The organism is Mesorhizobium sp. Cs1321R2N1 (genome assembly GCF_037179725.1).
In the GTDB taxonomy this organism is placed as follows: Bacteria; Pseudomonadota; Alphaproteobacteria; order Rhizobiales; family Rhizobiaceae; genus Mesorhizobium; species Mesorhizobium salmacidum.
In genome coordinates this window covers 54,508-106,570 of sequence record NZ_JAPYKP010000005.1, presented here as the reverse complement: position 1 = coordinate 106,570, position 52,063 = coordinate 54,508, and the positions used below count along the sequence as shown (strand labels likewise).

55 protein-coding genes (1 of these 55 cut by a window edge) are annotated in these 52,063 nt (G+C 61.4%); 10 read left to right on the top strand and 45 right to left on the bottom strand.

All coding sequences use genetic code 11. The annotated features are described in order from the left end of the window. From O7A61_RS02945 to eno, 6 genes are all read right to left on the bottom strand, one after another. On the bottom strand, positions 1 to 478 hold a 478-nt coding region (locus O7A61_RS02945; RefSeq protein WP_337128272.1), incomplete at its 3' end, for a biotin/lipoyl-containing protein. A 3-nt stretch (positions 479 to 481) separates the two neighbouring features. After that, the gene (locus O7A61_RS02940) at positions 482 to 769 is read right to left on the bottom strand and encodes a hypothetical protein (protein ID WP_337107134.1); all 288 of its coding nucleotides are present in this window, start codon (positions 767 to 769) and stop codon (positions 482 to 484) included. 12 nt (positions 770 to 781) lie between these two features. Then, the gene (locus O7A61_RS02935; protein WP_337128271.1) at positions 782 to 2,179 is read right to left on the bottom strand and encodes a pyruvate dehydrogenase complex E1 component subunit beta; all 1,398 of its coding nucleotides are present in this window, start codon (positions 2,177 to 2,179) and stop codon (positions 782 to 784) included. Positions 2,180 to 2,193: 14 nt separating this feature from the next. Then, complete coding sequence (gene pdhA / locus O7A61_RS02930) at positions 2,194 to 3,231, bottom strand: pyruvate dehydrogenase (acetyl-transferring) E1 component subunit alpha (protein WP_337128270.1); 1,038 nt, start codon at positions 3,229 to 3,231, stop codon at positions 2,194 to 2,196. Between the two features lie 191 nt (positions 3,232 to 3,422). Next, positions 3,423 to 3,746, bottom strand: a complete 324-nt coding sequence (locus O7A61_RS02925; protein ID WP_027146758.1) for an FtsB family cell division protein — start codon at positions 3,744 to 3,746, stop codon at positions 3,423 to 3,425. 151 nt (positions 3,747 to 3,897) lie between these two features. After that, entirely contained in the window at positions 3,898 to 5,172 is a 1,275-nt protein-coding gene (gene eno / locus O7A61_RS02920) for a phosphopyruvate hydratase (RefSeq protein ID WP_337107138.1), read from the bottom strand. A 201-nt stretch (positions 5,173 to 5,373) separates the two neighbouring features. Between eno and O7A61_RS02915 the strand changes: the two genes are divergently transcribed. Beyond that, a complete protein-coding gene (locus tag O7A61_RS02915; protein ID WP_084636826.1) occupies positions 5,374 to 5,499 on the top strand; it encodes a hypothetical protein in 126 nt (41 codons plus the stop codon). A gap of 57 nt (positions 5,500 to 5,556) precedes the next feature. On the opposite strand, the gene O7A61_RS02910 is transcribed toward O7A61_RS02915, so the two are convergent. From O7A61_RS02910 to O7A61_RS02885, 6 genes are all read right to left on the bottom strand, one after another. Further along, positions 5,557 to 5,922 (bottom strand): PRC-barrel domain-containing protein, encoded by a 366-nt coding sequence (locus tag O7A61_RS02910; RefSeq protein WP_027145612.1) that lies wholly within the window; start codon positions 5,920 to 5,922, stop codon positions 5,557 to 5,559. An 83-nt stretch (positions 5,923 to 6,005) separates the two neighbouring features. Beyond that, on the bottom strand, positions 6,006 to 6,209 hold the full coding sequence (locus O7A61_RS02905; protein WP_027145611.1) for a dodecin family protein: 204 nt from the start codon (positions 6,207 to 6,209) through the stop codon (positions 6,006 to 6,008). Positions 6,210 to 6,287: 78 nt separating this feature from the next. Further along, on the bottom strand, positions 6,288 to 7,130 hold the full coding sequence (gene kdsA / locus O7A61_RS02900) for a 3-deoxy-8-phosphooctulonate synthase (protein WP_337128269.1): 843 nt from the start codon (positions 7,128 to 7,130) through the stop codon (positions 6,288 to 6,290). Next, on the bottom strand, positions 7,127 to 8,011 hold the full coding sequence (locus O7A61_RS02895) for a VOC family protein (protein ID WP_337128268.1): 885 nt from the start codon (positions 8,009 to 8,011) through the stop codon (positions 7,127 to 7,129). The genes kdsA and O7A61_RS02895 overlap by 4 nt, the downstream gene beginning before the upstream one ends. A gap of 179 nt (positions 8,012 to 8,190) precedes the next feature. Further along, complete coding sequence (locus O7A61_RS02890; protein ID WP_027145608.1) at positions 8,191 to 8,481, bottom strand: Dabb family protein; 291 nt, start codon at positions 8,479 to 8,481, stop codon at positions 8,191 to 8,193. A gap of 134 nt (positions 8,482 to 8,615) precedes the next feature. Then, entirely contained in the window at positions 8,616 to 8,750 is a 135-nt protein-coding gene (locus tag O7A61_RS02885) for a hypothetical protein (RefSeq protein WP_263489212.1), read from the bottom strand. A gap of 332 nt (positions 8,751 to 9,082) precedes the next feature. Between O7A61_RS02885 and O7A61_RS02880 the strand changes: the two genes are divergently transcribed. Next, on the top strand, positions 9,083 to 10,339 hold the full coding sequence (locus O7A61_RS02880; RefSeq protein WP_337128267.1) for a cyclopropane-fatty-acyl-phospholipid synthase family protein: 1,257 nt from the start codon (positions 9,083 to 9,085) through the stop codon (positions 10,337 to 10,339). A 153-nt stretch (positions 10,340 to 10,492) separates the two neighbouring features. Here the strand turns inward: O7A61_RS02880 and O7A61_RS02875 are convergent, their stop codons facing one another. Next, positions 10,493 to 12,472 (bottom strand): bifunctional 2',3'-cyclic-nucleotide 2'-phosphodiesterase/3'-nucleotidase, encoded by a 1,980-nt coding sequence (locus O7A61_RS02875; RefSeq protein ID WP_337128266.1) that lies wholly within the window; start codon positions 12,470 to 12,472, stop codon positions 10,493 to 10,495. A gap of 151 nt (positions 12,473 to 12,623) precedes the next feature. Then, the gene (locus tag O7A61_RS02870; protein ID WP_337128265.1) at positions 12,624 to 13,889 is read right to left on the bottom strand and encodes an NAD(P)/FAD-dependent oxidoreductase; all 1,266 of its coding nucleotides are present in this window, start codon (positions 13,887 to 13,889) and stop codon (positions 12,624 to 12,626) included. Between the two features lie 164 nt (positions 13,890 to 14,053). On the opposite strand from O7A61_RS02870, the gene O7A61_RS02865 reads away from it, so the two are divergent. Beyond that, a complete protein-coding gene (locus O7A61_RS02865; RefSeq protein WP_337128264.1) occupies positions 14,054 to 14,713 on the top strand; it encodes a 5-formyltetrahydrofolate cyclo-ligase in 660 nt (219 codons plus the stop codon). 144 nt (positions 14,714 to 14,857) lie between these two features. On the opposite strand, the gene O7A61_RS02860 is transcribed toward O7A61_RS02865, so the two are convergent. Next, positions 14,858 to 15,331 (bottom strand): Lrp/AsnC family transcriptional regulator, encoded by a 474-nt coding sequence (locus O7A61_RS02860; RefSeq protein WP_015317948.1) that lies wholly within the window; start codon positions 15,329 to 15,331, stop codon positions 14,858 to 14,860. Between the two features lie 158 nt (positions 15,332 to 15,489). On the opposite strand from O7A61_RS02860, the gene ald reads away from it, so the two are divergent. After that, positions 15,490 to 16,605 (top strand): alanine dehydrogenase, encoded by a 1,116-nt coding sequence (gene ald / locus O7A61_RS02855; RefSeq protein ID WP_337128263.1) that lies wholly within the window; start codon positions 15,490 to 15,492, stop codon positions 16,603 to 16,605. A 221-nt stretch (positions 16,606 to 16,826) separates the two neighbouring features. Here the strand turns inward: ald and O7A61_RS02850 are convergent, their stop codons facing one another. The 5 genes from O7A61_RS02850 to O7A61_RS02830 form a co-directional block, all read right to left on the bottom strand. Then, positions 16,827 to 17,294, bottom strand: a complete 468-nt coding sequence (locus tag O7A61_RS02850; RefSeq protein WP_337128262.1) for a DUF1203 domain-containing protein — start codon at positions 17,292 to 17,294, stop codon at positions 16,827 to 16,829. 198 nt (positions 17,295 to 17,492) lie between these two features. Further along, positions 17,493 to 18,056 carry a GNAT family N-acetyltransferase gene (locus O7A61_RS02845; protein ID WP_027145601.1) on the bottom strand — a complete coding sequence of 188 codons (564 nt, stop codon included), beginning with the start codon at positions 18,054 to 18,056 and terminating at the stop codon, positions 17,493 to 17,495. Between the two features lie 4 nt (positions 18,057 to 18,060). Continuing rightward, complete coding sequence (sseA, locus tag O7A61_RS02840) at positions 18,061 to 18,927, bottom strand: 3-mercaptopyruvate sulfurtransferase (protein WP_337128261.1); 867 nt, start codon at positions 18,925 to 18,927, stop codon at positions 18,061 to 18,063. A 16-nt stretch (positions 18,928 to 18,943) separates the two neighbouring features. After that, positions 18,944 to 19,687, bottom strand: coding sequence for an alanyl-tRNA editing protein (locus O7A61_RS02835; RefSeq protein ID WP_337128260.1), 744 nt, complete (start codon positions 19,685 to 19,687; stop codon positions 18,944 to 18,946). Beyond that, complete coding sequence (locus tag O7A61_RS02830; RefSeq protein ID WP_337128259.1) at positions 19,687 to 20,721, bottom strand: cysteine synthase A; 1,035 nt, start codon at positions 20,719 to 20,721, stop codon at positions 19,687 to 19,689. The genes O7A61_RS02835 and O7A61_RS02830 overlap by 1 nt, the downstream gene beginning before the upstream one ends. A 208-nt stretch (positions 20,722 to 20,929) precedes the next feature. On the opposite strand from O7A61_RS02830, the gene O7A61_RS02825 reads away from it, so the two are divergent. After that, complete coding sequence (locus O7A61_RS02825) at positions 20,930 to 21,751, top strand: SDR family oxidoreductase (protein WP_337128258.1); 822 nt, start codon at positions 20,930 to 20,932, stop codon at positions 21,749 to 21,751. A 92-nt stretch (positions 21,752 to 21,843) separates the two neighbouring features. After that, positions 21,844 to 22,818 carry an alpha/beta hydrolase gene (locus O7A61_RS02820; protein ID WP_337128257.1) on the top strand — a complete coding sequence of 325 codons (975 nt, stop codon included), beginning with the start codon at positions 21,844 to 21,846 and terminating at the stop codon, positions 22,816 to 22,818. 105 nt (positions 22,819 to 22,923) lie between these two features. Here O7A61_RS02820 and O7A61_RS02815 read toward each other — a convergent pair whose 3' ends face one another. Further along, positions 22,924 to 24,348, bottom strand: coding sequence for a DEAD/DEAH box helicase (locus tag O7A61_RS02815; RefSeq protein ID WP_027145595.1), 1,425 nt, complete (start codon positions 24,346 to 24,348; stop codon positions 22,924 to 22,926). A gap of 411 nt (positions 24,349 to 24,759) precedes the next feature. Here O7A61_RS02815 and O7A61_RS02810 point away from each other — a divergent pair, with 411 nt between their 5' ends. After that, positions 24,760 to 26,292 carry an acyl-CoA carboxylase subunit beta gene (locus O7A61_RS02810; protein ID WP_337128256.1) on the top strand — a complete coding sequence of 511 codons (1,533 nt, stop codon included), beginning with the start codon at positions 24,760 to 24,762 and terminating at the stop codon, positions 26,290 to 26,292. Between the two features lie 25 nt (positions 26,293 to 26,317). Here the strand turns inward: O7A61_RS02810 and O7A61_RS02805 are convergent, their stop codons facing one another. Continuing rightward, positions 26,318 to 27,847: an NAD(P)H-hydrate dehydratase gene (locus O7A61_RS02805; protein ID WP_337128255.1), complete on the bottom strand. Its 1,530-nt coding sequence runs from the start codon at positions 27,845 to 27,847 to the stop codon at positions 26,318 to 26,320. A gap of 357 nt (positions 27,848 to 28,204) precedes the next feature. On the opposite strand from O7A61_RS02805, the gene O7A61_RS02800 reads away from it, so the two are divergent. Next, positions 28,205 to 28,543, top strand: coding sequence for a P-II family nitrogen regulator (locus tag O7A61_RS02800; RefSeq protein WP_006205430.1), 339 nt, complete (start codon positions 28,205 to 28,207; stop codon positions 28,541 to 28,543). Between the two features lie 83 nt (positions 28,544 to 28,626). Further along, the gene (glnA, locus tag O7A61_RS02795; RefSeq protein WP_015317961.1) at positions 28,627 to 30,036 is read left to right on the top strand and encodes a type I glutamate--ammonia ligase; all 1,410 of its coding nucleotides are present in this window, start codon (positions 28,627 to 28,629) and stop codon (positions 30,034 to 30,036) included. Between the two features lie 695 nt (positions 30,037 to 30,731). Here glnA and O7A61_RS02790 read toward each other — a convergent pair. Then, positions 30,732 to 31,772: a glutamine synthetase beta-grasp domain-containing protein gene (locus O7A61_RS02790; protein WP_140758610.1), complete on the bottom strand. Its 1,041-nt coding sequence runs from the start codon at positions 31,770 to 31,772 to the stop codon at positions 30,732 to 30,734. 312 nt (positions 31,773 to 32,084) lie between these two features. Between O7A61_RS02790 and O7A61_RS02785 the strand changes: the two genes are divergently transcribed. Continuing rightward, positions 32,085 to 32,279 (top strand): DUF2735 domain-containing protein, encoded by a 195-nt coding sequence (locus tag O7A61_RS02785; RefSeq protein WP_337128254.1) that lies wholly within the window; start codon positions 32,085 to 32,087, stop codon positions 32,277 to 32,279. A gap of 81 nt (positions 32,280 to 32,360) precedes the next feature. Here O7A61_RS02785 and O7A61_RS02780 read toward each other — a convergent pair whose 3' ends face one another. The 22 genes from O7A61_RS02780 to rpsH all read right to left on the bottom strand — a co-directional run. After that, positions 32,361 to 34,250, bottom strand: a complete 1,890-nt coding sequence (locus O7A61_RS02780) for an MFS transporter (protein WP_337128253.1) — start codon at positions 34,248 to 34,250, stop codon at positions 32,361 to 32,363. Positions 34,251 to 34,432: 182 nt separating this feature from the next. Beyond that, complete coding sequence (locus O7A61_RS02775) at positions 34,433 to 35,224, bottom strand: ATP12 family chaperone protein (protein ID WP_337128252.1); 792 nt, start codon at positions 35,222 to 35,224, stop codon at positions 34,433 to 34,435. Between the two features lie 12 nt (positions 35,225 to 35,236). Continuing rightward, complete coding sequence (locus O7A61_RS02770; RefSeq protein WP_337128276.1) at positions 35,237 to 36,109, bottom strand: DMT family transporter; 873 nt, start codon at positions 36,107 to 36,109, stop codon at positions 35,237 to 35,239. A gap of 47 nt (positions 36,110 to 36,156) precedes the next feature. Then, positions 36,157 to 37,137 carry an RluA family pseudouridine synthase gene (locus O7A61_RS02765; RefSeq protein ID WP_337128251.1) on the bottom strand — a complete coding sequence of 327 codons (981 nt, stop codon included), beginning with the start codon at positions 37,135 to 37,137 and terminating at the stop codon, positions 36,157 to 36,159. 106 nt (positions 37,138 to 37,243) lie between these two features. Next, positions 37,244 to 37,618 carry a fluoride efflux transporter CrcB gene (gene crcB, locus O7A61_RS02760; RefSeq protein ID WP_337128250.1) on the bottom strand — a complete coding sequence of 125 codons (375 nt, stop codon included), beginning with the start codon at positions 37,616 to 37,618 and terminating at the stop codon, positions 37,244 to 37,246. Positions 37,619 to 37,666: 48 nt separating this feature from the next. Next, the gene (locus O7A61_RS02755; protein WP_337128275.1) at positions 37,667 to 39,334 is read right to left on the bottom strand and encodes a hypothetical protein; all 1,668 of its coding nucleotides are present in this window, start codon (positions 39,332 to 39,334) and stop codon (positions 37,667 to 37,669) included. Between the two features lie 221 nt (positions 39,335 to 39,555). Then, positions 39,556 to 40,377, bottom strand: coding sequence for an aspartyl/asparaginyl beta-hydroxylase domain-containing protein (locus O7A61_RS02750; protein ID WP_337128249.1), 822 nt, complete (start codon positions 40,375 to 40,377; stop codon positions 39,556 to 39,558). A 157-nt stretch (positions 40,378 to 40,534) separates the two neighbouring features. Further along, positions 40,535 to 41,068 (bottom strand): DUF930 domain-containing protein, encoded by a 534-nt coding sequence (locus tag O7A61_RS02745; RefSeq protein ID WP_337128248.1) that lies wholly within the window; start codon positions 41,066 to 41,068, stop codon positions 40,535 to 40,537. Positions 41,069 to 41,217: 149 nt separating this feature from the next. Continuing rightward, positions 41,218 to 42,525 carry a replication-associated recombination protein A gene (locus O7A61_RS02740; protein WP_337128247.1) on the bottom strand — a complete coding sequence of 436 codons (1,308 nt, stop codon included), beginning with the start codon at positions 42,523 to 42,525 and terminating at the stop codon, positions 41,218 to 41,220. 146 nt (positions 42,526 to 42,671) lie between these two features. Further along, entirely contained in the window at positions 42,672 to 44,165 is a 1,494-nt protein-coding gene (locus tag O7A61_RS02735) for a DegQ family serine endoprotease (RefSeq protein ID WP_337128246.1), read from the bottom strand. A 177-nt stretch (positions 44,166 to 44,342) separates the two neighbouring features. Further along, the gene (rplQ, locus tag O7A61_RS02730) at positions 44,343 to 44,771 is read right to left on the bottom strand and encodes a 50S ribosomal protein L17 (RefSeq protein ID WP_027145580.1); all 429 of its coding nucleotides are present in this window, start codon (positions 44,769 to 44,771) and stop codon (positions 44,343 to 44,345) included. A 104-nt stretch (positions 44,772 to 44,875) separates the two neighbouring features. After that, on the bottom strand, positions 44,876 to 45,886 hold the full coding sequence (locus O7A61_RS02725; RefSeq protein ID WP_006205443.1) for a DNA-directed RNA polymerase subunit alpha: 1,011 nt from the start codon (positions 45,884 to 45,886) through the stop codon (positions 44,876 to 44,878). 102 nt (positions 45,887 to 45,988) lie between these two features. Continuing rightward, positions 45,989 to 46,378, bottom strand: coding sequence for a 30S ribosomal protein S11 (rpsK, locus tag O7A61_RS02720; RefSeq protein WP_006205444.1), 390 nt, complete (start codon positions 46,376 to 46,378; stop codon positions 45,989 to 45,991). A gap of 141 nt (positions 46,379 to 46,519) precedes the next feature. Continuing rightward, positions 46,520 to 46,888: a 30S ribosomal protein S13 gene (gene rpsM / locus O7A61_RS02715; protein WP_337128245.1), complete on the bottom strand. Its 369-nt coding sequence runs from the start codon at positions 46,886 to 46,888 to the stop codon at positions 46,520 to 46,522. A 216-nt stretch (positions 46,889 to 47,104) separates the two neighbouring features. Further along, the gene (locus tag O7A61_RS02710) at positions 47,105 to 47,701 is read right to left on the bottom strand and encodes an adenylate kinase (RefSeq protein ID WP_027145579.1); all 597 of its coding nucleotides are present in this window, start codon (positions 47,699 to 47,701) and stop codon (positions 47,105 to 47,107) included. Beyond that, complete coding sequence (secY, locus tag O7A61_RS02705) at positions 47,698 to 49,038, bottom strand: preprotein translocase subunit SecY (protein ID WP_027145578.1); 1,341 nt, start codon at positions 49,036 to 49,038, stop codon at positions 47,698 to 47,700. The genes O7A61_RS02710 and secY overlap by 4 nt, the downstream gene beginning before the upstream one ends. A gap of 193 nt (positions 49,039 to 49,231) precedes the next feature. Then, a complete protein-coding gene (gene rplO / locus O7A61_RS02700) occupies positions 49,232 to 49,705 on the bottom strand; it encodes a 50S ribosomal protein L15 (RefSeq protein ID WP_337128244.1) in 474 nt (157 codons plus the stop codon). 22 nt (positions 49,706 to 49,727) lie between these two features. Continuing rightward, positions 49,728 to 49,925: a 50S ribosomal protein L30 gene (gene rpmD / locus O7A61_RS02695; RefSeq protein ID WP_006205449.1), complete on the bottom strand. Its 198-nt coding sequence runs from the start codon at positions 49,923 to 49,925 to the stop codon at positions 49,728 to 49,730. A gap of 24 nt (positions 49,926 to 49,949) precedes the next feature. Then, positions 49,950 to 50,513, bottom strand: coding sequence for a 30S ribosomal protein S5 (gene rpsE / locus O7A61_RS02690; RefSeq protein WP_032933400.1), 564 nt, complete (start codon positions 50,511 to 50,513; stop codon positions 49,950 to 49,952). Positions 50,514 to 50,641: 128 nt separating this feature from the next. Next, a complete protein-coding gene (gene rplR / locus O7A61_RS02685; protein ID WP_027145576.1) occupies positions 50,642 to 51,001 on the bottom strand; it encodes a 50S ribosomal protein L18 in 360 nt (119 codons plus the stop codon). Between the two features lie 138 nt (positions 51,002 to 51,139). Next, positions 51,140 to 51,673: a 50S ribosomal protein L6 gene (gene rplF / locus O7A61_RS02680; RefSeq protein ID WP_013895694.1), complete on the bottom strand. Its 534-nt coding sequence runs from the start codon at positions 51,671 to 51,673 to the stop codon at positions 51,140 to 51,142. A gap of 88 nt (positions 51,674 to 51,761) precedes the next feature. Next, positions 51,762 to 52,063 carry the 3' portion of a 30S ribosomal protein S8 gene (rpsH, locus tag O7A61_RS02675; RefSeq protein WP_006205453.1) on the bottom strand. 97 nt of this gene lie beyond the right edge of the window, so only the last 302 of its 399 coding nucleotides appear in the window; its start codon lies beyond the right edge, outside the window — the gene reads right to left on this strand; it ends in the stop codon at positions 51,762 to 51,764.

The window sequence follows — 52,063 nt, the reverse complement described above, 5'->3', positions numbered from 1 at the left end:
GTGCGAGCGGCGATGCAAAGGTGCGGTCGCCAGCCGCATGACCATCGGCAGTGGCTGGAGCTGCCGAGGCAGGCTCGGCCTTCGACGCCCCGGCCATCGACGCCCCGGTCTTTGGTGTCTCGGCCTTTGATGCCTCGGGCTGCGGCGCTTCAGCCTTGGCGGCTTCAGCCTTCGGCGCTTCGGCTTTCGCCGGTGCGGCATCGCCACCGCTTTTGGCGGCAGCGCCCGCATCCTCGCCTTCGGCGGCAAGCACGGCGATCAGCGCGTTGACCTTGACGCCTTCGGTTCCGGCCGGCACGACGAGCTTGGCAACCGTACCCTCATCGACGGCCTCGACCTCCATCGTCGCCTTGTCGGTCTCGATCTCGGCGATGACATCGCCCGGCGAAACCTTGTCGCCTTCCTTGACCAGCCATTTTGACAGATTGCCTTCTTCCATCGTGGGCGACAGGGCCGGCATGGTGATGTTGATAGGCATCGCTCACTCCTGGATGAATTTGAAAAGGCCGCGCATGACGGTCAGCGTGGCGACAATGAACACGGGTGGCAAGACACCGAAATGGTAGCTGCCCTTGCCCATCTCGAGCACCATCATGCTGCCGGTCTGGTCGACCTTTGCGGAAGCAGTTGCCACAATGGCAAGAACCAGCGACGCGGCACCGCTGAGCATCAACAAAACCGCATCGAACTTCCCGGTCATCGATCGCACGAAAAATGCGACCACGACAGTGGGACCAATGATGGCTGCCAACGTCCAAAAAGACAGCATCCGCATTGCTCCCTAGCGATATGTGACTGCCTTAACCGCCTCGATGACCTCTCCGACATTCGGTAATGCCAGCTTTTCGAGGTTGGCCGCATAGGGCATCGGCACGTCCTTGCCGGCAATGGTGATGACCGGCGCGTCGAGGAAATCGAAGGCGCGTTGCGAGACCTGGTTGGCGATATGGTCGCCGACCGAATTCTGCGGGTAGCCTTCTTCGACCACGACCAGCCGGTTGGTCTTCTTGACCGAGGCGATGATGGTGTCGAGATCGAGTGGACGGATGGTCCTGAGGTCGATGATCTCGGCATCGATGCCCATGCCGCGCAGCTCGGCTTCAGCCTTGACCGCATAGGTCATGCCGATGCCGAAGGAGACGATGGTGACATCCTTGCCTGTCTTGTGGATGCGCGCCTTGCCGATCGGCAGCACGAAGTCATCCAGCTTCGGCACGTCGAAAGACTGGCCGTAGAGGATCTCATTCTCGAGGAAGATAATCGGGTTCGGATCGCGGATCGCCGCCTTGAGCAAGCCCTTGGCGTCGGCCGCCGTATATGGCATCACGACCTTCAAGCCCGGAATGTGGCTGTACCAGGCGGCATAGCACTGCGAGTGCTGTGCTGCGACACGGGCGGCGGCGCCGTTCGGCCCACGGAACACGATTGGAGCGCCCATCTGGCCGCCCGACATATAGAGCGTCTTGGCGGCCGAATTGATGATCTGGTCGATCGCCTGCATGGCGAAGTTGAAGGTCATGAACTCGACGATCGGCTTCAGGCCCGCCATCGCCGCACCGACGCCAACGCCGGCAAAACCATGTTCGGTGATCGGCGTGTCGACGACGCGACGCGGACCGAATTCCTGCAACAGGCCTTGCGTGATCTTGTAGGCGCCCTGGTATTCCGCGACTTCCTCGCCCATCACGAAGACATCGCCGTCGCGGCGCATTTCCTCGGCCATGGCATCGCGCAGCGCTTCACGCACGGTGGTCGAGACCATCTCGGTGCCGGCAGGAATATCGGGATCGGCGGCGATTTCCGCTTTCGGTGCGGCCGCGACGGGTGCGGCGGCTGGCTTTGCCACCTCCGCCTTGTCCTCGGCCGACGCTTCCGCATTTGCCGGTGCTTCCGCCTTGGCGGGAGCCGCGGACTTGCCGACATCGGCCGCGCTCTCGCCGTCCTGCAGCAGAACGGCGATCGGCGTGTTGACCTTGACGCCTTCGGTGCCGGCGGCGATCAGGATCTTGCCCAACGTGCCTTCATCGACGGCTTCGACTTCCATCGTCGCCTTGTCGGTTTCGATTTCGGCGAGCACGTCACCGGCGACGACCTTGTCCCCCTCGTTCTTCAACCATTTGGAAAGATTGCCCTCTTCCATGGTCGGCGAGAGCGCGGGCATGAGAATTTCGATCGGCATGTCCTGGCCCTCCCTTACAATACGATATCGGTCCAGAGCTCGGACGGATCCGGCTCGGCGTCGTGCTGGGCAAATTCGGCGGCGTCGGCGACAATGTCGCGAACCTCCTTGTCGACGGTCTTGAGTTCGTCCTCGGTTGCCCACTTTTTCTCGATGAGCCGCGCCTTGACCTGCTCGATGGGATCATGGTCGGAGCGCATCTTCTGGACTTCTTCCTTGGAGCGGTATTTCGCCGGGTCGGACATCGAGTGACCGCGATAGCGGTAGGTCTGCATTTCGAGAATGATGGGTCCGTTGCCGGCACGGCACCACTTGGTAGCCAAATCGCCGGCCGCCTTCACCGCACGTACGTCCATGCCGTCGACCTGGATGCCCGGAATCTTGAACGAGGCGCCGCGATGCGAAAAATTGGTTTCCGCCGATGAGCGCGAAACCGAGGTGCCCATGGCGTAGCGGTTGTTCTCGATGATGTAGATCACCGGCAACTTCCACAGCGAGGCCATGTTGAAGCTCTCATAGACCTGACCTTGGTTGGCGGCGCCGTCGCCGAAATAGGTCAGCGAGACATTGTTGTTGTCGCGGTAGCGGTTCGCGAAGGCCAGGCCGGTGCCGAGCGACACCTGCGCGCCGACAATGCCGTGACCGCCATAGAAATGCTTCTCCTTGGAGAACATGTGCATGGAGCCGCCCTTGCCCCTGGACAGGCCGCCGCGGCGTCCGGTCAGCTCGGCCATCACACCGCGCGGCGAAAGCTCCATCGCCAGCATGTGGCCGTGGTCGCGATAGGCCGTGATCATCTGGTCGCCGTCGATCAGCGCCATCTTCATGCCGGTGACCACGGCTTCCTGGCCGATATAGAGGTGGCAGAAGCCGCCAATGAAGCCCATGCCGTAGAGCTGGCCGGCCTTTTCCTCGAAGCGGCGAATGAGCAGCATGTGCCGGTAGGCGGCAAGCTCTTCGTCCTTGGTGAAGTCAGCAGGCTTGGGTGCCGGCAGACCGGATTTGCCGTCGGATTTCGATTTGGCAGGCGCTTTTCTGGCTGCGTTGGCCATGCATCACTCCCTGTTGGCGTCTCTTTGCGGACACTGGAGCAAGGTCAACCTGCTCCGGGGAGATCGCCCTCCCCTTCGATTTATGGGAGGCTAACACGTAGAAAGGCGTTCCGCCATGTCGAAATTGCATAGCTGGCATGCGCCTAAGCGGTTAAAATCATTGAAAATATTGCTGATTAACCGAAAATTGGTTACTTCGCCGAAACCGGCAGCATGATGGTGATCTCATCAGGTTGGGATAGATTGAGCGCTTTGCGCGCCTGCTCGTCGAGCATGTCCTTCTCCAGCGTGCCGTCATGCATGAGCTTGACGCGCCGTTCGAGCTCCGTCCTGCGCGCCTTGATCGCATCGAGCTGACCCTGCAGCGCGACCGTCTCGGCCTCCAGCTTGTATTTGGAATTGATGCCGAATTCACCATGGTAGGCATGAAAGCCGAAATAGGCCAGGAACACCACGCACAATGAGGGAATGATCAGCCGGCCGGTGTTTCTCTGCTTGTGCTGACGTGTCCACATGACCGATTCCCCGTGGCCGCGAACTCAGACGGCTCGAAGCCTTTTTCACCTGATTGTGCTTAACGGACGGTTACGGGAGGCCGCCCAGTCGGCCTGAAATGAAAAAGGGCGGGATGTCCCGCCCTCTCCATATCGACGATGTGCGGCCGGATCAGCTCTTGATCACCGACTTGCCGGCGTAACGCGCCTGCTTGCCGAGTTCTTCCTCGATGCGGATCAACTGGTTGTATTTGGCCATGCGGTCGGAGCGCGACAGCGAGCCGGTCTTGATCTGTCCGCAATTGGTGGCGACGGCAAGATCGGCGATGGTCGAATCCTCGGTCTCGCCCGAACGGTGCGACATGACGGCCGTGTAGGCTGCCTTGTGCGCGGTCTCGACCGCGTCGAGTGTCTCGGTCAGCGAGCCGATCTGGTTGACCTTGACCAGTATCGAGTTGGCGACACCCATGCGGATGCCATCGCGCAGGCGCGCCGTGTTGGTGACGAAGAGATCGTCGCCGACAAGCTGCGTCTTCTTGCCGATCAGGTCGGTCAGGTATTTCCAGCCTTCCCAGTCATCCTCGGCGAGGCCGTCCTCGATCGAGATGATCGGATAATCGGCGGCGAGCTTGGCGAGGTACTTGGCCTGCGCCTTGGGGTCGCGCGTCTTCTTCTCGCCCTCATAGACATAGTTGCCGTCCTTGAAGAACTCGGTCGCGGCGCAATCGAGGCCGAGCGCGATCTCTTCGCCCGGCTTGAATCCGGCCTTCTCGATCGATTCCATGATGAAGTCGAGCGCCACCGGCGCGCTCTTCAGGTTCGGCGCGAAGCCGCCCTCGTCACCGACATTGGTGTTGTGGCCGGCATCTTTCAGCTTCTTGCGCAGCGTGTGGAAGATTTCCGAACCCCAGCGCACGCCTTCGCGCAGCGTCGGCGCGCCGACCGGCAGGATCATGAATTCCTGGAAGTCGATCGGATTGTCGGCATGCGCGCCGCCATTGATGATGTTCATCATCGGCACCGGCAGGACATGCGCCTTGGTGCCGCCGACATAGCGATAGAGCGGCAGGCCGGCGGCATCGGCCGCGGCTTTCGCGACGGCCAGCGAAACGCCCAGAATGGCGTTGGCGCCGAGCCGGCTCTTGTTGGGCGTGCCGTCAAGCTCGATCATCGTCTGATCGATATGGATCTGGTTTTCGGCTTCCATGCCGCCGATCGCCTCGAACAGTTCGCCGTTGACCGCCTCGACGGCCTTCAGCACGCCCTTGCCGAGATAGCGGGCGCCGCCGTCGCGAAGTTCGACGGCTTCGTGGGCGCCGGTCGAGGCGCCCGACGGCACAGCGGCACGGCCCATCGAACCGTCTTCGAGAACGACATCGACCTCGACGGTCGGATTTCCACGGCTGTCCAGGATTTCACGCCCGACAATATCGATGATGGCGGTCATTGCGATGTCCTCGATTGATCTGGAGAAAGGGGGCGCGCCCGTCTTAGCCAAAGCGACGCAAAAGGCAATCGGGCCCTGGCCGAATATTGCCGTTCGCTCGATTCACGAAGCGCAAGTTTCTGTCATCATAAGTCATGCCACCACACGCGCATTCCAGGTTATGGATGTTGTCGCGCGGGGCGAAACAGGAGGAGTTTCGCCATGTCTGAGTTGAGCGGTATCGTCAGTCTGTTCCTGATCGCCGCGGCGTTCCTGACGTCATGCGACAATCAGCAGTCACCGCCAAAAGCCTTTGCGCCTTTGGCGGCTTCGCACATCAGCGAGTAGCGTTGCCTTGAATCGAAAAGGGGGCCGTCGAAACGACCCCCTTTTTCGATTGTGGCGTCAATGCCAATAGGGCCTGACTTTGTAATACTGATAGGACTCGTCGCGCGCGCTCTCGCCATCCGCGCCGGCCAGTTCGTTGATCGAATGGGCAGGCGCTGCCTTCAGCTGTTCCTTGGTGAAGGGTACGACATAGCCGCCTCTTGCCTCATCATAGTCGAGGCTTGCCCAAGGAATGGCGTGGTACTTCTCGCTAATGCCGAGAAAGCCACCGAAACCGATCACCGCGAACATGATGCCATTCGACGTCTTGTCGAGCATGACATCCTCGATGCTGCCGATGCTGTCGCCTTGGGTGTTGTAGACGGTAGTGCCGATGACTCGCGAAGCGGCAATGGCTTCGGTGTGGCCTGTCTGGGTTGTCATTATCGTACTCCTCGTTGTCGTTGATCTCTGCCTGACAATGAGGGGCGCGGGCGAAAGTTCCAGACTTTTTCATGGCTGCCTGATCACTCAGCGAGGATGAAAGTCACCTTCATGTTGACGCGATAGGCCGTGATCTTGCCGTCCTCGACAACGATCTTCTGGTCCTGGATCCAGGCGCCCTCGACGTTCTTCAGGGTCTTCGAGGCGCGCGCAATTCCCTGCTCGATGGCGTCTTGAAAGCTCTTGCTGGACGACGAGGTGATTTCGGTGACGCGGGCGACAGACATTGGCTTCCTCCTGCCAAAACGCTCATTTGCAGGACAAAGCGTATAACCGGGGCTTGTTCGCTACAAGGCGGTGGCTTTTCAGCCCTTTGCGATCCTGTCGAAGGCCATCAGCCTTTCCAGCAGTGCCGGCATGTCTTTCAGCGGCACCATGTTGGGACCATCGGAAGAGGTCGAATTGTCGGGGTCCTGATGGGTCTCGATAAAGACGCCCGCAACGCCGACGGCAACGGCCGCGCGGGCCAGCGTCTCGACAAAGCGGCGCTCCCCGCCAGACGACCCGCCCTGCCCGCCCGGCTGCTGCACCGAATGGGTGGCGTCGAAGACCACCGGGGCGCCGATCTCGGCCATGACAGGCAGAGCGCGCATATCCGACACCAGTGTGTTGTAGCCGAAAGAAGCGCCACGCTCGGTGGTCAGCACATTGGCATTGCCGGAACTGGTGATCTTGGCGACCACGTTCTTCATGTCCCAAGGCGCGAGGAATTGCCCCTTCTTGACATTGATGACCTTGCCCGTCCTTGCGGCGGCGACCAGCATATCGGTCTGGCGCGACAGGAAAGCCGGTATCTGCAGCACATCGACATGCGGAGCAACAATCGCGCACTGCTCCTCGGTGTGGACATCGGTCAGCACGGGCAGCGAGAATTCCTTGCGCAATTCGTCGAAAACGGGAAGCGCGGCGTCCATGCCGGCACCACGCGTTGCCGACAGCGAGGTGCGGTTGGCCTTGTCATAGCTCGTCTTGTAGACGAGGCCGATGCCGAGCCTGCCGGTCAGTTCCCTCAGCGCACCGGCCATATCGAAGGCGTGCTGGCGCGATTCGAACTGGCACGGGCCGGCGATCAGCGCGAGGGGCCCCGCATTGTCGAAGACGACATTGCCGACGGTTACCGACGAATTGGGCGCCAGGGGGTTGCTCATTGGATCTCCCGAAAGATGAAAGCCGCGCCCTGCCCCGGTGCCGGCCGCACGATGACGTCATTGCCCGACATATCGTGTTCGATGGCATTGGCCGCAAGCAGGCTTGCGGCGGCGTCAATGTCGCGGATCGAAAAACCCACGGCGGCGAAGCGCAATTCTGATGGCGCCCCGGCCGGCATTCCAAAGCGCGCCGTGAAAGAGGCGGCGTCCAGGACGGTCAAGATCGCGTTCGGCAGATGAAAAGCGCCGCCTTGCGTATCGGCGGACGGGTCGTTGACCGCCACTGAAATCAGCCGGTGCTGCTCGGCTGGGGCGCCGCCGCTGATTGCAATCACCTCGACAATTCCGTCGACGCCGTTGGGGTGAGCCTGCAATGCTGCGCGGTCCACTTTCGGCGCATTGATGCGCTGGCAGGTAAAAAGAAATGCGTCCGTTTGGCCGTGAGCCGCAGCAAAGGCGAGCTTGAACGATGCCGTATCGCTTTTGCCCGCCGCGTCGGTGAAGGTTCGCGAGAAGCTCAGCGTGTCTCCCGCCGACAGGCCGGCTTTGACATAGCGTTCATGGTCGCCATCGGCATTGTCCGTGCCAAGAACCACCGCGGAAAATCCCTCGTTGCCATGGCTTTCGCGATAAAGGCGGTCGCGCGCAACGAAGACATTGCCCTCGGCAGCCGCCTCTGTCGCAGCCTGTTCACTGCCAATCGCAAGCGGCTCCAGATAGGTGCCGTCGGCAACGAAAACACAGCAGTTTTCCGTGCCAAAGGGATGGATGCCGGTCGGAGCGACGACGAAGCCAAGCGCGTCGAGCCGGGCGCGCGCGGCATCGAGGCTCTGTGTCGGCAAAACCAGATGATCGAGCGGATGAATGCCTGATGAGGTCATGGAAGCGCGATGTGCATCATTCGGAAGATCGGTTCAAGACCTTGATCGCCGGCGGCGGCACGTCGCGCTGGACGAATTGCGGGCCTGGCGGAAGGCCATCAACCTTCCCGGCGGCCTTCACGTGCTGCCGGTTATTTCACGGGGCGCCGCGAACGGCACCTTCTGGAGCAAGCGCTGGATCAGCTTCCGGCCACGACATCAGCGGAATAGCGCAGTTCGCGCATTGGTTTGACGTTGCTGGTGGTCTGCGCATAGAGCGGGTGCGCCTTGTAGGCGGCCAGCGCCGCGTCATCGGCGAATTCCGCGTAGACGACGACATCAACTTCATCCGACAGCGGGTCGACCTTGGTGTTCAACGTGACCTCGAAAAGGCTGGAATGAGGAATATCGCCGAGCGCCAGCAGCCCGGTGCGAACTGCTTCCACATCTTCCTTGCGCCGTGCGCTGAAGAAAACGATATGCCGGATCAATCCCGCCTCCTCGATCTGAATGTCGGGGTCTTTTGTGACGGCGGTCCCTTCGCGTCAACCGGTCATGGCGCCACACGTCCTTGCGACGCGCCTCGATCGGTGCTGGACCTCAGCTGCCAATTTGAAGGGGATGTCTAGGTCTTGCCGGTGACGTAGCGCACCGCATGGGAAACCTCCCTGACCGTGACGTCGAGATACCGGCCCTGATTGTAGAGGCCGTCCCAGATCAGGAAGAACGCGATGGCGGCAATGACAATTACATAACGCATGGCTAAAGCTATCGCACTAGCGCTGCTGCTGCCATAGGCGTTTTTGATTGGGCTGCAGCGACCTTACGCAAGGCGTCAGATGCCGGGCGCCGCGTGGCACGGTCCAGCTTTCGGCATGCCTCTTGAAGTTCCCCCTCATGACGTGGAAGATTGTGGCAGGCATTCACTGGAAGCGCTGAAGCTCTGGCTAAGGGGCGCGCTTTCGTTCGAGCCCGCCTGTCGCCGGATCCGCAAGCTACCGGTCGAGGCAAGGGCGTTCGAACCCGGCGGATAATCCAAGGGAACCGTAGCTCGGCAATTGCGCCGACGCCACGGAGATCCAGGGGCATGGAATGGGACACGGGGAACATCACGGCATAGTGCCGAGCGAAGCGGTCAGGCTCGATGAATTCAATTTCGCCGAGATCGTCAAGGGCCTGCCGGCCAAGGCGCGCATGGTGCTGTCGGCGGCCATGAGCCTGCCGCGCGGATCGCTGAAGGTCAGGATGCCGGACGGCCGCGCCGTTCTCGTCGGCGGCAAGGCGCCGGGTCCCGACGCCGAACTCGTGCTTAAGAACTGGCGTCTGCCAGGCCGCGCCTTTTCCGGCGGCACGATCGGCGTTGCCGAATCCTATATGGACGGCGATTGGGAAAGCCCTGACGTCACCAGCTTCCTCGAACTGTTCGTGGTCAACTCGGCGATCGGCGAACGCGTCGCGGGCGGCGCCAGCTGGCTCATCAACACGGTCCAGCGCATCCGCCACTGGTTCAACGAGAACACCCGCACGGGGTCGAAGCGCAATATCTCGGCGCATTACGATCTCGGCAACGCCTTCTACAAGGAATGGCTCGACCCGAGCATGACCTATTCCTCGGCGCTTTATGCCAATGGCGCCAACGATCTCGAGAGCGCCCAAGCCGCCAAATACCGGGAGCTGGCCAGGGATACGGGCATAAGTGGTAAGGATCATGTGCTGGAGATCGGCTGCGGCTGGGGCGGCTTTGCCGAATTCGCGGCGCGCGAAATCGGCTGCCGGGTTACCGGATTGACCATCAGCCGCGAGCAGCACGATTTCGCCAAGGCGCGCATCGCCAAGGCCGGGCTTGCCGACAAGGTCGACATCAAGCTGCAAGATTACCGCGATGAAACCGGCACTTACGATCGCATCGCCTCGATTGAGATGTTCGAGGCTGTCGGCGAGAAATACTGGCCGGTATTCTTCTCCAAGATGAAGGCTTGCCTGAAGCCCGACGGCACCGCGGGGCTGCAGATCATCACCATCAACGAAGCCGCCTACGACACCTACCGCGCCAGGCCGGATTTCATCCAGCGCTACGTCTTCCCGGGCGGCATGCTGCCGACGCCGTCCATCTTGAAGTCGCTTGGCGCGACGCACGGCCTTGCCCATCTACGCGAACGCGTTTTCCCCGAGGACTATGCCCGCACGCTTGCCGAATGGCGCCAGCGTTTCCGGGGATCGTGGGAAAAGATCGTGCCGCTCGGCTTCGACGATCGTTTCAAGAAGCTCTGGGAATTCTACCTGCATTATTGCGAGGCCGGTTTCCGCACCAGCTATATCGACGTGCGCCAGGTGGTCTACAAGGCCTAAGGCTGGCCAGGCTGACAGCGGCTTTTCCTCGGATGCGCTGGATCTTGTCATGCCGGTGATCAAGGGCGATCCGCGCCGCCACCCCTCCAAAGAGCTGACTGGAGGCCTTGGAGATGCGGCCAGGACTGACCGCATCCGGCTTTGACGACCTTATCAGAGAAGAATTCGATATCTGGCAAAACCAGCTTCGCCCTCGCCGGCAGGCTCGATCCTCAGCGACTTCACATCGGCAATGAAGTCCTTTGCCTTGACGCCTGTCTCGAAGACGACGCTGGCTCCCGGCAACGGCGCGAACGACCAGTTGCCATCCGCCGTCGGGTTGATGGTGCCTTGGCTGATGACGTAGCGGACGATGACGTCGCGGTTGGTGTCAGGCGCCTCGTAGATGATCTTCGAGGCATTGATGTCGGGAAAGTTGCCACCGCCGCCGGCACGATAGTTGTTGGTCGCAACGATGAATTTCGCTGCTGGATCAATCGGCTTGCCGTCGAATTTCAGGTCGACAATTCGATTGGAACCGGCATTGGCGACGCCGCCCTTCGAATCGTATTTCGGCGGCTGCGACAGGTCTATCCTGTAGCTGACGCCATCGATGACATCGAAATTGTAGGAGGGGAATTCAGGGTCGATCAGCGGCTGGTCAGCCTTGCCTGCCTCGATCTTCTTGAAGATGCCGGCCGACATCTCCAGCCATTCCTTCACCTGCGCACCCGTGATCTCAACCGCGCGAACCGTGTTCGGATAGAGATAGAGGTCGGCGACGTTCTTGATTGCGATGTCGCCCACCGGCACGTCGGTGTAGTAGTCGGCGCCGCTGCGCCCGCCAGCCTTGAAGGGCGCCGCCGCCGACAACATCGGCACGTCCTTCCACTGGGTGCTCTTCAGGATATCTTTCAGATACCAGCTTTGCGCCTGGTTGACGATTTGCACCGACGGATCATCGGCCACCAGCGCGAAATAGGAATAGAGCGGAGCCGAGGTCTTGCCGACAGGGCGGCGCACATAGGCGAGCGTCGCCTCGTGGTCCTGCTCGACAGCGGCAATGATGCGCTTGTCGTCCGGGACGGTCGGCTTGTTCTTGTTGTCGACACGCTCGAAGATCGGCCGCGCCTCCGATGTGGCCGAGACCACTTTCCACTTCGACCCGTCGCGTTCCAGCATCAGGTCAATCAGGCCCATATGCGAGCCCCAGAAACCGCCCATGACGGCGGGTTTGCCTTGCAGCGTCCCCTTCTGTGCGTCAACGCCCTCTAGCGCCTGGAAATCCTTCTTGCCGGGGAAGACCAGGTGCTGGTGGCCGGTGAAGACCGCGTCGATGCCTTCAACGCCGGCGACGAAGAACGAGGCGTTCTCCATCATGTCACCCTGTTTGACGTCGATGCCGGAATGGGAGAGCGCGATGACGATATCGGCACCCTCCTCCTTCATCTGCGGCACCCAGGCCTTCGCCGCCTCGACGATGTCGCGCGTCTTGACGTTGCCTTCGAGATTCTTGAGGTCCCAGATCATGATCTGCGGCGGTACGAAACCGATGATGCCGATCCTGATCGGCTGTTCCGCGCCTGACCCGTCCTTGATCTTCTTGTCCAGGATTATGTAGGGCTTGAGGTAGAGCTTGTCGTCGCGCGGGTTGGCGGCAAGCTCGGTGCCCCGGATCAGATTGGCGCAGACGAACGGGAAATTGGCGCCGGCCAGTACCTTGTCCAGAAAGGACAGGCCGTAGTTGAATTCGTGGTTGCCAAGTGTCGAACACTCATAGCCGAGCAGGTTCATGCCTTTCATGATCGGATGGAGATCGCCCTCCTTCAGGCCCTTCTCATAGGCGATGTAGTCGCCCATCGGATTGCCCTGCAAAAGGTCGCCGTTGTCGATCAGCATCGAATTCGCGGCTTCCTTGCGCACGGCGTCGATCAGGGACGCCGTGCGCGACAGGCCCATCGTGTCATTGGCTTTGTCGGCGTAGTAATCATAGGGCAGCACGTTCACATGGATATCGGTGGTTTCCATGATTCTCAGATGCGCCTGGTTGGCCTGCGCACGGGCGGAGAAGGGATGAAGCATGATCAGCGCCCCTGTGGCAGCGGCCCCCGCAAGGAGACCACGGCGAGAGACGGGATGGAGCAGTTGCGACATGTTTTCTCCTTACTTCGACGACCTGACAAGCCCTGCCCCGAAGCGAACTTCGCGCTGAAACCGGCTCAAGTCCACTCAAGAAGTCGCGCGCATCGGCACGCCAATCCATCAGCTACAAATGACGGCCGGATGAAAAGCGCGGTGAAGAAAGTCAGCTCTTGTCGTCGTCGCCCTGGGTGATCAGCCGGGCGCTGCGCTGGCCTGTGACGTAGATCCATAGCCAGCTCAGCGAAACCGCAAGCCGGTTGCGGAAACCGATCAGGAAATAGATATGGGCGATGCCCCAGAGCCACCAGGCGAGCCAGCCGGTCAGCTTGATCCTGCCGAAATCGATCGCGGCCGCGCGCTTGCCGATCGTCGCCAGATCACCGGCATGCTTGTAATGGAAAGGCCGCGGGCTCGTGTCGCCGGCGAGCCTGGCCTTGACGGTCGCGGCAACATGCCGTCCCTCCTGCTTGGCGGAAGGTGCCACGCCGGGCACCGGCCGTCCGTCGGGCCGCAGCACAAGTGCTGCGTCGCCGATGACAAAAATTTCCGGGCTGCCGGGCACACTGAGATCAGACGCGACCAATACCCTGCCGGCTCGGTCCGCCTTCGCTCCCAGCCATTCGGCGGCGGGCGAAGCGGCAACGCCGGCTGCCCACAGGATCGTGCGTGCCGGCAGAACCGTGTCGCCAAAAACCACGCCTTCGGCATCGCAGCGCGTGACGGCCCGGCCAAGCTCGACCACAACACCAAGCCGTTCCAGCGCCTTCCCGGCATAGTCGGAGAGCGTCGGCGCGAAATTGGCCAGAATGCGGTCGCCGGCCTCGATCAGCACCACGCGCGTCTGGCGCGTATCGATGTTGCGGAATTCGCCGCGCAGCGTGTCATGCGCCAGTTCGGCAATGGTTCCGGCAAGTTCGACGCCGGTCGGCCCGCCGCCGACGATGGCAATGGTCAGCAGCGCCTGGCGCCTGGCGGGGTCGGGTTCCCGCTCCGCCTGCTCGAAGGCCAGAAGAATGCGGCGCCGAATGGTGGTGGCGTCCTCCAATGTCTTCAGGCCCGGTGCGAAAGGCTCCCATTCGTCATGACCGAAATAGGCGTGGCGCGCGCCGGTGGCGAGCACCAGCGTGTCGTAGGCGACGGTGCTGCCATCGTCGAGCAAAACACGTTTGCCGGCCTGGTCGACTCCCGTGACATTGGCCAGCAGCGTGGTCACATCCTTGCGCTTGCGCAGGAGATGGCGGATCGGCCAGGCAACCTCCGAGGTCGCCAGCGCCGTGGTTGCCACCTGATAGAGCAGCGGCTGGAACAGATGATGGTTGCGCTTGTCGATCATGGTGATGCGCACTGGTACACCGGCCAGAGCGCGGGTGACTTCAAGGCCACCGAACCCGGCACCGACGACGACGACATGGTGTCTGGCATCGCTCATTTCATTCACCCTTGATGGGCAAGATTGCCTCCCTAGATGTAGGTATTTTTGTGCAATGCAACAATGGCAGGACAGTGCCCGAGACTCGTCGTGCCATGTCGTGAATGCACATGTTGTATCGTATCGCGAGGTATAGCGTCATCGAACGCGAGATGAGGTGAAGCATGGCTAAAGATCATGACGAACAAGGGCCGGCACAGTATGCCTCGCCGCCCTGCTTCATGCATGAGCTCGATCCAGCGTTCCAGCCACCGCTCAGCGACTGGACCGACGTCAGGCGCTGGCGGAAGGCCGAGCGTGAGCGTCTGATCGCGGCGCGCCTTGCCGTTTCCGCCGATGCGCGAACGGCAATGTCGCAACGCATCGCGGAAGGCCTCGACGCCGTGATCGGTGGCATAGGAGGCCGGATGGTCAGCCTCTACTGGCCGTTTCGCGGCGAGCCGGATCTGCGGCCATGGATGGCGTCGATCAACGCGCACGGCGGCCGCACCGCGTTACCCATCGTCGTCGAAAAGGGTCGGCCGTTGATCTTTCGCGCCTACAAACCGGGCGACCGGCTGGAGAAAGGTGTGTGGAACATCCCGATCCCGGCCGAAGGCGATCCGGTGCTTCCGGACATCGTTATCTCGCCCATTGTCGGCATTGATCCGGCAAGCTATCGGCTGGGCTATGGCGGCGGCTTCTTCGACCGCACGCTGGCCGCCATGTCGTTCAAGCCACTGGTCATCGGCGTCGGCTACGAATTGCAGCGCATCGCCACCATCTATCCGCAGTGGCACGACATCCCCATGGACCGGATCGTGACGGAGGCTGCCACGGCGTAAGTTAGAGCCCGTTTCGAAGCTTGTTCATGTGAGTCATATGGAGGTGTTTCGAGAACCGGAGCGCAGCGGACATTTGGGTCCATGAGCACCGGAAGCGCAGAAAACGCCTTCAGATGACCATAGGAACGAGGTTTCGATCGGGCTCTAAGCCATTTCCGGCTTCAACCCCATGGCCGTTCGGTCGACGATTTCACGCAAGGCGAAGGACGAATTGATCTTCGTTACATGCGGCATCGCCGACAACCATTCCTTGTGGATGCGCTCGTAGTCGACGAGATCCTTGGCCGCGATCCTCAGGATATAATCGTACTCGCCCGACATCAGGTGGCACGACAGTACGTTCGGACAGCGTTTGATCGCCGCTTCGAAGTCCGACAGCGTCTTCTCGAACTGGCCGGAGAGCGATATGTGGACGATCGCCGTCATCTGGTGGCCAAGGGCTGCATTGGACAGCCGGGCGTGGTAGCCGCGAATGGTTCCGGATTTTTCCAGATTGTCGAGCCGGCGCGAACAGGCCGACTGCGACAGGCCGACCTTTTCGGCAAGGGCCGCGTTCGGCATCCGGCCATCCTTCTGCAATGTCTCCAGAATGGCGATATCAATCCTGTCGAGCGGCATTCTTCGTGATTCCTGCGAATATCGGTACATTTTTCGCAACGATTATCGAAGGACGCGCGCTCCTGCAAGCGCATTCGCAAACACCTGCGCGCCGATTCATGGTTCACTGCGTCCATACAGGGAGTGAGCCCAAAAAGGGCCCGGATCAGGAGAAGAAAATGCGCGTCGGCTGCCCCAAGGAAATCAAGAACCACGAATACCGTGTCGGCCTCACGCCCGGCTCGGTCCGCGAATATGTCGCCCATGGCCATGAAGTTCTGGTCGAGGCCGGCGCGGGCGCCGGTATCGGCGCCGATGACAATGCCTATCGCGCCGCCGGCGCCACCATCGCCAAGACGGCCGCCGACGTGTTCGCCAAGTCGGACATGATCGTCAAGGTCAAGGAGCCGCAGCCCAATGAGTGGGTACAGCTGCGCGAAGGCCAGATCCTCTACACCTATCTCCACCTGGCCCCGGATCCGGAACAGACCGAGGGCCTGCTCGCTTCGGGCGTCACCGCGATTGCCTATGAAACCGTGACCGACGATCGTGGCGGGCTGCCGCTTCTGGCGCCGATGTCGGAAGTCGCTGGCCGCCTGTCGATCCAGGCCGGCGCCACGGCGCTGCAGAAGGCCAATGGCGGCCGCGGCGTGCTGCTCGGCGGCGTGCCCGGCGTCCTGCCCGGCAAGGTCACCGTGCTCGGCGGCGGCGTTGTTGGCCTCCACGCGGCCCGCATGGCCGCCGGCCTTGGCGCAGATGTCACCATCATCGACCGCTCGATCCCGCGTCTGCGCCAGCTCGACGACCTCTTCGCCGGCCGGGTCCACACCCGTTACTCGACCGTCGAGGCGCTCGAGGAAGAATGCTTCTCGGCCGACATCGTCGTCGGCGCCGTGCTCATCCCGGGCGCCGCCGCGCCGAAGCTCGTCACCCGCGAAATGCTGTCCGGCATGAAAAAGGGCTCGGTACTGGTCGATGTCGCCATCGACCAAGGCGGCTGCTTCGAGACCTCGCACGCGACCACCCATGCCGAACCCACCTACGAGGTCGATGGTGTCATCCACTACTGCGTCGCCAACATGCCTGGTGCGGTGCCGGTCACTTCGGCCCATGCGCTGAATAACGCAACGCTGCACTATGGCCTGCAGCTCGCCGACAAGGGCCTGAAGGCCCTGGTCGACGACCATCACCTGCGCAACGGCCTCAACGTCCACAAGGGCAAGATCACCAACCGCGCGGTCGCCGAAGCGCTCGGCTATGAACTGGTCGAGCCGAAGGCAGTACTGGCAGCTTAATACACCCGAAAGCTTCCTTCAGTCCCCGCCGGCTCAAACCGGCGGGTTTTTACTTGAGCGATCGGTGCAGGCAACAAAAAAGCGGAGCCAAAGCCCCGCTTCCTCGATATCGAGATTTGCCGCCGGTTCATCCGCGGTCGGCCAATCGATCGACAACGGCTTTCTAGCGCGTCCATGCGACAGCAGTGCGACAGAAGCTTTCTATCGGTAATCGTTGCATCTCATGCGCGCTCGATACGGCACTGGTAGCAATTGTTGCGCGCCGAGCGGACATGCACATAGGCAATGTCTTCACGCTCGAGCAAGGTCTCGGCTCGTGCGGCAATTGCTTGGGTCGGGATGACGCCACCGCTACCGTAGACGATACGATCATCGCTGCCATAGCCGCGCACGATATAGTCCGGGCTATCGAGAATCTCCGGCGGCAGCCCTGCCCCGGCGGCACGCTCGCACTCCTGGGCATGCAGGAAGATCGGCCCTGTTTCAGCGTAGGGCTGAGGGTTCGGAAATGGCCGGTAGGCGAGGATTAGGTAGACATCCCCGGCGGCGATATTCCTAAGGCAATGCCGGCAAGGCATGCCATCACCGTCGGAGATTTTCCGCTCGGGCGTCTGGCCATAGGCATCGGGGCCGCCGCGCTGCAGGGCCCTTACATCTTCGGTCGGCAGAGCTGTGAACTGGATGGTCATGGCAAGATCTCCGGTGCTATCGACCGGAAACTACCCGCTCACGACAGGGCTTCCCACCCGATTCCCGCCAAGCATCCGGGAACCGATCCGATGTGACCTTCGATGGGATCACCGGCATCTTCAGACATAAGCCGGCTAATCAGTGCGACAAATCATTTGATGAAATCGTCGAAGCGGCGGTTCAGATTCCGGCTGGAGTTACGGCCGCATGACGCTGGCCGAGCGCTCGGCGAAAGGCAGGGGATGCACGACCTCTTTCTTCTGAGCGACCGGCTTGAAACCGAGCTTCTGGTAGAGCGGCAGCGCTGCGGGGTGGTCGAGCGTGCAGGTCTGCACCGTCACCCGTTTCGGCCCATACGACCACGCCGCCGCAATCGCCGAGCCAAGGAACCAGCGGCCGATGCCTTGCCCGGTGGCGTGTTCCATCATGCCGAAATAGGCGAGTTCGACTTCCTCGGGCAGATGCGGCTTGAGGTCGAAGAAGCCTGCCGGCGAACCGTCGAGATAGAGCACCCTGATGTCGCGATCCTCGCGGTGGATTCCGGCCGACAGCTCGTCGTCATTCAGCCTTAGAACATTCACCCAGTGCCATTTGCGCCCCACCCGGTCCATCAGGTAGCGGTAGAAATGCAAGGGAATATCCCTGGTCTTCAGCAGTGCGACCTGGCGGTTGTAGGGCACCGGTGGCGAGGCGGCCTGTGGGGCATGCATCTCCAGAAAAGTCACCGTCACTTCAATATCCTGCAGCACGCCGTTTTCCATCAATTCATTCCTTGCCGGTCGTCGCTGGGCCGGTCACGACCGGCGTATCGGACAGCCCGCCCCACTCGGTCCATGAGCCGTCATAAAGCCTGTTGTCGGTATGGCCAAGCGTCTCCAGCGCCAGCGTGACCACCGCGGCGGTGATGCCGGAGCCGCAGGATGTGACCACTGGTTTGGACAGGTCGATACCGGCGTCCTCTATCACCTTGCGCAAACGGTCTTTCGGCAGCAGCCTGCCGTTTTCGGAAAGCGCCGAATAAGGGATGTTGCGTGCGCCCGGCATATGGCCGGAGCGGATGCCAGCGCGGGGCTCGGGCTCGGCACCGGTAAAGCGGCCCGGTCCCCGGGCGTCGGCAATCTGGCTTGCTTTCGTATCGACGATCCGGCGCATGTCGGCCAAACCGACGACGCGACCGGCATCGAAATCAGCATGAAAGACGCTTGGCGCGATCTTGGTCGGCTCGGCTGTTACCGGCCGGTCGGACGCCTTCCATCTGTCGAAACCGCCGTCCAGAATATAGGTCTGGAAGACGCCCATGATGCGGAACATCCACCATGCCCGGGGCGCCGAGAAGAAACCCGGGCCATCATAAACGACGATGGTGTCATCGGCCGAAACGCCCATTGAGCCGACATACTGGGCGAAATGCTGCGGCGATGCCAGCGTATGCGGCATGGCGGCGTCGGGATCCGAAACGGCATCCTGGTCCAGGAAACGGGCGCCTGGAATATGGGCAGCATCATACTCGGCGCGCGCGTCGCGTTTTTGCGCCGGCAGATACCAGGAGGCATCTATGATCGTCAGGCCCGGCTGGCCCAAGCGCTCCTGCAGCCAGTCGGCGTCGACGGTGAAAGGACTGTCTTCGGCCATTTTCTCTCCTGTCTGTTCAGTTCGCCGGCATGGGGCCGAAGCGGATGCGGAAGCGCCTGTTCTCCCGGCCTTTCTTCTCGATCTTGCCGATGTGGATCTCGCCGATTTCGCCGGTGCTCTTCACATGCGTGCCACCGCAGGGCTGGCTGTCCACCGAGGCGCTTTCGCCGATGCAGACGAGGCGGATATTGCCCGTGCCAACGGGCGGTCGGACATTCTTGGATTTCACCAGGCCGGGATTGGCGGCCAATTCCTCGTCGCTGATCAACCTGGTGAAGATGGGATGATCAGCCCTCACCAGGTCCATCATGCCGGCAGTCACATCTTCCTTGGTGAAGCTGGCGTCCGGAATGTCGAAATCGACACGGCTGTCGTCCTCGGAAACCGCCGCACCGGTGATCGGGAATGGACAGACGACGGTGAGCAGGTGGCAGGCAGCGTGCATGCGCATCAACAAATGCCGACGCTCCCACAAGATTGCCAGCTTCACCCGCTCGCCAACGGCCAGTGCCGCCTGCTCCGGCGCCGGCACATGGATGATCTCGTCCTTGGTTTCGCCTGTAATCGTGGCGGCGATCTCGATGCGGCTGCCGTCGGCACACTCCAACGTGCCGCTATCGCCCGGCTGGCCGCCAGAAGTGGCATAAAAGATCGTCCGGTCGAGGATGATGCCGCCGCGCTCATTGATGGCGACGACCGTGGCGTCAGCCGTCCTGAGATAGGCATCGTCGCGAAACAGCGCTTCTGTCTTGTGCGCCATCACGCGACCTTTTCGAACGGCACCGAGATATTGCTCTGCAGTTCCATCCAGCCCGGCACAGGCAGCTTCTTGTCGCGCAGGAATTCCGGGTTGAACAGCTTCGACTGATAGCGCGTGCCGTAGTCGCAGAGGATCGTCACGATGGTGTGGCCCGGGCCCAATTCCCTGGCCAGCCGCATCGCGCCGGCAATGTTGATGCCGGTCGAGCCGCCGACGCACAGGCCTTCCTCCTGGATCAGGTCGAAGACGATCGGCAGCGCGTCCTCATCCTTAATCTGGTAGGAGAAGTCAGGCGTGAAGCCTTCGAGATTGGCGGTGATGCGCCCCTGCCCGATGCCTTCGGTGATCGAACTGCCCTCGGACTTTAATTCGCCGCTGGTGTAGAAACTGTAGAGGGCGGCGCCGAGAGGATCGGCGAGCGCAATCTTGACGTTCTTGCTCTTGGCCCTCAAACCGAGCCCGACACCGGCCAGCGTTCCGCCCGAACCCACCGCCGAGACGAAACCGTCGACCTTGCCGCCGGTCTGGGCCCAGATTTCCTCGGCCGTGGTACGGATATGGCCATCGCGGTTGGCGATATTGTCGAACTGATTGGCCCAGATGGCGCCGTTCGGCTCGGTTCTTGCCATCTGCTCGGCCAGCCGCCCCGACAGCTTCACATAATTGTTGGGGTTCTTGTAAGGCACGGCGGGCACTTCGATCAGTTCGGCGCCGAGCAGCCTGATCGTGTCCTTCTTTTCCTGGCTCTGCGTATCCGGGATGACGATGACCGTGCGATACCCGAGTGCCTTGGCGACGAGCGTCAACCCGATGCCGGTGTTGCCGGCCGTCCCCTCGACGATGACACCGCCCGGCTTCAACAGGCCACGTTGTTCGGCATCGCGGATGATGAACAGCCCGGCGCGATCCTTGACCGACTGGCCCGGATTCATGAACTCGGCCTTGCCCAGGATCTCGCAGCCGGTCTCTTCGGAAGCTTTATTGAGGCGGATCAGAGGCGTGTTGCCGATCGCGTCGATCACAGAACTGGGCATTCAGGATTCCTTGTGTACGTGCGCCGAAACCCTAGAAACCCAACGCTTCGGTTTCAAGGCAAGAATTCGTCTGGTCCAGTCGCATTTCCGGCGCTGCGGTGCATGGATGGCGCTGGGGACCATTTGCACCTGGCGTCGAGAAGCACCCTTTTCATTCGATTTCTCCACCGCTAGAGCAAGACACCAATAACTCGGCGGGGGCGCAAGCATGACACTCTATCGGGCCGATCCGAAACACGGCGTCGCATGGGTCACGGGCGGCAGCAGCGGCATCGGCCGCTCGCTGGCCAGGGATCTGGCGTCACAAGGGTATGCGGTGGCGGTGACAGCGCTGGACGACGATCCGATCGACACGCTCATCGTCGAGACCGCACAGATGCCGGGCAAGGTCGTGTCCTTTCCCTGCGACGTCACCGACGAGCCGCGCATGGCAAAGACGGTGGCGGCGATCGAGAAGGACCTCGGGCCGATCGTGCTCGCCATCTTCAATGCCGGACACTACATCGCGACACCTGGAGAGTCGCTCGTCGTCAAGGACTTCCGCCGCTCCTTCGAGGTCAACTATTTCGGCATCATCAATGGGCTGGTGCCTGTGGTCGAGTATATGCGGGTGCGCGCGCGTGGCCATGTCGTTCTGGTCGGCTCGGTGACCGCCTATTTCGGCTGGCCGACCACGGCGGCCTATGGTGGCACCAAGGCGGCGATCAACATCCTGGCCGAGTCGCTGAAATATGATTTCGACAAGATGAACATCCGCGTCCAGGTGGTAAACCCCGGTTTCGTCGACACGCCACTGACCGAAAAGAACATGCTGCCGATGCCGGGCCTGATGCCGGTTGGCCGTGCGACGCGCCGCATGGTGAAGGGAATCAAGTCCGGCGGCTTCGAAGTCACCTTCCCGTACAGAACGAGCTGGCCGCTGAAAATTCTTGGCATGCTGCCAAGGCCTTTATGCAGATGGGTGATCAACCTGACGACCAGCTGGAAGGCACGGCCGCTGCAGTATGAGCGCAAACCGCCCAACAAATAGATGCCCACAGGATTGGTGGCTTGGCTGCCTGAACGGCCGTTGCCTGTGCATGGCCACCACCATAGCTTGAATGTTGTTGCGTGGAGTCTGCGATGGGGCGACGGATCGTGTTTGCTGTGCTGGGCCTGATCGCCGTCCTCGCACTGGCCTTTGTATTGGGTCCACGCGTACCGGTCGACACCACGATCCGTTTCGATCCTTCCGTCATCGGTGACGACCCACAGGCCTATGTGGCAAAGGTTGAAGCCGCCGTGCCCAGTATTCGCGACGGGCTGGAGAAGGAGATCGTCTGGGCGAACCCGATGGTGCACGCCAAGACGCCGCTGTCGATCGTCTACATCCATGGCTTTTCCGCATCGAAGGGCGAGGTCCGGCCCTTGCCCGACGACGTTGCCGACCAGCTCGACGCCAACCTGTTCTACACCCGCCTCACCGGTCACGGGCAGGACGGCGCGGCGATGACGCAAGGCAGTGTCAACGCCTGGATCAACGACTATGAGGAGGCGCTCGCCATCGGCCGGGCGATCGGCGACAAGGTGATCGTCATCTCAACGTCGACCGGCGGCTCGCTGGCGGCCTGGGCGGCGACGCAGGCCGGTGCATCCGAGGGCGTGGCGGCCATTGCATTCATCTCGCCCAATTTCGGCGTGAAGGCATCCGGCGCCGAGGTCCTGACCATGCCATGGGGAAAGCAGATCGCCGAACTCGTCGCCGGCAGGGAACGCAGCTTCGCGCCGCGCAACGCGCTGCATGAGAAATTCTGGACCACCAGATATCCGATCGCAGCGACAATGCCGATGCAGGCTCTGACGGAGCTAGCCTATGGCGCGCCCGTGGAGAAGGCGACCATCCCGGCTTTGTTCATCTTCTCGGATTTGGACAGAGTGGTGCGGGCCGACCGTACCCGCGAAATCGCCGCGCGCTGGGGTGGCCCGCATGAGCTGGTCCCCATCGAAAGCAGTGGCGATCCCGACAATCATGTCATCGCCGGCGACGCGCTGTCGCCATCCACCACGGCTTTCCTGGCGCAGCGGATTGCTGTCTGGGTCGAGGCGGTGGCGAAGTAAGGTTCGGAGACGAAAAGGGCTGATGAAGCATTGCTTCATCAGCCCTTTTCTTTGTTGGTCAGTCACCAGCCAACCACCAAGGGTTGGCCAACTGCACAAGGCGTATTAAGCAGCTCGCGCCGCCGGACGCTTGCCGCCGAAGCGGCGCTTGTTGTTGCCCTTGAAGGGCTTGGCGCCTTCGGGCTTGCGTTCTCCGGCAAAGGCCGGCTTGTCGCCGAAGCGCTTCTTGCCGAAGCCGTTGTTCTGCTTCTTCTCGCCGCCCGGCCGCCTGCCGTCGCGACGCCCATTGCGGTCGCTGCGATCGTTGGCCGGTTCGAAGCGTTCGTTCTTTTCCGCCGGATTGCGTGCCGGATCGGGGCTGCCGAGATGGTCGGCAACAACAGGCAGCTTGGTGCGGATGATCCGCTCGACCTGGCGCAGCTTGCTGTTCTCCGAAGGATCGCAAAGCGTGATCGCGATGCCATCCATCCCGTTGCGACCGGTGCGGCCGATGCGGTGGACGTAGCTTTCAGCCTCGTCCGGCAGGTCGAAATTCACGACATGGCTGATGCCGGGCACGTCGATGCCGCGCGCGGCGATGTCGGTCGCGACCAGGATGCGCACCGAACCGTCGCGGAAATCATTCAGCGCCTTCTGACGGGCATTCTGCGACTTGTTGCCGTGGATGACGGCGGCCTTGAAGCCGTCGCGCTCGAGGTCCTTGGTCACCCGGTCCGCACCATGTTTGGTACGCGAAAAGATGATGACGGACTTCATCGCCTCATCGGCGAGCATCGTCGACAACACCTGGCGCTTCTGCTTGGTGCGGGCGAAGACGACCCCCTGGACGATTTCGGCGGCCGCGGTGCTTTGCGGCGAGACTTCGACACGGACAGGGTTCTTCAGGAGGCCCTTGGCGAGTTCAGCGATCTCGTCCGGCATGGTGGCCGAGAAGAGCGCCGTCTGGCGATCGGGCGCGGTCGCCTTGGCAATGCGCTTGACGTCGTTGATGAAGCCCATGTCGAGCATGCGATCGCCCTCGTCCAGCACCAGCCATTTGGTGTCGGAGAGGATGAGGTCGCCCTCGCGCACGAGGTCGGTCAAGCGACCGGGCGTGGCGATGAGGATATCGACGCCGGGAGCAACCTTCTTCACCTGGCTGAAGCGCGAGACGCCGCCCAGCACGAGTGCCGTCGAGACATGCGCCCCCTTGGCGAGGATCTTGATGGTGTCCTCGATCTGCACCGCGAGTTCGCGGGTCGGCGCCAGGATCAGCGCGCGGGTCGTCTTGGCGCGCCGCTTGGTGCCGAGCGCGATGATCTTCGATAGGATCGGCAGCGCAAAGGCCGCGGTTTTGCCGGAGCCGGTCTGCGCGATGCCGAAAATGTCACGGCCTTCCAGCTGCGGCGGGATGGCCTGCATCTGGATTGGCTTCGGTTCGGCGAAGCCGGCATTGTGGGTGGCCTTGAGCAGCGCACCCGTAATTCCCAGCGCCGCGAAACCGGAAAGTTCCGCTGTATCGTTGCCGGGCAAAGTGTTTTCGTTGGTCAAAATAATCTTCTTTCACGCGGCCTCTGGCCGCAAACGTCAATCGCGGCAGGGCGCAACCTGCCTTCGAAAATTTGATATGAAACGACAAGGCGGGCGGACGTGTGCGTCCACTCGGCTGCGCTGTCGTGCCCGCAGGCATCATGCCACGGGGCTTTTTCGCCACTTTGTGATGTACCGGAAAGAGGGCCCGATATACCGGAAAGAGGGAAAACAGACGCAACCAGTCTCATTTGTCGAGAAGGCCGGAATCTCCCGGCCCAAGCGCCTATGGGTTGCATATGACTGAGTTCGCCCCGGAATGCAAGAGGCGCGATGTTGCGGTGCAGCAAGAACCAGCCAAAAGCCGACGCTTGCGCTCCCCGACGGGCATCATTACCACAAACGTAGCTTCCGTTTTCTGGGGACCGAGCGATGAAAGACGTGCTGAAGGAACTCGAGCGGCGGCGTGACATCGCCCGCATGGGTGGCGGACAGGCCCGCATCGACGCCCAGCACAAGAAGGGCAAGCTCACAGCGCGCGAACGCATCGAGGTGTTCCTCGACGAGGGCTCGTTCGAGGAGTTCGACATGTATGTCGAGCACCGCTCGACCGACTTCGGCATGGAAAAGACCAAGATCGCAGGCGATGGCGTCGTCACCGGCTGGGGCACGGTCAACGGCCGGCCGGTCTATCTCTTCGCCAAGGATTTCACGGTGTTCGGGGGCTCGCTGTCGGAAGCCCATGCCGAAAAGGTCATCAAGGTGCAGGAGATGGCGCTGCGCAATCGCGCGCCGATCATCGGCCTCTACGATGCCGGAGGCGCGCGCATCCAGGAAGGCGTCGCCGCACTCGGCGGCTACGCCGAGATCTTCCAGCGCAATGTGCTCGCTTCGGGTGTCATTCCGCAGATCTCCGTCATCATGGGCCCTTGTGCCGGCGGTGACGTCTATTCGCCCGCCATGACCGATTTCATCTTCATGGTGCGCGATACCTCCTACATGTTTGTCACCGGGCCGGATGTGGTGAAGACCGTTACCAACGAGACGGTGACCGCCGAGAGCCTCGGCGGCGCTTCCGTCCACACGACGAAATCCTCGATCGCCGACGGCGCCTATGACAATGACGTCGAAGCACTCCTGCAGATGCGCCGGCTGGTCGACCTGTTGCCAGCTTCCAACACGTCGGAGCTCCCCGAGATCGAATGCTACCAGTCGGTCACCGACCATGACATGTCGCTCGACCGGCTGATCCCCGATAATGCCAACAAGCCTTACGACATCAAGGAGCTGATCCTGAAGGTCGCCGATGAGGGTGATTTCTTCGAGATCCAGCAGAGTTTTGCGAAGAACATCGTCACCGGTTTTGGCCGGGTCGAGGGCCGCACGGTCGGCTTTGTCGCCAACCAGCCAATGGTGCTGGCGGGCGTGCTCGATTCCGACGCCAGCCGCAAGGCGGCGCGCTTCGTGCGCTTCTGCGACTGTTTTTCTATCCCCATCATCACCTTCGTCGATGTTCCCGGTTTTCTGCCCGGCACGGCGCAGGAATATGGCGGCCTGATCAAACATGGCGCCAAGCTGCTTTTCGCCTATGCCGAGGCGACCGTGCCGAAGATCACCGTCATCACCCGCAAGGCCTATGGCGGCGCCTACGACGTCATGGCGTCGAAGCATCTGCGCGGCGACATGAACTATGCCTGGCCGACGGCGCAGATCGCCGTCATGGGGGCGAGAGGCGCGGTCGAGATCATCTACCGCAAGGACATCGGCGATGCCGAGAAAATCGCTGCCCATACAAAGGCTTACGAGGACCGCTTCCTGTCGCCGTTCGTAGCCGCCGAGCGCGGCTATGTCGACGAGGTGATCATGCCGCACTCGACCCGCCGCCGTATCGCCCGGGCGCTTCGCATGCTGCGCAACAAGGATACGCAGAACCCCTGGAAGAAGCACGACAACATTCCGCTGTGAGCTGGTGTACGGGCATCGCGGTTGATCAGCGCCCGCCTCCGGCAGCAACCAGTTCGCGCAGCACCGGCACCATTGCCAGCGGCAAATCCTCGGCGATCAGCCCCGGCCCGAACCGACTGCCGGTCTCGGCATGGATCCAGACCGCCGCGCAGGCCGCTTCGAAGGCCGGCATGCCTTGGGCAAGCAGTCCGGCCGTGATGCCGGACAACACATCGCCCGACCCTGCGGTGGCAAGCCAGGCCGCGCCATTGGAATTGATCGCTGCCCTGCCGTCCGGAGCGGCGATCACCGTATCGGCGCCCTTGCAGGCGATGACGGCATTGGCGCGCGCTGCCGCCGCGCGTGCCTTGTCAAGCTTCGATGAGGCATTGTCATCGGCGATGCCAGGAAACAGCCTGGCGAACTCCCCTTCATGCGGTGTCATCACCAGCGCGGGCGCGTCCGGCCCGCGGGCGGCTTCGAACAAGGCATCCGGCGCCTCACGAAACGAAGTGATCGCGTCGGCGTCGAAGACCAGCCCGGCAATTCCAGTGGACGCGGCCGCTGGCTTGCCCGACGCGAGTAGCGCAAGCGCGAACGCCTGGGTTTTTTCACCGACGCCAAAGCCTGGCCCGAGAACAAAGGCCGATGGCCGGCGCTCCTCGACAAATGCCTTAATGTCGGCAGCGTCGTCGGCCCTGCGCAGCATGATCGAGGTCAGGTGCGCGGCATTGACCTGCATGGCGTTGCCCGGCGACAGGACCGTCACCGCCCCTGCCCCGCTTCGGGCAGCGCCAAGTGCAGAGAGCCGCGCCGCGCCGGTGGCATTGGGGCCACCGGAAAAGACGCCGACATGGCCGCGCTTGTATTTGTGCGCGTCGACGGCCGGCACCGGCAAATCGCGCAACCAAAGCGCTGGTCCGTTCTCGAACGTCCGGGGCTGGAGCGTTGCAATGATCTCCGCCCCGATGCCGATATCGGCAAGCACGATCTCGCCGCATCGCTCCCGGCCGGGCAGGAGCAGATGGCCGGGCTTCTTGCGCGCAAAGGTCACTGTGAGCTCGGCTGAAAACGACGTGCCGAGCACCTTGCCGCTGTCGCCGGAAATGCCGGAAGGCAGGTCGACCGCGACAACCGGCAGATGCAGGTCGGTGACCAGATCGACCGCCCTGGCGGCCTCGCCCGACAGCCGCTTGGACAGCCCTGCCCCGTAAAGCGCATCGACCACGATCGAGCCGGAACCGGCATCAAAGTCCAATAGCGGCCGGGGCTTAATTGGGCATTCGGCGGCGGCGAGCACCGCATCGCTATGCGGCTTCGGTGGGCCAGACGCCCAGACCGTCGTGGCGACGCCGCTGCCGGCAAGGATCCGGGCAACGACATAACCGTCGCCACCATTGTTGCCCGGGCCGCACAACACATGGGCGTGCGCCGCTGCGGGATAGCGCCTGAGCACTTCGGCCGCGACGGCTTGCCCGGCACGTCGCATCAATCCAATGCCGCCGGTTGGACCTGCTGCAATTGTCAGCCGATCCGCCTCGCCCATCTCGGCGGAAGTAAGAAGTTCGTGGCTCATGGATTGCCGATCCGCATTCGATCAAGCATTGTCCAGTTTTCGGCTCGACGCAAACGGGGAGGATCTGGCGCTGTCATGACCATGTCGATCGGCGCAAGGATCGCAGGCACCAAGCTGCGCGCCAGATGAGCAACTTGCCCAGATCTTGGGCAGACATGCACAGGAGTGCCGGATAGGCTACAGCCATTCATGCCGCTTCCAATGCAGCGAATGACGCGAATTTGCATCTGGGGGTGACATGGCTTTGAAATCGTATGACACCGCTTCTGTTCCCTCCGACTGGCACAGTTCGTGCTTGATTGAGGCGCAAGCGGGGGCTCACAACCCGTTTTTTTGGCAGTGGAGGCCACTTTTTACATGAAAAAGATCGAAGCGATCATCAAGCCATTCAAGCTGGACGAAGTGAAGGAAGCGCTTCAGGAGGCTGGACTGCAAGGCATCACCGTGACCGAGGCCAAGGGGTTCGGGCGCCAAAAGGGTCACACCGAACTCTACCGTGGCGCCGAATATGTCGTCGACTTCCTGCCCAAGGTGAAGATCGAGGTCGTGCTCGGCGACGATGCCGTGGAAGGCGCGATCGAGGCCATCCGCAAGGCGGCCCAGACCGGCCGCATCGGCGACGGCAAGATCTTCGTCTCCAACATCGAGGAAGTCGTGCGCATCCGCACCGGCGAAACCGGAATGGACGCGGTTTGATCCGAGCCGGCCATCCTCTAAGACCGGCCATCCTCTAAGAAACGTCATCCATCAAAAAACGTCAGCACACAGGGATACATGACATGACGACAGCCAAAGACATCATGAAGCAGATCAAGGACAACGACGTGAAATTCGTCGACCTGCGCTTCACCGACCCGAAGGGCAAGCTGCAGCACGTGACGATGGATGTTGTCGAGGTCGAGGAAGACATGTTTGCCGACGGCGTCATGTTCGACGGCTCCTCGATCGCCGGCTGGAAGGCCATCAATGAGTCCGATATGGTACTGATGCCCGATCCGGACACGGTCCACATGGATCCGTTCTTCGCGCAGTCGACCATGGTCATCCTGTGCGATATCCTCGATCCGGTCTCGGGCGAATCCTACAACCGCGATCCGCGCGGCACGGCCAAGAAGGCCGAGGCCTACATGAAGTCGGAAGGCATCGGCGACACCATCTATGTCGGCCCGGAAGCCGAGTTCTTCGTGTTCGACGACGTCAAGTACAAGGCCGATCCCTATAACACCGGCTTCAAGCTGGATTCGACCGAACTGCCGTCGAACGACGACACCGATTACGAGACCGGCAATCTCGGCCACCGCCCGCGCATCAAGGGCGGCTATTTCCCGGTGCCGCCGATCGATTCGGCGCAGGACATGCGCTCCGAAATGCTGACAGTGCTCGCCGAAATGGGCGTTCGCGTCGAGAAGCATCACCATGAGGTGGCCGCCGCCCAGCACGAACTCGGCATCAAGTTCGACACGCTGGTCCGCAACGCCGACAAGATGCTGATCTACAAGTACGTCGTGCACCAGGTCGCCAATGCCTATGGCAAGACGGCCACGTTCATGCCGAAGCCGATCTTCGGCGACAACGGCTCGGGCATGCACGTTCACCAGTCGATCTGGAAAGGCGGCAAGCCAACTTTCGCCGGCAATGAGTATGCCGGTCTTTCGGAGAGCTGCCTGTTCTACATCGGCGGCATCATCAAGCATGCCAAGGCGATCAATGCCTTCACCAACCCGCTGACCAATTCCTACAAGCGACTGGTGCCGGGCTACGAGGCGCCGGTGCTGCTCGCCTATTCGGCGCGCAACCGTTCGGCGTCCTGCCGCATCCCGTTCGGCAGTTCACCGAAAGCGAAGCGCGTCGAGGTCCGCTTCCCCGATCCGGGTGCGAACCCCTATCTCGCTTTCGCCGCCATGCTGATGGCCGGCCTCGACGGCATCAAGAACAAGATCCATCCGGGACAGCCGATGGACAAGGATCTCTATGACCTGCCGCCGAAGGAGCTGAAGAAGATCCCGACCGTCTGCGGTTCGCTGCGCGAAGCGCTCCAGAGCCTCGACAAGGATCGCGGCTTCCTGAAGGCCGGCGGCGTCTTCGACGACGACCAGATCGACAGCTATATCGAGCTCAAGATGGCCGAAGTGATGCGCTTCGAAATGACCCCGCATCCGGTCGAATACGACATGTACTATTCGGTCTAAGATTCCGTTCGGATAGTGTTTCGAAGCCCTTGAAGGATTTCCCCCTTCAAGGGCTTTTTTGCTGATCCAAGGAGGACGCATCTCAGCTGGGGCAGCCTGCCCTCTTGGCCGCCGCAGAAGACCTCGGGTTGGGTGGCAAAAAACCCGTTCGAGCAAGTTGGCGGATGGCCTTTCGGGACGCAATCGAACGCCAGGAGCGAGCGGCGCACTGCCTCAGGCTGCAATGCCCGCTCGTCCGGCGCCCCCGCCAATGCCGTCGTTCACGAAACCCCCGCCCCGTTCGAACAGCATCGCTTTGGCGTAACCCCCAAGGCGACGAATACGCATGCCGCGGCGTGGCCTGTCAACGCCGCCTGCCGGAGGCACAAATCGCCGATTTCGATGTATGAACAGTGGCTTATATAAAGGATCTGTGGTGTACGGAGGAGCTGAAACAGGCTGTTTTCCGGGCTTTTTCAATGAAACTCGGAAATGCATGAGACGAGTGGCGGCAAGGGGCGTCAACCAAAGCCTCTCGTTCGGCTAAAATTGCCCGTCCCTTTTCAACCTGACTTTTTTTGGGGGAATTCGCCGTTCCGGACCAATCTGGCAAAAAGGCCCGGGCGTTTCCGCCCGGGGCCCGGGCGTTTCCGCCCGGGCCTTTTCCACAATGAACATCCGCGTGCGGCGCGGAGCTGTCCACGCCGCAAAGAGAATCAGGCAGCGGCCGAAACCTCTGCGCTCGCCGGCACCGAAGCGATCGTCTTCAGGATCTGCGAGGCGATCTGGTAGGGGTCACCCTGCGAGTTCGGACGGCGGTCTTCCAGATAGCCCTTGTAGTCGTTCTTGACGAACGAATGCGGGACGCGGATCGAGGCGCCGCGATCGGCGATGCCATAGCTGAACCTGTTCCACGGCGCTGTCTCGTGCTTGCCGGTCAAACGTTTGTCGTTGTCCGGGCCGTAGACGGCGATGTGATCCATCAGGTTCTTGTCGAAGGCCGCCATCAGCGCTTCGAAATAGGCCTTGCCGCCGACTTCACGCATATAGGACGTCGAGAAATTGGCATGCATGCCCGAGCCGTTCCAGTCGGTGTCGCCGAGCGGCTTGCAGTGGTATTCGATGTCGATGCCGTACTTCTCGGTCAGGCGCTGCATCAGATAGCGAGCCATCCACATCTGGTCGGCGGCTTTCTTGGAACCCTTGCCGAAAATCTGGAATTCCCACTGGCCCTTGGCCACTTCGGCGTTGATGCCTTCGTGGTTGATGCCGGCCGCCAGGCAGAGATCAAGATGTTCCTCGACGATCTGGCGCGCAACGGAGCCGACATTCGAATAGCCGACGCCGGTATAGTACGGGCCCTGCGGCGCGGGATAGCCGCTTTCGGGGAAGCCGAGCGGACGGCCATCCTTGTAGAAGAAATACTCCTGCTCGAAGCCGAACCAGGCGCCTTCGTCGTCGAGGATGGTGGCGCGCTTGTTGGATGCGTGCGGCGTAACGCCGTCGGGCATCATGACTTCGCACATGACGAGCACGCCGTTGGTGCGGGCCGGATCGGGATAGACGGCGACCGGTTTCAGCACGCAATCGGAGCTATGCCCCTCGGCCTGCTGCGTCGAGGACCCATCGAAACCCCACAGCGGCAGCTGCTCGAGCGTCGGGAACTCGGCGAATTCCTTGATCTGCGTCTTGCCGCGAAGATTGGGGACCGGGGTGTATCCATCGAGCCAGATATACTCGAGCTTGTATTTGGTCATTCTAGAGCCTCTCGTTGCTTGGACACCGCAAGCAGGCGATGTCGATGCATGGCCGAAACAGGCCGGCCTGCCGATGATTAAAAAGCAATTCGTATGCCACTCGGCCTCCGACGGGTGCGGCAAAATGGTCATGCCAAGGCTTTGATTTTGCTGAGCCGTCTCAGCAATGCGTCAGGATCGGCCAAACGGCAATACTGCTTAAATCATAGGCAAATCATGATCTTTTCCTGAGCATATTGCCTAAATGAATCGCAGAACCTATTTTGATGAGAACTGAATCGGCAAGCTTCTGAAAAAGCAGGGAGACCGGCAATGCAAGTCACGCAATCGCGTCCGTCGGCGAAAATCCTGATGTTCCCGCTGGCAGCGCGCAAGTCTGCCTTAAATTTAGGCGCCAAGGCCAAATTCGCGGCAGAGCTTGCCGCGCTTCGCGGCGAGCACGCCGATTCCGATGGCTGGTATCACGAGGCCGCCGTCGAGGAAGAAAACCCGCGACGGAAGAGCTGAAGCCCTCCACGTCGATCTCACATGAAAAAGCCCGGCGCGATCGCTCTCGCGCCGGGCTTTTCGTTCCTATCGGCCGATCGGCTACTCCTTGGCGTGCAGGTCGGTACCGAGCGTATCCTTGACGAAGATCATGCCGATGATCAGCGTCATTGCCGCGATTACCACCGGATACCAGAGGCCATAATAGATATCGCCCTTGTAGGCGCTGAGCGCGAACACCGTCGCCGGCAGCAGGCCGCCGAACCAGCCATTGCCGATGTGGTAGGGCAATGACATGCCAGTGTAGCGAATGCGAGTCGGGAACATCTCGACAAGGATCGCCGCGATCGGCCCGTAGACCATGGTCACGAACAGCACCAGGATGAACAGGATACCGATTGTCATCGGCCAGTTCACCGCCGCCGGATCGGCGAACATGGCGAAGGCGCCGCCGCCCGGTATGTTGTAGACGGTGACCTCGGGCGCGCCCGCGGCCTCTTCGGTAGTCAAGAGCTTGTCCTTGACCGCCTGATCAATCGGCACCGTCGCCTTCTCACCGGCACGGATCGCGGCAGCGTCCAGCTTCAGCTCCGGGTTGGCGGCAACAAACGCATCGAGTTTCTGGTCCGCAACCTTGATCGCCGCACGCTTCAGCGGATAACCGCCGTCCCGCAGGGACATGTTGACAGCCTTGACGAAGGCCGCGTCCTTGGCCTTGGCCTGATCGCCGGCGGCGACCGCATCGTAGGACGCCACCGTCTCTGTACCAATCTTGACCGACGCGGCCGTCCCGGGCGCGGCCGTCGACACCACATCGTACGGAACTGAGTTCTTGGTCAGGAACGAAGTCGCGATGTCGCAGGACGTCGTGAATTTCGCGGTTCCGACCGGATTGAACTGGAACCTGCAGTCTCCGGGTGCTGCCGTCACAGTTGCCCGAGTGCTCTGCTGTGCCTTGGCGAGCGCTGGATTGGCGGCCCAGGTCAATGCCTTGAACAGCGGGAAGGTGCAGACGATGGCGAGCGCCAGGCCAGCCATGATGATCGGCTTGCGGCCGATCTTGTCGGAGAGCCAGCCGAACACGACGAAGAAGATCGAGCCGAGCGCCAGCGCGATGGCGATCATGATGTTGACCGACTGCGCGTCGACCTTCAGCACGTTCTGCAGGAAGAACAGCGCGTAGAACTGGCCATTGTACCAGACGACGGCCTGACCGGCGGTGAGGCCGAGCAGCGCAAGGAGCGCGATCTTGGCGTTTTTCCACTGACCAAAGGCTTCCGAAAGCGGCGCCTTGGAGCCCTTGCCCTCGTCCTTCATCTTCTGGAAGGTCGGGGACTCCGAGAGAGACAACCGGATCCAGATCGAAATGGCGAGCAGCAGGAAAGAGACGATGAAAGGAATGCGCCAACCCCAGGCGGCGTAGCTCTCCTTGCTCAGCGAGCCCTGCACAATCAGGATGACGATCAGCGACAGGAACAGGCCGAGCGTCGCCGTCGTCTGGATCCAAGAGGTGTAAAAGCCGCGGCGGTCATCGGGCGCGTGCTCGGCGACATAGGTCGCCGCACCACCATATTCGCCGCCCAGCGCCAAACCCTGCAGCATGCGCAGGACAATCAGGATCACCGGAGCAGCAATGCCCAGGGTTGCATAGCCGGGCAACAGGCCGACCAGGAAGGTCGACAGGCCCATGATCGTCATGGTGACCAGGAATGTGTATTTGCGACCGACGAGGTCGCCGATGCGACCGAACAGCAGCGCGCCGAACGGGCGCACCAGGAAACCTGCGGCAAAGGCCAGCAGCGCGAAGATGTTGCGCGTTGCTTCGGGAATCGTCGGACTGAAAAAGGTCGAGCCGATGAAAGCCGCCAGCGAGCCGTAGAGATAGAAATCATACCATTCGAAAACGGTGCCGAGCGAGGAAGCGAAGATGACTTTCTTCTCCTCCCGCGTCATGCCCCGGCTCCTTCCGCCGGCGGTCGATGCCATTGCCATTGAGTTATCCTCCCGTGAGACCCAGTCCTCGATGCTGTGCGCCAACGTCAGCGTTCTCCTCCGAACGCAGACTCAAAACACAGCCAGCACATGAAAAATGGCAGAAAGCGCCGGGGAAAGGCACCGCGACGATGGGATTATGACTTTGGTATTAGGTGCAGTGCGAAGGCGGAGCGAAGCGCTCAGGTCCGCAGCGCTTCGAGCAAGCTGACCGCGGCCATCATGTCTCGTTTGCGGGCGGCACGACGCGCGACTGCTTCGGCGTCCTGTCCCCAATGCGCAATCTGCCAGTCCTCGTCGACATGGCCGGCGGCCCAGGCCTCCTCGCCGTCGAGCTCGCCGAAATCGACCGCCAACGCCAGCAATGCCGAGCCGGTCAGCGATGTCATGACATGAATGGCGGCCAGGCGCAGCGGCTCGTCGCGCTGCGCCAGGTGGCTGCCCAGCACGGCAATGGTTTCGCGCGGCTGCTCGACATGGATAATACCCTCGGCAAGGTTGAAGCGAACCCCAAGCGCGGCGCGTGCCCAGTCGATGACGGGATCCCACTGTTCGTTCTGCCGCTCGACCAGCCCTTGCGGGGCATCGGCGCGGTAACAGAGCAGATCCGACGAGGCAAACCGCAGAATGTCTTCCAGCACCGCCTGCGGATCGCTGGCCACGCCATCGATGGCGGTGTTGACCAGCCGCATCACCGGCATCGTCACCGGATTGATCGTCTCGCCCTGTTCCGCGAACTCGCCGGCAACCAGTGTCGCGGCCGCCTCGGTCGGCAGCGCCAGCAGCGCCTTGCCCGGCGTGCGCACCGGCCTGCCGTCGAGTTGCACCGCAAAACCAGCTTCCACCGGCACGACCGAGACCTCCTTGTAGAAGCGCTTGGGCAGCGGCGTCTTCATCTGGATCTGGGCGCGACGTACCGGATCCGGATCGGAAAGATACTTGCCCGCTTCAAGGTCGTTGAGGATATCACGCATGAAGTCTCTTTCTCACACCGGTGTCAGCTTGCGTGCCGGCCGGTTGACGATGATCAGCCCCGCCGCAATCAAGCCAAGTGCTAGAAAAATGCGAATGGTCAGCGGCTCGTTCAAGATGATCGCACCGCATAAAACACCGAAGACCGGCGACAGGAAGGTGAAGCTCGACAGCCCTGAGGCCGGATAGCGGCGCAGCAGCCAGAACCACAGCACGTATGTAAAGGCGACGATATAGATTGCCTGGAAAAGCAGCGCCAATGTCGGCAGCAAGGCTGGATCGCGAACGGGTGGGCCCGCGAGAGGCATTACCAACACGCCAACGATCGCCGCGCCGGCGAGTTGATAGAGCAGCAGCTTCTCCGCGCTTGCCTCGACCAGTTTCGATCGTTTGATGAGGATATTGGTCAGGGCCCAGAAAAACCCGGAACCAAGGCTCAGGAGATCGCCGAACAGCATGTCTCCGGTACCGCCGAGCTTGTCGGAAAAAACGGTGGCGAGACCCGCGAAAGCCAACAGCAGGCCAAGGAACTTGCGCGCGGTGATCTGTTCGCCAAGCAGAAAGTGGCCGCCGATCAGCATCCAGAACGGCATTGAGTTGACCAGCAGCGTGTTGCGGGCAACGGTGGTGTGCTCCAGCCCGACATAGAGGCAAAGGAACTCGACGCCGAAAAGCACGCCGACCGCGATGCCGGCCAGCAATGTCCCATCCCTGGTGAACAGCGCAATGCCGCGCCAGCGGCACCAGAGGAAGACGCAGAAGCCGCCGATGACCGAGCGTGCGATTGACAGGAAGACGGGGTCGTAGCCGGCGTAGGAGATCTTGGCGGCGACGTAATTCAGGCCCCAGGAGAAGGTCAGCCCGACCATGATGGCGGCGGCGGCCATATCGACCGTGTCGCGCCGATCGAGCGCGTCGGTGGCGCCGCTCACGGTCAATCCTCCGCGCTGGCGTCGTCGAAGCCGATCAGGTTCCAGCTCTGGCGCATGTGCGGCGGCATCGGCGCGGTGACGTCGATGACGCCCTTGTCCGGGTGCGGGATAATGATGCGGCGCGCGTGCAGGTGCAGGCGGTTTTGAATGCCGCCGGGAAAATCCCAGTTGGTGTCGGCTTCGAAGTATTTCGGGTCGCCGATGATCGGGCAGCCGATATAGGCGGCATGGACGCGGAGCTGGTGGGTGCGGCCCGTATAGGGCTCCATCTCCAGCCAGGTCATGGTCTGCGCCGCCTGCTCGATGATGCGGTAGTAGGACACGGCATGGTCGGCGCCCTTTTCACCATGCGCGGCCACGCGCACGCGGTCGCCGTCCTCTGTCGGCTCCTTGATCAGCCAGGTCGAGATCTTGTCCTCGCGCCTGGGCGGCACGCCTTTGACCAACGCCCAGTAGGTCTTCTTGGTTTCTCGCGCCCGGAACGCCTCGGAGAGCTTCATGGCGGCAAGCCTGGTACGGGCGACAACCAGTACGCCTGACGTATCGCGGTCGAGCCGATGCACCAGCCGCGGCTTCTCGCCCTTCTGGCTGCGCCAGGCTTCCAGCATGTCGTCGACATTGCGCGTGACGCCGGAGCCGCCCTGAACGGCGAGGCCCGCCGGCTTGTTGAAGACGAAGACCTTCGGGTCCTCATGGAGCAGCATCTTGGCGAGCACATCGGCGTCGCCCTGGTTGCGGATCGAGTGGCCCGTGAGCGCGCTCTCGCCCTTCTTGTCCACCTCGAGCGGCGGCACACGCACCACCTGGCCCGGCTCGACGCGGGTGTCGGTCTTGACCCGGCCGCCATCGACGCGGATCTGGCCGGAGCGCAGCAGCTTCTGCAGATGGCCGAAGCCAAGTCCCGGGAAATGCGTCTTGAACCAGCGATCGAGCCGCATGCCCGCCTCGCCTGCCTCCACCGTGATCTGTTCAACGCCTGCCATGTTTCTTCGCTATCCGTTTTCCCGAGCAGGGCTCTTGGCCTGCGCTTGGCGCGGCAATAGCACTAATGCATGCCGCCCAAAACCATAAAGCATGCCATGGCGTGGTTTATGGCAGGCTTCTTGCGAGCCAAAGTCCCAGAAACAGGGCAATGATCGCGCCAATGACGCTTGCAAGCGCGTAACCGAACGCAGGCAGCGTGGCTCCCCGTTCCCACAGCGCCGCGAAATCGAGCGAAAAGGCGGAAAATGTGGTGAAGCCTCCGAAGATGCCGGTGGCGACGAATAGTCTGAGCTCGTTTGATCCGCCGCGACGCGCCAAAATGGCGATGAACAACCCCATCGCAAAGGAGCCGATGATGTTGATCGCCATCGTGCCCCAGGGATAGTTGGGGCCGACGAGGCGCAGCGCGCCCATACTAGTCAGATGGCGGATGCCTGCACCGATACCGCCGCCGACCATAACGAGAAGCAGATTGAACATGGAAGTTTACTGCCTCACACGGTAGTCTCGGTCAATGCCGATCGACCGTCACCACTCAGGCGTTGTCCAGCTTGGATATTTCTTCCTGAATTCGCCATACAGGGCATCGATTTCCGGTTTGCTGACCGGACGCATCTGTTCGTAGAGATAGCCGGTAACGTTGCCCGACAGCTGGTATTCCGCAATGCGTCTGTATGCGGCTCCGATGCCTTTCCCCTGAACAATGTATTGCGCAGGCATTGTAATGCAGATCTGCGCACCCGGCTGCAGGTGGGTCACTGGCGGATCGGTTACAACAATATATCTGGACTTCAACGGTTCCACGCGGAATTGGTCGCGGCTGTCAACCTGGCAAGACAAGGTAAGGTGGGGAAAAAGATCGGGATTCATAACAAACAGCAGCGAATCACTCATCACCGAGCTTGAGGCGAATACGGAGAAACGGTCTCCGGATCTCGTTTTGTTGACGAGATCATCAATGAGGCGTTTATATTCTTCCAAATTGTCAAGCCGAAGAGGGAGCGTTGCTTCCCTGGCGAAGACGAAGCTGACCGGCGACAGCCATTGGCGGCCGACCGGAAAAAGGGTGCCGAAATACGCAAATCCGGCGACAACGGCTATGGCGACGGTTGACCATCGCGATCTCAGTGCCGGCATCGAAACGATGGCAACAATTGCCTGGGCGTATGCAGGAAAGAGCCAAAGAAAAAGTGGCATCGAATGATGCCGATCCAGGTCCTGCGTGCGGGTAAAAAGAAGAAACGTGAGTATGGAGGCCACGACGCAGAACAGGGAAAAATTATTGCGACGTATGATAGAGTAGTAAATTCCTACAACAATCAGCAGCCAGTTCACGTAGCTGAGACGAGATTCTATTTGGTCGACTTGGGAGACGAAGGTCGTCCTGTATCCGCTGTAAAGGTCGCCATAGCTGGTTTCCAGGATCCTGGCGATCAGGGGCAGCTGGAAATTCCATGCGGTTCCAAGAATAACGAGAATTGCACAGGCACCTCCTAACGCGGCTTTCCAGAGGGTCGGTATGTTTCGGTCCTTCGCGACCTGCAACAAGCAAAAGAACGCCGCGGAGAGCATTATCCCCATCGCACCATATGCATACCAACGGCGCAGCATGAACGCCGACCACAGACACACGCCGACGCAAATCCCGCTGATCACCGGTTCGCGGGTCAGGAACTTTGATCTCCAAAGAAAATACGTTGCCGCGGCAAGCGTGAAACAGCCGGCAATATCAGGTAACCCGCGAAGCGTCGCCGCCCAGAACGGAGTGTAGAGAAAGGCCGCAATCCAGACGGAGACCCAGCCTCGGGACGGCGACGTCTTGGAGACAGCCTCCAGGTAGCTCATTCTCGCTATGAAAAGGACTGTGGGAACCAGATAGACCGTGACTATTCCGATGATGAATGGAAGCCTTGAACCTCCAAAAAGCACATAGAACGGCAGCAACGGCACCAAAATTGCCAAACCGTAATCATCCGTCTGGATAGAGAGGCCCAATCGATTCAGGCACTTGAGAGGGCTCTCAACCAAGAGAGCACCGAGTTGATTAAATCCGTTGAAATAAGCAATAAAGTCCCAGTAATAGACTTTCTCTTCAAGATTTAAATAAACGACACAGAAGAAGATTCCTATCAATGCGCTACAGAGATAGGTCCCGGCCCAAAATCGGAATGCTTTGTTCTCCGTCAACCGACCCACCCAAGGAAGCCACAGTGAAGAAATAGGCATTTAAACGCATTGGCGCCGCCAGCGTACGCTAAAAAAATTACCGCTTGGATAAATTTTCAGAGACAGGATCTCATAAATTCCAATGTTCAAAATGCATACTAAGATGGTGCGAGCGGCCACCAAAATGCCGCTCCTTGCGCAGAAAGTGGCTGCGCTGCCGGCGGACCAGGCAGCTTCAGCCGCTCTTCAGATCAGGTGGTTTTCGGCTTGGTCGAGCCAATCATCTTCCAGTTCTTGTAGAACATCGAATTGATGCGCTCGACGCTCACCGACACGACCGCAAGCATGCCAGCGATCAGGCGGGGCACCGGGGACGGCCTGATAATATCCATGAACACGCAGTAGCGGCGGCCATCATATTCGTTGACCGAGCGATGCAGCAGCGTGTCGTCGAAAATGAACTGCGGATTGTCGTACCAGTAGTTCTTGACGTTGCCGCATTCGACGAAGATCTCAGCTTTCACCGGAATCAGATTGTAGAGGATGCGCAGGCTGAGCCGCAGCGGCCCGAAATGCCAGGAGGTCGATTCGCGCTTGCTGAAGACGGAAACGGCGATCGTCTTGATGTACTTGAAATCCTTGTTGAATTCCTCGACGTTGTCTATTCTGTGCTTGCCGTACCACTGGTAGACATACATGCCGCGCCGGCCGGCGCCGAAATTGGCGTCGATGTCGGCGATGATCTCGTCCTTGCGCGCCTTGAAGACATCAAGGACCTCGTTGACCTCACGCTGATAGTCGGCGGGAAACTGCTCCAGCTTCCACACGCCCGGATTTCTGTAGCACAGAAGATCGACCAGCAGGTTGAAGGGTGAGAGCAACCAGGTGAAGAGCCCGTTGCCAAGGAAGTAGCCGCTGAACAGCGCCAGATCCTTCCTGTCGTTGCGCAGCACATCGATCAGACCACAGACGATGAAGATCGTCGTCAGGATCGGGATGAAATAGAAGCCAAGGGCAAGAAGCGGGATGGCAATAGCGAATTTGCGAAGTGATTTGCGAAGGGTTTTTGTCATTTTTCCACGCGCGAAGCGCGATCCTGTTGCGAATGAGGTGCCCAAATCATGGCAACGGCCACCGCCCGACCGTGCGCCTTGATAAGGTTTTTTGGGTCACCGCACAACGGCCATGGTATCCGGCCGGGCTGGCTGCCTGGTGGAGCTTGCCGGGCTGTCAATGCACCGCTGGCAAGCCAAGCTCGTCCCATTTGTCCCTGGCCACGGGATCGCCGACCAGAAACTCAAAGCCAACGACGCTTTCGCCGTCCTGTGCGAGCTGGCATTTGAACTTCAGACTGTACCAGTTTTTACGGCTGCGGAAAGCCGCACCATCGGCGGCGATCGTCGTGCCGGTGATCTTTTCCTCGGCGGTTGCGTAGGGCACCACCCGCTCCGGCTGGAAATCCGCATGCCATTGGCGGATTTGATCCATGGCCTCCAGATTGCAAAGCTGCACCATGCGCTCGTCGGATGCGAAGGTCTTGAGATCGGCGCGCGCCTGCCTGCTGCGCGGATCGGCCAGGGTCTTGGCCGACAGCATCCGCGTCGGGCGAATCATGGCAGGCGCGGCGGGCGGTTGAGTTTTGGGCGGGTTCGAAGCAGGCGGTGGCTCTGCCGTCCGCGCCTCCGGTAGCGCCGCAGCGGCGGAGGCCGGCGGTGGTTTCGCCGATGCCTCGAACTGTTCAGGCGTCAGGATGTCGACCGACACCCGCTCTTCCTCCAGCCGGTTCGGCCGCTTCGGCAACGGCATCAATGCCAGTGTCGCGGCGAACAGTGTATGGAGGACGACCGAAGTTGAAATGCCCCAGGACGAAGCCTCGTCCCGAAGCGTGACGACCACCGGGCCACGCAAACCGGTTATTCCCGCTCTTTGCGCAGCTTTGCCCAGTAGTCGAGCCGCTTTCTGATATCGCGCTCGAAACCACGCTCGGGCGGATCGTAAAAGGTCTGTCGACCCATCTTTTCGGGAAAATAGTTCTGGCCTGAAAAGGCGTCCGGCTCATCATGGTCGTAACGGTAGCCGGCGCCGTAGTCCTCCTCTTTCATCAGCTTGGTCGAAGCGTTGAGAATACGCTTGGGCGGCAGCAGCGAGCCATGTTCCTTCGCGGCCCGCGTGGCTGCCTTGAAGGCCGTATAGACGGCGTTGGATTTGGGCGCGGTGGCGAGATAGACGGTGGCCTCGGCGAAAGCGAGTTCGCCCTCTGGAGAGCCGAGATAGTCATAGGCATCCTTGGCGGCGTTGGCGATGACCAGTGCCTGCGGATCGGCCAGCCCGATGTCTTCCATCGCCATGCGCACAAGCCGGCGGCCGAGATAGAGCGGATCCTCGCCAGCATCGAACATGCGCGCGAGATAGTAGAGCGCGGCATCGGGATCCGAGCCGCGCACCGACTTGTGCAGCGCCGAGATCAGATTGTAATGGCCGTCTTGGCCCTTGTCGTAGATCGGCGCACGGCGCTGGACGATGCGCTGCAGCCCTTCGGGATCGAATATCTCGCCAGGCTTGGCGGCACGCCAGACTTCCTCGGCCAGCGTCAGCGATGCGCGCCCGTCGCCATCGCTCATGCGGATCAGCATCGCCCGCGCCTCGTCATCGAGCGGCAGCGCCCTGCCCTCGGTCTCCTCCGCCCGCACCATCAGCTTTGCGATGCTGTCTTCGCCGAGCGAATGGAAGACCATGACCCGCGCGCGCGATAACAAGGCCGCATTGAGTTCGAAGGACGGGTTTTCAGTGGTGGCGCCGACCAGGACGACCGTCCCATCCTCCATGACGGGGAGAAAAGAATCTTGCTGGGCACGGTTGAAGCGGTGAATCTCGTCGACGAAAAGCAGGGTTTGGCGGCCGTTGGCGCGGCGCAGCTTGGCCGCCTCGAACACTTTCTTCAGATCGGCGACGCCGGAAAAGACGGCCGATATCTGCTCGAAGGCGAGGCTGGTCTCGCCGGCGAGCAGCCTCGCCACCGTGGTCTTGCCGGTGCCGGGCGGCCCCCAGAAGATCATCGAGCCCAGCGAACCGGAGCCGATCAGCCGGGTCAGCGCGCCATCGGGGCCCGTCAAATGCTCCTGGCCGACGACCTCGCCAAGGTTCTTCGGACGCAACCTGTCGGCCAGCGGCCGCCCGGGCGGCACTTTTTCCGGTTCGTCGACGCTGAACAGATCGGCCATGCACTTCCTCAGAGCAATTCCAGGAAAAGCGTGAAGCGGTTTTCCGTCCGGAATTGCGTCAAAACAAGGAGATAGAGCAGATCGGCGTTTCGGCAAAACGCTGATCCGCTCTAAGTTTGAAGCGCGATCCCTTCAGGGGCTCGAACTCAGTAACGCAATACCTGGCGCAGTATCTGCCCGCCGCGCTCGACGGTAAAGCGCCACCAGCGCGTATCCTGCTGGGCTACCTGCGCCAGCGTTGCGGCGGTGTCGATGCTGGTGCCGTTGACCTCGCGCACGACGTCGCCCGGCTGGAAGCCGAAATCGGCGGCCGGCGAATCACGGTTGATGTCGATCACGGTCACGCCCTTGAGATCGGTGCGCAGGCCAAGCTTCTGAGCAAGCCGCGGCGATAGTTCCGAGACCTTGGCGCCCGAGAACGGGCTGCGGCCATGCAGCGTCACTTCCGAGGCTTTTGCCCCCTCCGGCGCGCGCTCCAGCGCGATATCCAAGGCTGCTTGCTGGCTCTTGGTCAGGATCGCGAAATTCGCCTTGGCACCGATCGACAGCGTCGCCATGCGATAGTCCAGCGCCTCGATGCTCTCGACCGGCTTGCCGTTGATCTGCAGCACGACATCGCCCGGCTTCAGCCCTGCCTTGCCAGCGGGACCCGTCGCGTCGACCGAGGAGACCAGCGCTCCAATTGGCTTTTCCATGCCGAGCGATTCGGCGATCTGCGGCGTCACCGCTTCGAACTCAGCGCCGATATAGGGCCGTTCGAAGAAATCGAGGCCGGCCTTGGCGGCATCGGCGAAAGCCCGCACCATGTTGGCGGGGATGGCAAACCCGATACCGATCGAGCCGCCGCTGCGGCTGTAGATGGCGGTGTTGATGCCGACAAGTTGGCCGCCCATATTGATCAGCGCACCGCCGGAATTGCCGGGATTGATGGCGGCATCGGTCTGGATGAAATAGCCAGAATCCGAAACGCCGATATGGCTGCGAGCAAGGGCGGAAACGATACCGTTGGTGGTGGTCTGGCCGACACCGAAGGGATTGCCGATGGCCAGCACCAGGTCGCCGACCTCGAGCGCGTCGGAATCGCCGATGGCGATGACCGGGAACGGCTTGTCGGATTCGATCTTGAGCACGGCCAGATCGAGCGTCTCGTCCTTGAGCATCACCTTGCTGGTGAATTCACGGCCGTCGGCGGTCGCCACCTTGACCTCGTCGGCGTCCTTGATGACATGGAAATTGGTGACGATCACACCGCTCGAATCGACCAGCACGCCCGAGCCCAGCGAAGACTGCGCACGCGGCTGGGCGCGGCCGAAAAATTCCTCGAAGAAGGGATCGCCTTCGAAAGGCGACGTCACCTTGGCCGTCTGCGAGGCATAGACATTGACCACGGCCGGCGCCGTCTGCTTGACCAGCGGCGCGAAGGAAAGCTGGACCTCCTCGCGGCCGAACGGCACGCGCTTGTCCGGACCGGAAGTGGCATTTTCGCCTTCGACGCCATGCAACAAGTCGGTCAGCACATCGGAGAGCCCCGGATCGGCTGGCTTGGCGGCGTCCTCGGCCAGCGCCTGCCGGACTGCCGGTGCGGCTGCGAACACCATGAAGGCGCAGAGCAGAACAAGGGACAGTTTTTTGGCGCGCATTGCGAATCCTCCAAGCGAGTTCGGGCGCATTGTCCCGACGAATGTGCAAAATGAAAGGCTAAGCCGCTGAAATCCGATTATTTTCGCGGCAATCAATATTTTTGGGTACGCCTTTGCGCGCGGAATATGAAAAAGGGGCCCGCAGGCCCCTTTAAATCAATCTGGAAAGACGAAACTTTATGCGGCTGCGGCTTCGTCCGTGCCTTCGGCTTCGATGCGGGCGCGGTCGCCGGCGCCCTTGGCCGAGGTGTCGCGGTCGACGAACTCGATGACCGCCATCGCGGCATTGTCGCCGTGACGGAAGCCGGCCTTCATGATACGCAAATAGCCGCCGTTGCGGGTGGCGTAGCGCGGGGCGATGGTATCGAACAGACGCTTGACGACGCCTTCATTGCCGATCTGCGCGATCACCTGGCGGCGGGCGTGCAGGTCGCCGCGCTTGCCGAGCGTCACCAGCTTCTCGACGATGGGACGCAGGTCCTTCGCTTTCGGCAAGGTGGTGACGATCTGCTCGTGCTCGAGCAGCGACACCGCCAGGTTGGCGAACATCGACTTGCGGTGGCTTATGCTGCGGGCGAAGCGGCGGCCTTTGAAACCGTGGCGCATGGCTCTTTTCCTTCTTCAGTTGTTCAAGAGGCCACGGCCCCTGATGGTTTTCCGCACGACCGTCGGATCGAGCGGCTCACGCCGCCGATCCTTGGAGTTCATGCTCAATATTGGTCTTCGTAACGCTTTGCGAGGTCTTCGATGTTTTCCGGCGGCCAGTCCGGCACTTCCATACCGAGGTGCAGGCCCATCGCCGCCAGAACTTCCTTGATCTCGTTCAGCGACTTGCGGCCGAAGTTCGGGGTGCGCAGCATCTCGGCTTCGGTCTTCTGGATGAGATCGCCGATGTAGACGATGTTGTCGTTCTTCAGGCAGTTGGCCGAACGCACCGAAAGCTCGAGTTCGTCCACCTTCTTGAGCAGCGCCGGATTGAAGGCGAGCTCGGTGACGGCTTCCGCGGCGACTTCCTTCTGCGGCTCGTCGAAGTTGACGAACAGGCCAAGCTGGTCCTGCAGGATGCGGGCGGCGAAAGCCACCGCATCCTCGCCCGAGATCGAACCGTCGGTCTCGATGGTCATGGTCAGCTTGTCATAGTCGAGAACCTGGCCCTCGCGGGTGTTCTCGACCTTGTAGGAGACCTTCTTGACCGGCGAATACAAGCTATCGACCGGGATCAGGCCGATCGGCGCGTCTTCGGCGCGGTTGCGCTCCGCAGGCACATAGCCCTTGCCGGTGTCGACGGTGAATTCCATGCGGATTTCAGCGCCTTCGTCCAGCGTGCAGATGACGTGGTCGGGGTTGAGGATCTCGACGTCGCCAACCGTCTGGATGTCGCCGGCCAGAACCGCGCCCGGGCCCTGCTTGCGCACGACCATGCGCTTGGGGCCATCGCCTTCCATGCGGATGGCGATTTCCTTGATATTCAAGACGATGTCGGTCACGTCCTCGCGCACGCCGGCGATGGACGAGAATTCATGCAGAACACCGTCGATCTGCACGGCGGTGACAGCCGCACCGCGCAGCGAAGACAGAAGCACGCGGCGCAGCGCGTTGCCGAGCGTCAGGCCAAAGCCGCGTTCGAGCGGCTCGGCGACCAGCGTGGTCAGCGTCTTCTTCTTCGACGAGAACTCGATCTTGTTCGGCTTGATCAGTTCCTGCCAATTTTTCTGGATCATGATGCTTTCCTTCCGTTGACCCGCCACCATCCAATCGTGGCGGGCGACCTGGAATACCGTGGAGGAGCGCCCCGGGCGCTCACGCGGCGTTCGATAAATTGCTTAGACGCGGCGCTTCTTGCGCGGGCGGCAGCCATTGTGCGGGATCGGCGTCACATCACGGATCGAGGTGATGGTGAAGCCGGCCGCCTGCAGGGCCCGCAGCGCCGATTCACGACCGGAGCCAGGTCCGCAGACCTCGACTTCGAGCATGCGCATGCCGTGTTCCTGGGCCTTCTTGGCAACGTCCTCGGCAGCCATCTGGGCGGCGAACGGGGTCGACTTGCGCGAACCCTTGAAGCCCTGGGCACCGGCCGACGACCAGGCGATCGAATTGCCCTGCGCGTCGGTGATGGTGATCATCGTGTTGTTGAAGGTCGAATTGACGTGGGCAACGCCCGACGAGATGTTCTTGCGTTCGCGGCGGCGAACACGTGCGGCTTCCTTGGCCATGGTAGTCCTTTCAGTTGATCTCTACACCGCCGTAATGCCAGCGGCTCCACCTGGAAACGTGAATAGTGAATTGGTGAGTAGTGACGAGGTGCAGGCGTTAACGCCGGTTCTCACTACTCACTAACAGCTACTCACTCCCAATTACTTCTTCTTGCCGGCGATCGACTTGGCCGGGCCCTTGCGGGTACGTGCATTGGTGTGCGTGCGCTGACCGCGAACCGGCAGCGAGCGGCGGTGACGCAGGCCGCGGTAGCAGCCGAGATCCATCAGACGCTTGATGTTCATCGACACTTCGCGGCGCAGGTCGCCTTCGACCTGGAAATCGCGGTCGATGGTCTCGCGGATCTGCAGCACTTCCGCGTCGGTCAGCTGGTTGACGCGGCGCTCGGCCGGGATGCCGACCTTGTCGACGATCTCCTGGGCGAACTTCTTGCCAATGCCGTGAATGTACTGAAGCGCGATGACGACGCGCTTGTTGGTCGGAATGTTGACGCCGGCTATACGAGCCATGTTCTTCTCTTCTCCATATGGGCCGGTCAACCCTCAAAAAGGCAGATCCGGCGCTATCCACATTGCCCCGCGTCCGGTGGAGGCCGGCCCTTGCGGGAGTTTCCAGTTCAAAGCGACTGCCTTGCCCTTGCGGACAAGCAAAGTGCGCACCTGATAGGAAGACGGGCCGCCATACCGCAGCGAGCCGCCTCCGTCAAGCTTAATCTTTAAATTCCCTTACCGCGCCTTCGCGGCCGCCACGACCACGGCTTCGATCTCCGCGGTCACCGCGTCGATACTGGCCATGCCGTCCACGGTCTTGAGCTTGCCCTTGGCGTAATAGTAGCCGGTCAGCGGAGCGGTTTTCTTGTAGTACTCCCGCAGGCGCTCTTCGAACACAGCGGGATTGTCGTCCTTGCGCACTGGCTGGCCAGCCGCCTTGGCATCATCGGCGCGCTTGACGATCCGACCGACCAGGGCCCTGTCGTCGACGACAAGTTCGATGACCGTATCGAGACCAATGCCGCGCTCCAAGAGCATCGATTCAACCGCATCGGCCTGCACCAGCGTACGCGGATAACCATCGAGGATGAAACCCCTGGCGCAGTCGGCCTGATCAATACGCTCAGCGACGATGGCGTTGACGATGGTGTCCGAGACCAGCTCGCCGGCATCCATCACCGCCTTGGCGCGCTTGCCGACCTCGGTACCCGCCTGGACGGCGGCACGCAGCATGTCACCCGTCGAGAGCTGGGGTATGCCGTGTTTTTCTACCAGTCTTTGTGCTTGTGTCCCCTTGCCCGCCCCCGGCGGCCCAAGCAAAATCAACCTCATCTGGCTTTCTTCCCCCCGCGCAGCTTCGACTTCTTGATCAGCCCTTCATACTGGTGCGCGATCAGGTGACCCTGAATCTGCGCAACCGTATCGAGCGTGACACTGACCACGATCAGAAGCGATGTGCCACCAAGGTAGAATGGTACGCCAGTCGCCGAGATCAGGAACTCCGGCAGCAGGCACACCAGCACCAGGTAGATGGCGCCGACGACGGTGATGCGGGTGAGAACGTAATCGATGTAGTCGGCGGTGCGCTCGCCCGGGCGGTAGCCCGGGATGAAGCCCGAATGCTTCTTGAGCTGGTCGGCGGTGTCCTTCGGATTGAAGACAATCGCAGTGTAGAAGAAGGCGAAGAACACGATCATCGCCGCGTAGAATGCCATGTAGAGCGGCTGGCCGTGGCCGAGCGAGGCCAGGATGGTGCTCGCCCAGGCCGGCATGTTGGTCGTCTGCGAGAAGCCGGCGACGGTGGCCGGCAGCAGGAGCAGCGACGACGCGAAGATCGGTGGGATGACGCCCGACGTGTTGAGCTTGAGCGGCAGGTGCGAGGTATCGCCCTGGAACATGCGGTTGCCGACCTGGCGCTTCGGATACTGGATCAGCAGGCGGCGCTGGGCGCGCTCGAAGAAGACGATGAGCGCGATGACGACAATGGCCAGCACGATGATCGCCAGGATCAGGCCGGTCGACAGCGCGCCGGTGCGGCCAAGTTCCAGCGTGCCGGAAATGGCACGCGGCAAGCCGGCGACGATGCCGGAGAAGATGATCAGTGAAATGCCGTTGCCGATGCCGCGCGCGGTGATCTGTTCGCCAAGCCACATCAGGAACATGGTGCCGCCGACCAGCGTAACGACGGTCGAGAGACGGAAGAACATGCCGGGATCATTGACGATGCCGTTACCGTTCTCCAGCCCGACCGAAATACCATAGGCCTGCACCAGCGCCAGGAGCACGGTGCCGTAGCGCGTGTATTGGTTGATGACCTTGCGGCCCTGCTCGCCTTCCTTCTTCAGCCCTTCCAGCGAGGGAATGACAGAGGTCATCAGCTGCATGATGATGGAGGCGGAGATATAGGGCATGATGCCGAGCGCGAAGATCGCCATGCGCTGCACGGCACCGCCGGCGAACATGTTGAACATGCCGAGCACGCCCTTGCTCTGCGAGGAGAAGGCCTGGGCGAAGGCGTCGGGATTGATGCCGGGAAGCGGGATGTAGGTGCCGAGGCGATAGACGAGCAACGCGCCGATGGTGAACCAGATGCGCTTCTTCAGGTCCTCCGCCTTGGCAAAGGCCGAGAAATTCAGATTCGAGGCTAGTTGTTCAGCAGCCGAAGCCATGCCTGATTCTCCGCTTGGTAACGCTTGATGGCCCGTGGGGTCAGGCGGTGCGTTTCACCGAAGCTCACGAGATAAGCTCCGGGCTGTAAACATGCAAGCGGCCGCGTTGACGCGGCCGCTAAATTGAGCAGATCAAAGCGCGATCGAAAGCAAAAACGAATGCCACTCTTGCCGACCGCGCTTCAAATTGCCGTTACTCGGCAGCTGCCTTTTCCGGCAGCTTGACCGAACCACCGGCCTTTTCGATCTTCTCGATCGCGGCCTTGGAGGCGCCGGCGACGTCGAAGGCAAGCTTGGCCTTGAGCTCGCCGTCGGACAGCACGCGCACGCCATCCTTGACGCGACGGATGACGCCGGCGGCGACAAGCGTTTCGGCCGTCACGATTGCCTTGACGTCAAGCTTCTTGGCATCGACGGCTTCCTGGATGCGGGCCAGCGAGACGACAACGAAGCTCTTGGCGAAGATGTTGTTGAAGCCACGCTTCGGCAGGCGCCGGTAGAGCGGCATCTGGCCACCCTCGAAGCCGTTGACGGCAACGCCGGAGCGCGCCTTCTGGCCCTTGACGCCGCGACCGGCGGTCTTGCCGGAACCTGAGCCGATGCCACGGCCGAGACGCTTCTTGGAGTGCGTCGCGCCGTCCTTGTCACGCAGATCGTTGAGTTTCATCTTGCTTCTCCTGCGCTTTGGCTCAGCCCTCGTCCACGACGCGGACGAGATGCTGGACGGCAGCGATCATGCCGCGCACGGAGGGCGTATCCTCCAGCGTGCGCTGCTTGTGCATCTTGTTGAGGCCGAGGCCGACCAGCGTCGCGCGCTGTTCCTTTGGACGGCGGATCGGCGAGCCGATCTGCTCAACGGTGATGGTCTTGGTTGCTTTCTTGGCCATGGTCAAAATCCCTGGTCAGGTCGACTATTCTTCAGCCGCAACGGCGGTGCCGCGGCGGGCCTGAAGGGTCGAATACTTGATGCCGCGCGCCGCAGCCACATCCTTGGGATGCATCTGGCTCTTCAGCGCGTCGAAGGTGGCGCGAACCATGTTGTAGGGGTTCGACGAACCCATCGACTTGGCAACCACGTCATGCATGCCGAGCGTCTCGAAGACGGCGCGCATCGGGCCGCCGGCGATGATGCCGGTACCCTGCTTGGCGGCGCGCAGCAGCACGCGGCCCGCACCCCAGCGTCCCTCGACGTCATGATGCAGCGTGCGGCCCGAGCGCAGCGGCACGAAGATCATGTCGCGCTTGGCGGATTCGGTTGCCTTGCGGATGGCTTCCGGCACTTCGCGCGCCTTGCCGTGACCAAAGCCGACACGGCCCTTCTGGTCGCCGACTACGACGAGTGCGGCGAAGCCGAAGCGGCGGCCACCCTTGACGACCTTGGCGACGCGATTGATGTGGACGAGCTTGTCCACCATGCCGTCATCGCGCTCTTCACGCTCGCGGCCGCGGCCGCCTTCCCTACGTTCCTGTGCCATATCCTGTTCCTTGTTCTTTTCCGGAAGCACGGGTTGCTGATTGCTGATGCCGCTTTTGGGTCATCAGCGGTGAACTTCTCCTTTGCATGATCTTGTCCGAAAAGTCTGCAACTTTTCGGGATCATGCATTAGAAGCTGAGACCGCCTTCGCGGGCAGCCTCGGCCAGCGCCTTGACGCGGCCGTGATAGATGTACGGGCCACGGTCGAAGACGACTTCCTTGATGCCGGCCTTGGTGGCGCGCTCGGCGATCAGCTTGCCGATCGCGGCGGCGGCGGCGGTGTCGGCGCCGGTCTTGAGCGAACCCTTGAGGTCCTTCTCGAGCGTCGAGGCGGCAGCGATAGTGTGCCCCTTGGCGTCGTCGATCACCTGGACGTAGATGTTCTTCGATGTGCGGTGCACAGAAAGGCGCGGACGCTCGCCGGCGACTTTCTTGATCTGGCGGCGGACGCGTTGCGCACGGCGCTGGATGGCTTCCTTGGTACCCATGATGTCTTCCTTGCCTTCAAAAAACGGGGGCCGCCATATGCGGCAGGCGAAGCGCCTCCCGCGACCGCTCCCCGCGGCGTTACACTTCCGTGGCCTAGCCCTGTCCGAAAAGTCTGTAACTTTTCAGGGCCAAGCAGACTACTTCTTCTTGCCTTCCTTGCGGACGATCTTCTCGCCGGCGTAACGGACACCCTTGCCCTTGTAAGGCTCGGGACCGCGGTATTCGCGGATTTCCGCGGCAACCTGGCCGACCTGCTGCTTGTCGATGCCGGCCACGGTGATTTCGGTCGGCTTCGGCACGGTGATCGTGATGCCGGCCGGCGTCTCGTAGACGACATCATGGCTGAAGCCAAGAGCCAGCTGCAGGTTCTTACCCTGCAAGGCAGCGCGATAGCCGACGCCGGTGATCTCGAGCTTCTTCTCGAAGCCGTCCTTGACGCCCTGCAGGATGTTGACGATCTGCGTGCGCGACATGCCCCACTTGGAGCGAGCTGTCTTGGTCTGGTCGCGGGGCTGGACAGCGATCTCGCTGCCTTCCATCTTGACCAGCACTTCGTCGTTCACCACGAACTTAAGCTCGCCCTTGGGGCCCTTCGCCGTCACGGTCTGGCCGTTGACGGTCGCGGTCACGCCCTGCGGCAGCGAAACGGGTTTCTTTCCAATACGAGACATTTTGTTGTCCTCGTCACTTCTCTTGTTTCAGGTCTCTGTCTTCGGAACGATCCGAAGACCGGATTCCAATTTGCGGTGAGCTGCCAGATCAGAAGATCTGGCAGAGGATCTCGCCGCCGACGTTCTGCTCGCGTGCTTCGTGGTCGGCCATCACGCCCTTCGGCGTCGAAAGGATGGCGATGCCGAGGCCGTTGGCGACGTGCGGGATCGACTTGGCCGAAACGTAAACGCGGCGGCCGGGCTTCGAAACGCGGGCGATTTCGCGCACGACCGGAGCACCGTCGAAATACTTCAGCTCGATTTCGATCTCGGACTTGCCGTTGTCGAAGTCGGTCTGGCTGTAATCGCGGATATAGCCTTCAGCCTTCAGCACGTCGAGGACGCGGGTGC

Coding starts and splice junctions, on each gene's coding strand:
- O7A61_RS02805 (WP_337128255.1), bottom strand. CDS start 27,847: ATGAGCCACGAACTTCTTACTTCCGCCGAGATGGGCGAGGCGGATCGG.
- O7A61_RS02775 (WP_337128252.1), bottom strand. CDS start 35,224: ATGCGTGATATCCTCAACGACCTTGAAGCGGGCAAGTATCTTTCCGAT.
- O7A61_RS02870 (WP_337128265.1), bottom strand. CDS start 13,889: ATGAGCGATGCCAGACACCATGTCGTCGTCGTCGGTGCCGGGTTCGGT.
- O7A61_RS02780 (WP_337128253.1), bottom strand. CDS start 34,250: ATGGCAATGGCATCGACCGCCGGCGGAAGGAGCCGGGGCATGACGCGG.
- O7A61_RS02905 (WP_027145611.1), bottom strand. CDS start 6,209: ATGTCTGTCGCCCGCGTCACCGAAATCACCTCGTCGTCCAGCAAGAGC.
- O7A61_RS02790 (WP_140758610.1), bottom strand. CDS start 31,772: ATGACCAAATACAAGCTCGAGTATATCTGGCTCGATGGATACACCCCG.
- O7A61_RS02835 (WP_337128260.1), bottom strand. CDS start 19,687: ATGGCGCACAAGACAGAAGCGCTGTTTCGCGACGATGCCTATCTCAGG.
- O7A61_RS02925 (WP_027146758.1), bottom strand. CDS start 3,746: ATGTGGACACGTCAGCACAAGCAGAGAAACACCGGCCGGCTGATCATT.
- O7A61_RS02740 (WP_337128247.1), bottom strand. CDS start 42,525: ATGGCCGATCTGTTCAGCGTCGACGAACCGGAAAAAGTGCCGCCCGGG.
- O7A61_RS02940 (WP_337107134.1), bottom strand. CDS start 769: ATGCTGTCTTTTTGGACGTTGGCAGCCATCATTGGTCCCACTGTCGTG.
- O7A61_RS02845 (WP_027145601.1), bottom strand. CDS start 18,056: ATGGAAAACGGCGTGCTGCAGGATATTGAAGTGACGGTGACTTTTCTG.
- rplO (WP_337128244.1), bottom strand. CDS start 49,705: ATGAAACTCAACGATCTGCGTGACAAGGACGGCGCGACGCACTCCAAG.
- O7A61_RS02735 (WP_337128246.1), bottom strand. CDS start 44,165: ATGCGCGCCAAAAAACTGTCCCTTGTTCTGCTCTGCGCCTTCATGGTG.
- O7A61_RS02935 (WP_337128271.1), bottom strand. CDS start 2,179: ATGCCGATCGAAATTCTCATGCCCGCGCTCTCGCCGACCATGGAAGAG.
- O7A61_RS02895 (WP_337128268.1), bottom strand. CDS start 8,011: ATGACCTCATCAGGCATTCATCCGCTCGATCATCTGGTTTTGCCGACA.
- kdsA (WP_337128269.1), bottom strand. CDS start 7,130: ATGAGCAACCCCCTGGCGCCCAATTCGTCGGTAACCGTCGGCAATGTC.
- rplF (WP_013895694.1), bottom strand. CDS start 51,673: ATGTCTCGTATTGGAAAGAAACCCGTTTCGCTGCCGCAGGGCGTGACC.
- O7A61_RS02865 (WP_337128264.1), top strand. CDS start 14,054: ATGGCTAAAGATCATGACGAACAAGGGCCGGCACAGTATGCCTCGCCG.
- O7A61_RS02725 (WP_006205443.1), bottom strand. CDS start 45,886: ATGATCCAGAAAAATTGGCAGGAACTGATCAAGCCGAACAAGATCGAG.
- sseA (WP_337128261.1), bottom strand. CDS start 18,927: ATGGCCGAAGACAGTCCTTTCACCGTCGACGCCGACTGGCTGCAGGAG.
- crcB (WP_337128250.1), bottom strand. CDS start 37,618: ATGTTCAATCTGCTTCTCGTTATGGTCGGCGGCGGTATCGGTGCAGGC.
- glnA (WP_015317961.1), top strand. CDS start 28,627: ATGACGACAGCCAAAGACATCATGAAGCAGATCAAGGACAACGACGTG.
- O7A61_RS02820 (WP_337128257.1), top strand. CDS start 21,844: ATGGGGCGACGGATCGTGTTTGCTGTGCTGGGCCTGATCGCCGTCCTC.
- O7A61_RS02880 (WP_337128267.1), top strand. CDS start 9,083: ATGGGACACGGGGAACATCACGGCATAGTGCCGAGCGAAGCGGTCAGG.
- ald (WP_337128263.1), top strand. CDS start 15,490: ATGCGCGTCGGCTGCCCCAAGGAAATCAAGAACCACGAATACCGTGTC.
- rpsE (WP_032933400.1), bottom strand. CDS start 50,513: ATGGCACAGGAACGTAGGGAAGGCGGCCGCGGCCGCGAGCGTGAAGAG.
- O7A61_RS02850 (WP_337128262.1), bottom strand. CDS start 17,294: ATGACCATCCAGTTCACAGCTCTGCCGACCGAAGATGTAAGGGCCCTG.
- O7A61_RS02885 (WP_263489212.1), bottom strand. CDS start 8,750: ATGCGTTATGTAATTGTCATTGCCGCCATCGCGTTCTTCCTGATCTGG.
- eno (WP_337107138.1), bottom strand. CDS start 5,172: ATGACCGCCATCATCGATATTGTCGGGCGTGAAATCCTGGACAGCCGT.
- pdhA (WP_337128270.1), bottom strand. CDS start 3,231: ATGGCCAACGCAGCCAGAAAAGCGCCTGCCAAATCGAAATCCGACGGC.
- rplR (WP_027145576.1), bottom strand. CDS start 51,001: ATGGGTACCAAGGAAGCCATCCAGCGCCGTGCGCAACGCGTCCGCCGC.
- O7A61_RS02785 (WP_337128254.1), top strand. CDS start 32,085: ATGCAAGTCACGCAATCGCGTCCGTCGGCGAAAATCCTGATGTTCCCG.
- rpsK (WP_006205444.1), bottom strand. CDS start 46,378: ATGGCCAAGGAAGCCGCACGTGTTCGCCGCCGCGAACGCAAGAACATC.
- rpsM (WP_337128245.1), bottom strand. CDS start 46,888: ATGGCTCGTATAGCCGGCGTCAACATTCCGACCAACAAGCGCGTCGTC.
- rpmD (WP_006205449.1), bottom strand. CDS start 49,925: ATGGCCAAGAAAGCAACCAAGACCATCACCGTTGAGCAGATCGGCTCG.
- O7A61_RS02765 (WP_337128251.1), bottom strand. CDS start 37,137: ATGGCAGGCGTTGAACAGATCACGGTGGAGGCAGGCGAGGCGGGCATG.
- O7A61_RS02825 (WP_337128258.1), top strand. CDS start 20,930: ATGACACTCTATCGGGCCGATCCGAAACACGGCGTCGCATGGGTCACG.
- O7A61_RS02915 (WP_084636826.1), top strand. CDS start 5,374: ATGTCTGAGTTGAGCGGTATCGTCAGTCTGTTCCTGATCGCCGCGGCG.
- O7A61_RS02860 (WP_015317948.1), bottom strand. CDS start 15,331: ATGCCGCTCGACAGGATTGATATCGCCATTCTGGAGACATTGCAGAAG.
- O7A61_RS02810 (WP_337128256.1), top strand. CDS start 24,760: ATGAAAGACGTGCTGAAGGAACTCGAGCGGCGGCGTGACATCGCCCGC.
- O7A61_RS02830 (WP_337128259.1), bottom strand. CDS start 20,721: ATGCCCAGTTCTGTGATCGACGCGATCGGCAACACGCCTCTGATCCGC.
- O7A61_RS02910 (WP_027145612.1), bottom strand. CDS start 5,922: ATGACAACCCAGACAGGCCACACCGAAGCCATTGCCGCTTCGCGAGTC.
- O7A61_RS02875 (WP_337128266.1), bottom strand. CDS start 12,472: ATGTCGCAACTGCTCCATCCCGTCTCTCGCCGTGGTCTCCTTGCGGGG.
- O7A61_RS02770 (WP_337128276.1), bottom strand. CDS start 36,109: ATGGCCGCCGCCGCCATCATGGTCGGGCTGACCTTCTCCTGGGGCCTG.
- O7A61_RS02750 (WP_337128249.1), bottom strand. CDS start 40,377: ATGACAAAAACCCTTCGCAAATCACTTCGCAAATTCGCTATTGCCATC.
- secY (WP_027145578.1), bottom strand. CDS start 49,038: ATGGCTTCGGCTGCTGAACAACTAGCCTCGAATCTGAATTTCTCGGCC.
- O7A61_RS02710 (WP_027145579.1), bottom strand. CDS start 47,701: ATGAGGTTGATTTTGCTTGGGCCGCCGGGGGCGGGCAAGGGGACACAA.
- rplQ (WP_027145580.1), bottom strand. CDS start 44,771: ATGCGCCACGGTTTCAAAGGCCGCCGCTTCGCCCGCAGCATAAGCCAC.
- O7A61_RS02800 (WP_006205430.1), top strand. CDS start 28,205: ATGAAAAAGATCGAAGCGATCATCAAGCCATTCAAGCTGGACGAAGTG.